73 protein-coding genes (1 of these 73 running past the window's edge) are annotated in these 50,819 nt (G+C 63.6%); 9 read left to right on the plus strand and 64 right to left on the minus strand.

The window, feature by feature from the left end; all coding sequences use genetic code 11:
* Positions 1–210: 210 nt before the first annotated feature.
* The 4 genes from EXZ48_RS25850 to EXZ48_RS25865 all read left to right on the plus strand — a co-directional run bounded on the left by EXZ48_RS25850 (position 211) and on the right by EXZ48_RS25865 (position 1,903).
* Positions 211–1,020 carry an N-acetylmuramidase family protein gene (locus EXZ48_RS25850; protein WP_130519327.1) on the plus strand — a complete coding sequence of 270 codons (810 nt, stop codon included), beginning with the start codon at positions 211–213 and terminating at the stop codon, positions 1,018–1,020.
* Complete coding sequence (locus EXZ48_RS25855) at positions 1,017–1,217, plus strand: hypothetical protein (RefSeq protein ID WP_130519329.1); 201 nt, start codon at positions 1,017–1,019, stop codon at positions 1,215–1,217. The genes EXZ48_RS25850 and EXZ48_RS25855 overlap by 4 nt, the downstream gene beginning before the upstream one ends.
* Positions 1,214–1,471: a hypothetical protein gene (locus EXZ48_RS25860; protein ID WP_130519331.1), complete on the plus strand. Its 258-nt coding sequence runs from the start codon at positions 1,214–1,216 to the stop codon at positions 1,469–1,471. The genes EXZ48_RS25855 and EXZ48_RS25860 overlap by 4 nt, the downstream gene beginning before the upstream one ends.
* Positions 1,472–1,600: 129 nt before the next feature.
* On the plus strand, positions 1,601–1,903 hold the full coding sequence (locus tag EXZ48_RS25865; protein ID WP_130519333.1) for a hypothetical protein: 303 nt from the start codon (positions 1,601–1,603) through the stop codon (positions 1,901–1,903).
* Positions 1,904–1,906: 3 nt separating this feature from the next.
* On the opposite strand, the gene EXZ48_RS25870 is transcribed toward EXZ48_RS25865, so the two are convergent.
* A complete protein-coding gene (locus tag EXZ48_RS25870; protein WP_130519335.1) occupies positions 1,907–2,161 on the minus strand; it encodes a hypothetical protein in 255 nt (84 codons plus the stop codon).
* A 613-nt stretch (positions 2,162–2,774) separates the two neighbouring features.
* On the opposite strand from EXZ48_RS25870, the gene EXZ48_RS25875 reads away from it, so the two are divergent.
* Together EXZ48_RS25875 and EXZ48_RS25880 are read left to right on the plus strand one after the other, a co-directional pair.
* Positions 2,775–3,065, plus strand: a complete 291-nt coding sequence (locus tag EXZ48_RS25875) for a hypothetical protein (protein ID WP_130519336.1) — start codon at positions 2,775–2,777, stop codon at positions 3,063–3,065.
* Positions 3,062–3,376: a hypothetical protein gene (locus tag EXZ48_RS25880; RefSeq protein ID WP_130519338.1), complete on the plus strand. Its 315-nt coding sequence runs from the start codon at positions 3,062–3,064 to the stop codon at positions 3,374–3,376. Before EXZ48_RS25875 ends, EXZ48_RS25880 begins: the two co-directional genes overlap by 4 nt.
* Positions 3,377–3,438: 62 nt before the next feature.
* On the opposite strand, the gene EXZ48_RS25885 is transcribed toward EXZ48_RS25880, so the two are convergent.
* The 57 genes from EXZ48_RS25885 to EXZ48_RS35010 form a co-directional block, all read right to left on the minus strand.
* A complete protein-coding gene (locus EXZ48_RS25885; RefSeq protein ID WP_130519340.1) occupies positions 3,439–4,422 on the minus strand; it encodes a phage late control D family protein in 984 nt (327 codons plus the stop codon).
* Complete coding sequence (locus EXZ48_RS25890; RefSeq protein ID WP_130519342.1) at positions 4,419–4,682, minus strand: tail protein X; 264 nt, start codon at positions 4,680–4,682, stop codon at positions 4,419–4,421. The genes EXZ48_RS25885 and EXZ48_RS25890 overlap by 4 nt, the downstream gene beginning before the upstream one ends.
* Positions 4,682–5,107 (minus strand): phage tail protein, encoded by a 426-nt coding sequence (locus EXZ48_RS25895; RefSeq protein WP_130519343.1) that lies wholly within the window; start codon positions 5,105–5,107, stop codon positions 4,682–4,684. Before EXZ48_RS25895 ends, EXZ48_RS25890 begins: the two co-directional genes overlap by 1 nt.
* Positions 5,107–7,614, minus strand: a complete 2,508-nt coding sequence (locus EXZ48_RS25900) for a phage tail tape measure protein (protein ID WP_130519345.1) — start codon at positions 7,612–7,614, stop codon at positions 5,107–5,109. Before EXZ48_RS25900 ends, EXZ48_RS25895 begins: the two co-directional genes overlap by 1 nt.
* A gap of 78 nt (positions 7,615–7,692) precedes the next feature.
* Positions 7,693–8,142 (minus strand): hypothetical protein, encoded by a 450-nt coding sequence (locus EXZ48_RS25905; RefSeq protein WP_130519347.1) that lies wholly within the window; start codon positions 8,140–8,142, stop codon positions 7,693–7,695.
* 9 nt (positions 8,143–8,151) lie between these two features.
* Positions 8,152–8,670: a phage major tail tube protein gene (locus tag EXZ48_RS25910; RefSeq protein WP_130519349.1), complete on the minus strand. Its 519-nt coding sequence runs from the start codon at positions 8,668–8,670 to the stop codon at positions 8,152–8,154.
* Positions 8,671–8,681: 11 nt separating this feature from the next.
* Positions 8,682–9,977 carry a phage tail sheath subtilisin-like domain-containing protein gene (locus EXZ48_RS25915; protein WP_130519351.1) on the minus strand — a complete coding sequence of 432 codons (1,296 nt, stop codon included), beginning with the start codon at positions 9,975–9,977 and terminating at the stop codon, positions 8,682–8,684.
* A gap of 139 nt (positions 9,978–10,116) precedes the next feature.
* Positions 10,117–10,578, minus strand: coding sequence for a hypothetical protein (locus EXZ48_RS25920; RefSeq protein ID WP_130519352.1), 462 nt, complete (start codon positions 10,576–10,578; stop codon positions 10,117–10,119).
* 14 nt (positions 10,579–10,592) lie between these two features.
* Positions 10,593–11,522, minus strand: a complete 930-nt coding sequence (locus EXZ48_RS25925) for a hypothetical protein (protein WP_130519354.1) — start codon at positions 11,520–11,522, stop codon at positions 10,593–10,595.
* Positions 11,522–11,866 carry a hypothetical protein gene (locus EXZ48_RS25930; protein WP_130519356.1) on the minus strand — a complete coding sequence of 115 codons (345 nt, stop codon included), beginning with the start codon at positions 11,864–11,866 and terminating at the stop codon, positions 11,522–11,524. Before EXZ48_RS25930 ends, EXZ48_RS25925 begins: the two co-directional genes overlap by 1 nt.
* Positions 11,867–11,872: 6 nt before the next feature.
* On the minus strand, positions 11,873–12,334 hold the full coding sequence (locus EXZ48_RS25935; protein ID WP_130519358.1) for a hypothetical protein: 462 nt from the start codon (positions 12,332–12,334) through the stop codon (positions 11,873–11,875).
* Between the two features lie 2 nt (positions 12,335–12,336).
* Positions 12,337–15,498 (minus strand): DUF4815 domain-containing protein, encoded by a 3,162-nt coding sequence (locus EXZ48_RS25940; RefSeq protein ID WP_130519360.1) that lies wholly within the window; start codon positions 15,496–15,498, stop codon positions 12,337–12,339.
* An 8-nt stretch (positions 15,499–15,506) separates the two neighbouring features.
* Positions 15,507–16,238 (minus strand): hypothetical protein, encoded by a 732-nt coding sequence (locus tag EXZ48_RS25945; protein ID WP_130519362.1) that lies wholly within the window; start codon positions 16,236–16,238, stop codon positions 15,507–15,509.
* Positions 16,239–17,405: a hypothetical protein gene (locus EXZ48_RS25950; protein WP_130519364.1), complete on the minus strand. Its 1,167-nt coding sequence runs from the start codon at positions 17,403–17,405 to the stop codon at positions 16,239–16,241.
* The gene (locus EXZ48_RS25955; protein WP_130519366.1) at positions 17,402–18,292 is read right to left on the minus strand and encodes a baseplate J/gp47 family protein; all 891 of its coding nucleotides are present in this window, start codon (positions 18,290–18,292) and stop codon (positions 17,402–17,404) included. Before EXZ48_RS25955 ends, EXZ48_RS25950 begins: the two co-directional genes overlap by 4 nt.
* Positions 18,289–18,672, minus strand: coding sequence for a baseplate assembly protein (locus EXZ48_RS25960; protein WP_130519368.1), 384 nt, complete (start codon positions 18,670–18,672; stop codon positions 18,289–18,291). Before EXZ48_RS25960 ends, EXZ48_RS25955 begins: the two co-directional genes overlap by 4 nt.
* 6 nt (positions 18,673–18,678) lie before the next feature.
* The gene (locus EXZ48_RS25965; protein WP_130519370.1) at positions 18,679–18,945 is read right to left on the minus strand and encodes a hypothetical protein; all 267 of its coding nucleotides are present in this window, start codon (positions 18,943–18,945) and stop codon (positions 18,679–18,681) included.
* A 13-nt stretch (positions 18,946–18,958) separates the two neighbouring features.
* Positions 18,959–19,483, minus strand: a complete 525-nt coding sequence (locus tag EXZ48_RS25970; RefSeq protein WP_130519372.1) for a phage baseplate assembly protein V — start codon at positions 19,481–19,483, stop codon at positions 18,959–18,961.
* Positions 19,480–20,004 (minus strand): hypothetical protein, encoded by a 525-nt coding sequence (locus tag EXZ48_RS25975; RefSeq protein WP_130519373.1) that lies wholly within the window; start codon positions 20,002–20,004, stop codon positions 19,480–19,482. The genes EXZ48_RS25970 and EXZ48_RS25975 overlap by 4 nt, the downstream gene beginning before the upstream one ends.
* Positions 20,001–20,492 carry a phage virion morphogenesis protein gene (locus EXZ48_RS25980; protein ID WP_130519375.1) on the minus strand — a complete coding sequence of 164 codons (492 nt, stop codon included), beginning with the start codon at positions 20,490–20,492 and terminating at the stop codon, positions 20,001–20,003. The genes EXZ48_RS25975 and EXZ48_RS25980 overlap by 4 nt, the downstream gene beginning before the upstream one ends.
* Positions 20,489–20,908, minus strand: coding sequence for a gp436 family protein (locus EXZ48_RS25985; protein WP_130519377.1), 420 nt, complete (start codon positions 20,906–20,908; stop codon positions 20,489–20,491). The genes EXZ48_RS25980 and EXZ48_RS25985 overlap by 4 nt, the downstream gene beginning before the upstream one ends.
* Positions 20,909–20,910: 2 nt before the next feature.
* Positions 20,911–21,159, minus strand: coding sequence for a cyclic nucleotide-binding protein (locus tag EXZ48_RS25990; protein ID WP_130519379.1), 249 nt, complete (start codon positions 21,157–21,159; stop codon positions 20,911–20,913).
* 137 nt (positions 21,160–21,296) lie between these two features.
* Positions 21,297–21,743: a hypothetical protein gene (locus tag EXZ48_RS25995; RefSeq protein WP_207900499.1), complete on the minus strand. Its 447-nt coding sequence runs from the start codon at positions 21,741–21,743 to the stop codon at positions 21,297–21,299.
* A 104-nt stretch (positions 21,744–21,847) separates the two neighbouring features.
* Positions 21,848–22,825 carry a capsid protein gene (locus EXZ48_RS26000; RefSeq protein WP_130519381.1) on the minus strand — a complete coding sequence of 326 codons (978 nt, stop codon included), beginning with the start codon at positions 22,823–22,825 and terminating at the stop codon, positions 21,848–21,850.
* An 18-nt stretch (positions 22,826–22,843) separates the two neighbouring features.
* Positions 22,844–23,224 carry a hypothetical protein gene (locus EXZ48_RS26005; RefSeq protein ID WP_130519383.1) on the minus strand — a complete coding sequence of 127 codons (381 nt, stop codon included), beginning with the start codon at positions 23,222–23,224 and terminating at the stop codon, positions 22,844–22,846.
* Positions 23,221–24,309 carry a phage protease gene (locus tag EXZ48_RS26010; protein WP_130519385.1) on the minus strand — a complete coding sequence of 363 codons (1,089 nt, stop codon included), beginning with the start codon at positions 24,307–24,309 and terminating at the stop codon, positions 23,221–23,223. Before EXZ48_RS26010 ends, EXZ48_RS26005 begins: the two co-directional genes overlap by 4 nt.
* A 338-nt stretch (positions 24,310–24,647) precedes the next feature.
* Positions 24,648–25,856: a phage minor head protein gene (locus EXZ48_RS26015; protein WP_130519387.1), complete on the minus strand. Its 1,209-nt coding sequence runs from the start codon at positions 25,854–25,856 to the stop codon at positions 24,648–24,650.
* A complete protein-coding gene (locus tag EXZ48_RS26020; RefSeq protein ID WP_130519389.1) occupies positions 25,843–27,468 on the minus strand; it encodes a DUF935 domain-containing protein in 1,626 nt (541 codons plus the stop codon). Before EXZ48_RS26020 ends, EXZ48_RS26015 begins: the two co-directional genes overlap by 14 nt.
* Positions 27,468–29,111 (minus strand): hypothetical protein, encoded by a 1,644-nt coding sequence (locus EXZ48_RS26025; RefSeq protein WP_130519391.1) that lies wholly within the window; start codon positions 29,109–29,111, stop codon positions 27,468–27,470. The genes EXZ48_RS26020 and EXZ48_RS26025 overlap by 1 nt, the downstream gene beginning before the upstream one ends.
* Complete coding sequence (locus tag EXZ48_RS26030) at positions 29,108–29,722, minus strand: phage protein Gp27 family protein (RefSeq protein ID WP_245462361.1); 615 nt, start codon at positions 29,720–29,722, stop codon at positions 29,108–29,110. The genes EXZ48_RS26025 and EXZ48_RS26030 overlap by 4 nt, the downstream gene beginning before the upstream one ends.
* An 18-nt stretch (positions 29,723–29,740) precedes the next feature.
* Entirely contained in the window at positions 29,741–30,052 is a 312-nt protein-coding gene (locus EXZ48_RS26035; protein ID WP_130519395.1) for a hypothetical protein, read from the minus strand.
* Positions 30,053–30,062: 10 nt separating this feature from the next.
* Positions 30,063–30,365 (minus strand): DUF2730 family protein, encoded by a 303-nt coding sequence (locus EXZ48_RS26040; protein ID WP_064330538.1) that lies wholly within the window; start codon positions 30,363–30,365, stop codon positions 30,063–30,065.
* A gap of 213 nt (positions 30,366–30,578) precedes the next feature.
* Positions 30,579–30,944 carry a hypothetical protein gene (locus EXZ48_RS26050; protein WP_130519397.1) on the minus strand — a complete coding sequence of 122 codons (366 nt, stop codon included), beginning with the start codon at positions 30,942–30,944 and terminating at the stop codon, positions 30,579–30,581.
* Positions 30,941–31,195, minus strand: a complete 255-nt coding sequence (locus tag EXZ48_RS26055; RefSeq protein ID WP_245462362.1) for an NAD(P)+ transhydrogenase beta chain — start codon at positions 31,193–31,195, stop codon at positions 30,941–30,943. The genes EXZ48_RS26050 and EXZ48_RS26055 overlap by 4 nt, the downstream gene beginning before the upstream one ends.
* 3 nt (positions 31,196–31,198) lie before the next feature.
* Positions 31,199–31,939: a TIGR02594 family protein gene (locus tag EXZ48_RS26060; RefSeq protein WP_130519399.1), complete on the minus strand. Its 741-nt coding sequence runs from the start codon at positions 31,937–31,939 to the stop codon at positions 31,199–31,201.
* Positions 31,940–32,019: 80 nt separating this feature from the next.
* Positions 32,020–32,385, minus strand: coding sequence for a helix-turn-helix domain-containing protein (locus EXZ48_RS26065; RefSeq protein WP_130519401.1), 366 nt, complete (start codon positions 32,383–32,385; stop codon positions 32,020–32,022).
* 5 nt (positions 32,386–32,390) lie between these two features.
* A complete protein-coding gene (locus EXZ48_RS26070; RefSeq protein ID WP_130519403.1) occupies positions 32,391–32,600 on the minus strand; it encodes a hypothetical protein in 210 nt (69 codons plus the stop codon).
* Positions 32,597–33,247, minus strand: coding sequence for a regulatory protein GemA (locus tag EXZ48_RS26075; RefSeq protein ID WP_130519405.1), 651 nt, complete (start codon positions 33,245–33,247; stop codon positions 32,597–32,599). Before EXZ48_RS26075 ends, EXZ48_RS26070 begins: the two co-directional genes overlap by 4 nt.
* Positions 33,244–33,492 (minus strand): hypothetical protein, encoded by a 249-nt coding sequence (locus EXZ48_RS26080; RefSeq protein WP_130519407.1) that lies wholly within the window; start codon positions 33,490–33,492, stop codon positions 33,244–33,246. The genes EXZ48_RS26075 and EXZ48_RS26080 overlap by 4 nt, the downstream gene beginning before the upstream one ends.
* Positions 33,489–33,770 carry a hypothetical protein gene (locus EXZ48_RS26085; RefSeq protein WP_130519409.1) on the minus strand — a complete coding sequence of 94 codons (282 nt, stop codon included), beginning with the start codon at positions 33,768–33,770 and terminating at the stop codon, positions 33,489–33,491. Before EXZ48_RS26085 ends, EXZ48_RS26080 begins: the two co-directional genes overlap by 4 nt.
* The gene (locus EXZ48_RS26090) at positions 33,770–34,003 is read right to left on the minus strand and encodes a hypothetical protein (RefSeq protein WP_130519412.1); all 234 of its coding nucleotides are present in this window, start codon (positions 34,001–34,003) and stop codon (positions 33,770–33,772) included. The genes EXZ48_RS26085 and EXZ48_RS26090 overlap by 1 nt, the downstream gene beginning before the upstream one ends.
* Complete coding sequence (locus EXZ48_RS26095) at positions 33,993–34,286, minus strand: hypothetical protein (protein ID WP_130519414.1); 294 nt, start codon at positions 34,284–34,286, stop codon at positions 33,993–33,995. The genes EXZ48_RS26090 and EXZ48_RS26095 overlap by 11 nt, the downstream gene beginning before the upstream one ends.
* Positions 34,283–34,501 carry a hypothetical protein gene (locus EXZ48_RS26100; RefSeq protein ID WP_130519416.1) on the minus strand — a complete coding sequence of 73 codons (219 nt, stop codon included), beginning with the start codon at positions 34,499–34,501 and terminating at the stop codon, positions 34,283–34,285. Before EXZ48_RS26100 ends, EXZ48_RS26095 begins: the two co-directional genes overlap by 4 nt.
* The gene (locus tag EXZ48_RS26105) at positions 34,491–34,790 is read right to left on the minus strand and encodes a hypothetical protein (protein ID WP_130519418.1); all 300 of its coding nucleotides are present in this window, start codon (positions 34,788–34,790) and stop codon (positions 34,491–34,493) included. The genes EXZ48_RS26100 and EXZ48_RS26105 overlap by 11 nt, the downstream gene beginning before the upstream one ends.
* The gene (locus tag EXZ48_RS26110) at positions 34,780–34,989 is read right to left on the minus strand and encodes a hypothetical protein (RefSeq protein WP_130519420.1); all 210 of its coding nucleotides are present in this window, start codon (positions 34,987–34,989) and stop codon (positions 34,780–34,782) included. Before EXZ48_RS26110 ends, EXZ48_RS26105 begins: the two co-directional genes overlap by 11 nt.
* Positions 34,986–35,237, minus strand: a complete 252-nt coding sequence (locus tag EXZ48_RS26115) for a hypothetical protein (RefSeq protein ID WP_130519422.1) — start codon at positions 35,235–35,237, stop codon at positions 34,986–34,988. The genes EXZ48_RS26110 and EXZ48_RS26115 overlap by 4 nt, the downstream gene beginning before the upstream one ends.
* Positions 35,238–35,248: 11 nt before the next feature.
* On the minus strand, positions 35,249–35,908 hold the full coding sequence (locus EXZ48_RS26120) for a DUF3164 family protein (protein WP_130519424.1): 660 nt from the start codon (positions 35,906–35,908) through the stop codon (positions 35,249–35,251).
* A gap of 12 nt (positions 35,909–35,920) precedes the next feature.
* Positions 35,921–36,442 carry a helix-turn-helix domain-containing protein gene (locus tag EXZ48_RS26125; protein ID WP_130519426.1) on the minus strand — a complete coding sequence of 174 codons (522 nt, stop codon included), beginning with the start codon at positions 36,440–36,442 and terminating at the stop codon, positions 35,921–35,923.
* The gene (locus EXZ48_RS26130) at positions 36,439–36,774 is read right to left on the minus strand and encodes a hypothetical protein (protein WP_130519428.1); all 336 of its coding nucleotides are present in this window, start codon (positions 36,772–36,774) and stop codon (positions 36,439–36,441) included. The genes EXZ48_RS26125 and EXZ48_RS26130 overlap by 4 nt, the downstream gene beginning before the upstream one ends.
* Positions 36,744–37,766 (minus strand): AAA family ATPase, encoded by a 1,023-nt coding sequence (locus EXZ48_RS26135; protein WP_130519430.1) that lies wholly within the window; start codon positions 37,764–37,766, stop codon positions 36,744–36,746. Before EXZ48_RS26135 ends, EXZ48_RS26130 begins: the two co-directional genes overlap by 31 nt.
* Positions 37,767–37,851: 85 nt before the next feature.
* Positions 37,852–39,891, minus strand: a complete 2,040-nt coding sequence (locus EXZ48_RS26140; RefSeq protein WP_245462363.1) for a transposase domain-containing protein — start codon at positions 39,889–39,891, stop codon at positions 37,852–37,854.
* Positions 39,888–40,349, minus strand: coding sequence for a hypothetical protein (locus EXZ48_RS26145; protein ID WP_130519432.1), 462 nt, complete (start codon positions 40,347–40,349; stop codon positions 39,888–39,890). The genes EXZ48_RS26140 and EXZ48_RS26145 overlap by 4 nt, the downstream gene beginning before the upstream one ends.
* A complete protein-coding gene (locus tag EXZ48_RS26150) occupies positions 40,346–41,206 on the minus strand; it encodes a ParB N-terminal domain-containing protein (protein WP_130519433.1) in 861 nt (286 codons plus the stop codon). Before EXZ48_RS26150 ends, EXZ48_RS26145 begins: the two co-directional genes overlap by 4 nt.
* Positions 41,206–41,577 (minus strand): hypothetical protein, encoded by a 372-nt coding sequence (locus EXZ48_RS26155; protein ID WP_130519435.1) that lies wholly within the window; start codon positions 41,575–41,577, stop codon positions 41,206–41,208. The genes EXZ48_RS26150 and EXZ48_RS26155 overlap by 1 nt, the downstream gene beginning before the upstream one ends.
* Positions 41,571–42,506: a hypothetical protein gene (locus EXZ48_RS26160; protein ID WP_130519437.1), complete on the minus strand. Its 936-nt coding sequence runs from the start codon at positions 42,504–42,506 to the stop codon at positions 41,571–41,573. The genes EXZ48_RS26155 and EXZ48_RS26160 overlap by 7 nt, the downstream gene beginning before the upstream one ends.
* Positions 42,503–43,099, minus strand: coding sequence for a hypothetical protein (locus tag EXZ48_RS26165; RefSeq protein WP_130519439.1), 597 nt, complete (start codon positions 43,097–43,099; stop codon positions 42,503–42,505). The genes EXZ48_RS26160 and EXZ48_RS26165 overlap by 4 nt, the downstream gene beginning before the upstream one ends.
* Positions 43,096–43,263 carry a hypothetical protein gene (locus tag EXZ48_RS35010; RefSeq protein WP_165909425.1) on the minus strand — a complete coding sequence of 56 codons (168 nt, stop codon included), beginning with the start codon at positions 43,261–43,263 and terminating at the stop codon, positions 43,096–43,098. Before EXZ48_RS35010 ends, EXZ48_RS26165 begins: the two co-directional genes overlap by 4 nt.
* Before the next feature lie 16 nt (positions 43,264–43,279).
* Here EXZ48_RS35010 and EXZ48_RS26170 point away from each other — a divergent pair, with 16 nt between their 5' ends.
* Entirely contained in the window at positions 43,280–43,756 is a 477-nt protein-coding gene (locus EXZ48_RS26170) for a hypothetical protein (RefSeq protein ID WP_130519441.1), read from the plus strand.
* A 195-nt stretch (positions 43,757–43,951) separates the two neighbouring features.
* Here the strand turns inward: EXZ48_RS26170 and EXZ48_RS26175 are convergent, their stop codons facing one another.
* A complete protein-coding gene (locus EXZ48_RS26175; protein WP_130519443.1) occupies positions 43,952–44,293 on the minus strand; it encodes a helix-turn-helix domain-containing protein in 342 nt (113 codons plus the stop codon).
* 137 nt (positions 44,294–44,430) lie between these two features.
* Here EXZ48_RS26175 and EXZ48_RS26180 point away from each other — a divergent pair, with 137 nt between their 5' ends.
* On the plus strand, positions 44,431–44,895 hold the full coding sequence (locus tag EXZ48_RS26180) for a helix-turn-helix domain-containing protein (RefSeq protein WP_165909426.1): 465 nt from the start codon (positions 44,431–44,433) through the stop codon (positions 44,893–44,895).
* Between the two features lie 1,021 nt (positions 44,896–45,916).
* On the opposite strand, the gene EXZ48_RS26185 is transcribed toward EXZ48_RS26180, so the two are convergent.
* Positions 45,917–47,119 (minus strand): diaminopropionate ammonia-lyase, encoded by a 1,203-nt coding sequence (locus tag EXZ48_RS26185; RefSeq protein WP_130519447.1) that lies wholly within the window; start codon positions 47,117–47,119, stop codon positions 45,917–45,919.
* A 105-nt stretch (positions 47,120–47,224) separates the two neighbouring features.
* Between EXZ48_RS26185 and EXZ48_RS26190 the strand changes: the two genes are divergently transcribed.
* Positions 47,225–47,701, plus strand: coding sequence for an Lrp/AsnC family transcriptional regulator (locus EXZ48_RS26190; protein ID WP_245462365.1), 477 nt, complete (start codon positions 47,225–47,227; stop codon positions 47,699–47,701).
* A 73-nt stretch (positions 47,702–47,774) separates the two neighbouring features.
* Here EXZ48_RS26190 and EXZ48_RS26195 read toward each other — a convergent pair whose 3' ends face one another.
* The 4 genes in view from EXZ48_RS26195 to EXZ48_RS26210 are tightly spaced (at most 35 nt apart) and all read right to left on the minus strand, a layout consistent with a single transcriptional unit that may run on beyond the window.
* On the minus strand, positions 47,775–48,551 hold the full coding sequence (locus EXZ48_RS26195; protein WP_023513089.1) for an IclR family transcriptional regulator: 777 nt from the start codon (positions 48,549–48,551) through the stop codon (positions 47,775–47,777).
* A 35-nt stretch (positions 48,552–48,586) separates the two neighbouring features.
* A complete protein-coding gene (locus tag EXZ48_RS26200; protein ID WP_130519450.1) occupies positions 48,587–49,525 on the minus strand; it encodes a 3-keto-5-aminohexanoate cleavage protein in 939 nt (312 codons plus the stop codon).
* Between the two features lie 26 nt (positions 49,526–49,551).
* The gene (locus EXZ48_RS26205) at positions 49,552–50,565 is read right to left on the minus strand and encodes a branched-chain amino acid ABC transporter permease (protein ID WP_130519452.1); all 1,014 of its coding nucleotides are present in this window, start codon (positions 50,563–50,565) and stop codon (positions 49,552–49,554) included.
* Positions 50,565–50,819 carry the 3' portion of a branched-chain amino acid ABC transporter permease gene (locus EXZ48_RS26210; protein WP_024270240.1) on the minus strand. The gene runs 609 nt beyond the window's last position, so the window shows 255 of its 864 coding nt (coding positions 610–864); the start codon falls outside the window, past its right edge; it ends in the stop codon at positions 50,565–50,567. The genes EXZ48_RS26205 and EXZ48_RS26210 overlap by 1 nt, the downstream gene beginning before the upstream one ends.

Below are 50,819 nucleotides of genomic sequence, written 5' to 3' on the forward strand. Positions count from 1 at the left end.
AACAGCAATGGCAACCCCGGATCGGGCAACGGCTCTGGTGGCTCTGGCTCCGTGAAGTCATCCGGGACACCCGGCTTCAACGGCGGCGCTGGCCGTCCCGGCATCATCATAATCCGCGAATGGACTGAATAGCTCCCTCCCGTCGCATCCGTGCGCGACGGCACCTAGCCGCTTAGGCGGCGCTTTTTATTCCCAACAGGACAAACCCCCATGACGCTTGGAAAAGGTAAGGCGGCGGCCATCACGGACGCCGACATGGCGAAGCTTGCCGATGATTTGCAGTGCCACCCGGCCGATCTGGAAGCCATTGCCCAGGTCGAAAGCAACGGGTTCGGCTGGTTCGCGGACGGCCGGATCAAAATCCTGTTCGAAAAGCACTGGTTCTACAAGCGTCTCCCAGACGAGAAGCGCACCAATGCGATGAAGAGCGGGCTGGCTCGTAAGAACTGGATCAGCCCAGCGAAGGGCGGATACAAGGATCAGGCCGGCCCTGATGACCGTTACAAGCTGCTGGAGCGCGCCATCAAGGTCGACCGCGAGGCGGCATTCGGCTCGGTCAGCGTCGGCAAGTTCCAGATCATGGGCTTCAACCACAAGGTCTGTGGCCATCAGACTGCAGAGGGTATGTTCAACGCCTTCTGCGAGAGTGAGGTCTATCAGCTTTCGGCCTTCGCCGGCTTCCTCGTCAACAAAGGTCTCGTCAAGGCAATCCGTGCCCGCGATTTCGATGCCGTCGAAAAAGGCTACAACGGAGGCGGCCTGAACGGCGCCTATGCCAGGAAGATGAAGGCGGCTTCCGATAAGCTGCGCGCCGGGAAGTGGAAGGACTATCGGCCGGGTTCTAAGAGCAATTTGGGCATCACCCCAAAACCCTCAGAACCCAGCGTGTTGGAGCCGAAAGCACCGGATTTGGGCATCACCCCGTCGGCCAAGATCGAGCAAGGCCCGGTCCCGTCCGGCAACTGGCTGGCCGGCATCATTGCTGCCATCGCGAAACTCTTCTCGAGGAGTGGCAAATGACGGTCTGGATCCGCATCGCGCTGTACATGCTCGCCGGCTGGCTGTACGGCTCCGGGTATATCGGTGAGGAGGTCAAGAACCTCGTTACCGAAGACCCGGCCGTTGCGGCTTCTATCGAGGCTGGCATCTCGGCGGCAATCGCCTCCATCCCCGTCGCTTGGTGGCAATGGGCGAAGAGGAGAGGGTGGGCCACATGATCACCCTTATCAACGCCCTCAAGCTGACCGCAGGCGCGATCCTCGGCGGGGTGGTGGTCTACAGCTACGTGCAGGCCTTCACGCTTCCAGCGGCTCGTGAGGCCGAAAGACAGGCCATCCGCGCCGAAACCCTTGAGCGAGCCATCGACCTCGTACAGGAAAGGAGCCGCACCAATGCGGACGTTCAACGCCTTAGCGACAGCGATATTTGCATTGAGCTTGGCGGGCTGTTCCGCGACGGCGTCTGTGTTTGACGGCTCAGGCTTCGAAACCCTCAAGCCTTCCTCCGTGACAAGAGCCTTCATTGTCGCCAACGACCGCCCCTTTGCCGATCAGGTCGTCAGCCACAACCGCACATGCAATGCCCAGCCAGGATGCCGTAAATGAGCCCATCTGAAAACGATCCCGATCTCCGCGCCCGTGTCGTCGCTCTCGAGCAGAGGGACCAGGATAGATCGCAGCGCCTCAATGCGATGGAGGCGTGGCAACGTCAGCGGGATATCGACAGCGCCCGCCACGATGAAAAGTGGAACGCTATGGACGCGCGGATCGACGCCCGTTTTTCAGGCATTGAAATTTCTGTTGGCGATATCAAACATGCCTTGTCCCGCATCAACTGGCTGATTATCGGCGGCATCATCACGGGCGTTGTCGGGTTCCTGATCCGTGGCGGGTTCTCGCCGTAAGCATCACCGCGGCGCCTGCCTCACGATCCACCGGTTGCTCCCCTTGTTGCCGCACTTGAGGCAGCGCAGGCGCTCCTGGAACTGGTGGATGTAATTGACCTTGCCGAGCCGGTTCGCAAGCTCCCATCGGTCAACCCAGCCCTCTCGCTCGCACTTCGAACACCGGCCGCCCAGCTCATACCACTGGACGAGGTTGCTGAAGGTGACCCTGTCGTTTCCAAACAGGTTGTCCAATATCTCTGGGGCGTTCTCGCGCATGCGGTTCCTCATCCGAAGGCCGCATTCCTTCGTTCTCTATGTGTTCACGTTCCGCCTGTGGCGTAAATGATCCTGAACGCGAGAAGAGTCAACGGTGATGGTTAGCCCCATCGTTTGAGAACATCCGTGAACGGGTTGACCTAACCGTGTCGGTTAACCAATTGAATTCGTGTCCTTCGTCCAGTCCCTCCGGGCCCACCACTCCCCTTCGTCCAGTAAAGTCCAGCTTGGGCGAGGGGATGCAGGATGAACCGGGTGAACGGGTACCCGTTTCGCCGCAAAATCTATGATGGGCCAGCTCGGTGCAGCGCCGTCGCTTTGCCGCCGTCAGCTTGTGGCTGTAGCTCGCCGCGATTTTTCGGAATTTTGACACCGGAAATCGGAATTTCCGGAATTCCGGACGTGGTGTCAAAAAGTGGGTTCGAAGACGAATCAAGACTCCTTCGAGTGGCCGGCGCCGTCTGCCACTGAGGAAATCGGACGACTTGCCCATCTTGCGCGCGGGATGGCAAGGCGACGTTAGGCCTCCTTCAAAGCCTCTTTAACGTGTGCCCCCTTGAGACAACGCTCAGGTTGCTGATAGCGTATCCCGGGGTTCAATCTGGAGGGGAACATGGCCACCATTATACGCAAGGAAGTTCGGAAGCGTGGATTCTTCGGGTGGGTGTTCCTGCTCATATTTATTGGCTTCAACCTTCTCATGCTGCTCTGGATCATCGCGGGCCTGTCAGCGGTGGGTGGAGCGCCGGCAGCATCGGACGCAGAAAATGCTGGGCGTGCGATCGGATCGGCCATTGGTGTCGGGATCATCTTCTTCATCTGGGCATGCGGATCGATCATTCTCGGCCTGCTCGCCCTCGTCACACGCGGTCGGAAGACGATCATCGAGGAGACCATGGCATGAAGCGGACGTCCTCTTTGGTGGCAGCGCTCGTGCTCCTGACGCCGGCGATTGCCGGCGCGGCCATGGACATCAACAAGATGCAAACGGCCTCCGGACTGGCGGAGATCATCTCGCGGGCCGAACACTGCGGCTACAAAGTCGATGAGGCTGCGCTTGAGACCTACTACGAGAAGTCTGGCTTGGCCAATCCCGAAGCGCTGGCCTTCATCAGCGGTAATATCGCCATGAGTGAGTTCGCCGAAAAGCCCAGCGCATCGACTTGCACACTAGCCAGAACAACCGCACGCAGTATCGGCATTCTGGCCGAGTAGGTTGCTACTCGATTTTCAAAGAGCGGCCGGGCAAGCACATAATACCCATGCCCGGCACCCGGTCAGGTCTTGCCCTCCTCGGGAGCCTCGATTTCTATCGTCGTCATGTAGGTTTCGTCGTAGGTGTGATCGACGCCGGCGCACCGCCAAAGGCCGTTGCACTCGGCGCGGAAGTCCTGGGTGGCGATCGGCGCGTCGGCCATGATGTCTGGGCGGCCCGCAAGGGTGAGCGATCCTGAGCCGGTGGCACGGCCGAGGCGCTGGCCCTCGGACCTCGCTGCCGCTGCCGCCTCCTCCTTCGTCGGCAGCACGCGGCGAATGCGCTTCGTCGAACCATCGAGACCGGTGGCGGCCGATTCAAACAGGACCTGGTTCTTCGTTTGGTCGTACCAGCCCGCCTCGACCTTGCCGTAAAGCGGCCGGGGCTCGATGTCGAAGCTCCAGCCCTCGCAATCGAACTTGCTGATGGTGACGGGGGCCAGGATGCCGCGCCTGACGAAAACGAACTTGCCCCCTTTGGGCGAGAACAACGCGCCGAACCGGTCGGCCAGGTGGGTGAGGAAATCGGCGGTGCCACGCTCGTATCGGGCAATATACGGGATCTTGATTGAGGCAAGATCGTCATCGACCTTCGCATCATACTTGTGGCGCTTGGCAAGCTCCCCGACGATATCGCCGACCGTCTTGTCCTCGAAATGCTCACTGTACTGCTCCTTCATGTCGGACCGCATGTCTGCTGAGCGGCCCGATATGGTCAGGAATTCGCCACCGTCGCCGCCTTCTACCGACGTCTTTTCGTAGGTGAACCGGCCCATCTTCTGGGAGGTCGCGCTACCGAAACCGTCCTTGAAACCGAAGCTGACAAAGATCTCCGCGCCCTTGTTCGGGATCGGGACGCCGTTATCGGCATCGTCGAAGCGGAATGAGCAGTTGTCGGCCTCCTGGCCGGGCGCATCGTGGATCGTCGCGGAGACCAGGCGATCATAGAACAGGCCGCTGACCGGCTTGCCGTTAACGGTGACGTCGATGAAGGGATAAAGGCTCATTCTTCCCAAAGCCTCCGGACAGGCTCGCCACGGGACTCGACAACGAATTCCGGAAGGCGGACGACGGTCCCGAGGGGCAGGAAGAAATCCAGCCGCGCCAGATGCAGGTTTGCGGTCATGGTGGCCTCGACATAGCCGCGCAGCTTGCCCGCAACGCGCCGGTCGCGCAGCACGCCGTAGGCATAGTCGAAGCAGACCAGGCCGAGCGTCTTGTCTTCCTGGTCAACCGTGACGGTGGCTGCCGGCAGGATGATCGCCATCAGAACCACCTTTCGGCAACGGCCGCGATATCGCCGAGCGGCGCGATCTCGGTATCGAAGGCGATCTTGCGGCTCTTGCCGTCCGGGCCGAACTTCGTATGCCCGCCCGAGACGCGCAGAATGACGAACTGCCCCCAGATCGTTGCCTCGTTGTCGAGTTCGGTCGACCAGGTGACGAGGGTGACAGGCCGCCGCGCCCTGGCTGTGGCCTTGAGCTTGTCATATTCGGCGCGACCGCCGATTTCCTCGGGATAGAGCAGGCCGCTGAGATGGATCGGGTCTTCGCCGAAGCCGGTATGCTGGCGCGCGGGGCGGCCGCCAAACCGGGCGATCGCCGGCCACTTCACCTCGATCTCCTCGTCGAAGGCCTGAAGGTCGAGCTTGCCGATCTCGAACTTGCATTTCCCGAGGGAAAGGAGCGGCATTATTCAGTCCCTCCATGAAGCGCCCCGGTCTTGGCATTGTTGATCGCCGTGCCGACGCTGCCGCCGCCGCGGTTCGCGCCCGCAACGGCGGAGCCAATCTTGCCGGCCGCGGCACTGACCGCGCTCGCAACGCCGAGCAGCTCGCGGCCGACACGGGAGAGGGCGGCCGCCGCATCCTCGCCGCCTCGGGCCACGGCCGCTCCGCCCTGTTCGCCGCCGCGCACGAGATCCAGCGCCGACGAATGCAGGTCCTTGACGTTGCTCCAGAGGTTCGAAAGTGCGCTGCCCTGGCCGCCAGCGCCAGCCTCGGGCCTGCCGCCGCCCGAGATATCGTTGACCGTCTTCGTGACGATGGCCTTCGCGCCGGGCTCTTCATCCGTGCCGTTCCAGGAGGCGCGCCACCCGTCGACCTTGTCCTTGACGGCCGCCGCGGCGTCTCGGTGCTTCTCAGCCAGCCAGGTCAGCCAGGCGGGCGGCTCGGGCCAGTTGATCTGAAGGTCGAAGGTCAGAAGATCGCCGATCGCGCCGATCATGGATTTGAAGCCGTCGATGATGCTCTGCGCCAGGCGCGCCCCGGCCGCATACATCTCGGCCTGCTCACCTTCCGAAAGCTGCTCCTGGCTGAACCAACTGCCGAGCCAGCTCCAGAATTCGGAGAGGGTTTGCCGGGCGCCCTCGATGAGCCCGGAAAAATCGAATGCGGATGCCATCGACGCCTTGAAGCGCTCGACCGTTCCCGGGTCGATACCGAAGATGGCGGCGTTGAACTTGATGAACTTGTCGGCAAAGCCGGCAAGGCGATCCCCGACGCCGCTGAAGGCATTGGCGAACACCGAGGCGAAGCCGGACGAGAAAGACGATATGCGGTCCCAGAACTTCCAGACCGCAAAGCCGGCCGCGGCCAAGACGCCGATCACCGCCCATGCCGGCGCCGTGATCGTGGCGAGCGCCGTGCCGACCGCGGTCAAAGCGCCGGCCAAAGCACCGAAGACGCCGCCCCCGGAGATCATCGCCAGCATCCGGAAGCCGGCGACGGCATTCCTGAGGCCAGGCACATGCCGCACCAGCTCGCCGAACGCGCCGCCGAGGAAGGACAGGGGCATGCGCAACGCCGTGGCGGCGCCACGCATCAGGCGCCAGCCGGTCGCGATGTTGCGTCCGTCCTTGTCGAACTTCAGGAACATCGCCGCGAGATTGATGAGCGGCAGGCGAAGGGCGGCGACGCCGAACGCCAGAAGGCGGCTGGCGATGTTGAAGGCAAGAAGGCCGGCCACGCCCTGGGCAAGGCTGGTGGCAAGTTCCGGGTTTGCGTCCGTCCAGGCCGAAACCTGATCGAGCACGCCGCCGATGGCTTCCATGACCTGGAAGACGACGGGCAGCAGCTTCTCGCCGATCTGGATCGTCACGCGATCGAGCTTGTTGCGCAGCAGCTCCCAGCGCTTCTCTGCGCCTTCGGCCTGCTTGCCGGCCTCTTCCGTCGCCGAGCCAGCATAGTTGGCCTGTTCGGCGACCAGCTCCAGCGCCTGGCGAAGCAGCTCCGGATTGCCGAGGAATTTCGCGAAGTCGTCGGCAAAGTCCTGACCGACCAACTTGACCAGCGCTTCCATACCCTTCGGCGAGGTCGACATGGTCTCGAACAGCTTCTGAAGCGCGGCCGGGCCATCGGCGGCAAGGTCTTTCTGGAACTGCTTGCGCGTCATTCCGATCATTTTGAACGCCTTGTCGACGTCCTTGCCGCCCGCGATCACGCGGTTGGAGAGAGCGGACAGGCCGCGTGCCGCCGTCTCCGGGGCGATGCCGGCCGCGATCATGGCCGCACCCACGGCCGACATTTGCACGGCCGTGAGGTTCAGCGTCTTGGCGGCGCCCGCGGCACGGTTCGCGAAATCCGTGATCTCGCTCGCCTTGGCCGCCATCTTGTTGGAGAGGTGGTTCGTGGCATCGCCGAGATCGACGATGCCCTGCTGGTTGAGCCGGTAGACGTTGCGGAGCTTGGCGAAGCGCTCGCCGATCTCGGCGCCGGCCATGTCGAAGGCGACGGCGGCCTTGGCGACGTAGAGCGAAAACGCCTCAAGCTCGGCCTCAGGCACGCCGCCTTGGGCGGCCTCGGACATCAGCTCGATAAGGCTGCCGGCGGCGATCGGGACTTGCGTTGATGTGTCGAGCGCAAACTTGCGCAGCTGCTGAAGGCGCGAGTGGGTGACGTCGAGAACCTTGTCCAGGCCGCGCATCGACTGGTCGAACGATGCCGCCTTCATCACCGGAGCGGCAAGCGAAACCGCCATGCCGAATGCGCCGAGAAGCCGCGAGCGGGCATTCGTCAGCGCCCGCTCGGCGTTCTGGGTCGCTGTCTCGATGTTCTGGACGGAGAAGCCTTCGCGGATGGCCTGGCCGAAGCCCTGCTTCATGCCGGAAACGACGCCCGAAATGCCCTGAAGGCCCGCCTTGATCTTCTGCGCCGGGCCGGACGCCTGGTCGATCAGGCGTATGAGGAGCGAGACGTCCATGTCACTTGTCCGCCTTGGTGCTCATGATGCGCACCATATGCGCATGCAGGAAACAGGCCTCGATCCAGTCGAAGTCGTCTACGGCGCGGGGGTCGTACCGGCCGCCGATTGCGAGATCGCCTGCAACATCCCAGACGCTGCGGACTGGAGTTTGGGAAAAAAACCGCCGAACGCCATCAGAAGCGCCGGCAGGTCGACCAGATCGACGTCGTCGATGACGGCCTGGTCCTCGTCGCACAGATCGGCGATGAGGGCGGTCAGGCCGTCCAGGCGGTCTTCGTTGAAGAGCGTGCGCAGCACATTGCCGACGAGCTCGCGCCCTTCGACCTTCGCCGCCCGCGCCGTGTCGTCGGAAAGCAGGATGTCGAGCACTTCGGCGCCGATCAGGGCGGCGAGGCGCTTGACGTGACGGGTCTTCGGCCGGCGAAGGGTGAGCGAGGAGCGTTCGGCGGTCTTGCCGTCCGCAGCCGGGACGGTGACGGGCACGGTGAGCGGGACGGAGACGGTGGTCTTGAGGGCGGTGTCCAAGGCGAACTCCTACGACAGGATGCGGCGGCGGGCGGGCAGATACGGCTGGAAGTTCCAGATGTCCCAGCCGCCGAGCTTGAAATTCCAGCGGTGCATGACGCGGCCGTCCCAGAACTCGGTGTAGTTCCAGAAGCTCTTGATCTCGTGGTCGTAGCCAACGATCTTGCCCGCCGTCATGGCCTCGCCCTCGACCTTGGAAAGGCGGGCGCGGCAGTCGAACATGTGCTCATGCTCCTTGCCGTCCTCGTCCGAGATCACCAGTTTCTTGCCGGTGAAGGAGCGACGGAAGCCGGGCGGGCCGCCGAACAGGCCGATGATTTCCGGGTTGTGTGTGGCGAGCTTGAACGGGAGCGTGAACGCCTTCACGCCCAACCCCATGATCTCGATCTCCATGTCGCTGCCGCCCGGGTGATGGCTCTCGCCGATTTCTTCGAGAACAGGAAGCTTCATTTCCTTGATGTCGAGACCGAGGTTGCGGTCGTCGTCGACGACGAGCGTGAAGCCGCGAAGGATGCGAAGGTCACCCATGTTGAAAGTCCTTACTGGAGAAATTCGGCGACGGTGCCACCGAACTCGACGCTGATGCGCCGCTGGAGATCGGCCGCGAAGTTGTCGATGTATGCCTCGTTGCGGCGGGAGCCGAAGATCAGGTCTTCGAGCGGCGGGGCTTCCTCGGCGTCGAACTCGATCCGCACCTTGCCGTTACGCAGCGACGAGTTGACGTTTGTAGCCCGCTCCCAATAGGCCCGACCCCCATAGATGGCGCCGATCGCAGTCAGGCTGTCGAGCAGGTCCTGGAGCGACCGCATGACGGCCACGACATGCTGCGGCGTCATGTTGTCGTCGATGGCCCAGGGCCGGAACCCCTTTATGATGGCCTTCTCGATCGTGGCGCGGGTGCGAACGACGTTGACGAACTTCCAGATCGTATCTTCCGATGCCGTCCGGTTTCCCCACAGGATGCGGCCGTTCGGCGAGAACTGGCCGTTCGCCCCCTGCACCACGCGCGAGGGAATGAAGGTGGCGATGCCGGCCTCGTTGAGGAGGTTGGCCTCGTGGTCGATCTCGCCGTCGTAGTAGGTCACCGGCCGAGCCGTGCCGAGAATGCCTAGGACCTCCTGGTTGGAGGGCGACCAGTATGGGCCACCCTTTTGCTTGTCGCGCTTGACGAACATCGAGGCGGCGAAGGGCGAGGCCGGGCGCGCGACGATGGAGGCGCCTTCCGCCACACGGACGAAGGGGTCGACGAGATAGGTGTAGCGTGAGGAGAAGTCCGCGCGATAGGCAAGGCTGGTCTCGCTATCCGGCCCGCCGGTGTCAAAAACCGAGATGGCCTTGAGCTTGTTGCCAACCGATTCGAGCGCCGCGGCATAGGGGTTCTTCGCGTTGGAGACGCGACCGGCGGCAGGAGAGCCGCCGACGAGCAGGTCGGGCGAGCGGCCGACATGCCCTTCGGCGTAGGAGAGCGCGTGCGCGCCGGTCATCGCGGCGGCCGTACCGATCAGGCTGGCGAGTTCCTCTTCCGCCTTCTCGACGGGATCGGTCTTGACGCTGTGCGCCACGCGGGATGCAACGATCGCGACCTCGATGCCCTGCGCGCGGGCAGCGTTGACGAGGGCGAGCGCCTGGTTGCCGACACCGGTTCCAAGGGCTGCGACCTTGTCGGCCTCGTGCGAGAAGAAGAGCACCGGCTCGCTGTCCGGGGGGAACACGCTGTTGTCCGCCGTCGAATCAATGAAGTTGGTGGCAAGCGTGGTGGTATCGGCGAGTTCCAGCGGCCGGCTTGTGGAGCCGGCATCGATCGTGCGGACGCCGTGATTGAATGTGGTTGCCATGAAGCGTGTCTCCGGATTTCGGAGACAAGAGACACGCTTGCGCGCGCGAGCGCGCCACTGACAGTGTCAGGGGCACGGCGGCTTAAAGCGGGTTTGAATGGTCTTTTGTCGCGCCTTTATGGGCGGTTGTCCAGTCCACTCAAGCGCCGGCCGCCCAGCGCCACAGCGCGTCGACCTGCTCGCTCGGCAGCGCGAAGCCGACCGCCAGCGTATCGACGAGGGGATGATCCCGCTCATAGTCCTGGGTGTCCTCCCAGTCGATCAGCGCAAACTCCCGCGCGGTCGGGTCGGCAATCTCGCTGATCTTGGCCGTGACGTCGGCCGCGAAAATGTCGATGGAGACAAGCGCGCTCCGCAGTTCCTTGCGCTTGAGTGTCGGAAACGGCGCCGGCGGCAACGCCGTCACCGACCATGCCGAGCCGTCCCATCCGAGCTGCTGCGTTGCCGGATCGTATGCGGGCGGAGCCGGTGCAACGACGTAGCCGGCGTCTGCAATCTCGGTCTCGGTGAAAGTCGAGGGGTCTGTACGGATGAAGCCGGTGGACAGTGTGATCTCCGGCGGTATGGAGGCCGGGTACGATCCATTGCGCGTGTACAGCATGATTGTGCTCCTCTTCAGGCCAACGGGGTCCACCAAGGCAGCACATCGAGGATGGCGAAGCCGTCGTCATAATTGTCATCAATTCCGGCGAGCAACCACTTGCCGTTGGGCGATAACGAGACCCCCTTGAAGATGCTCGAATAGCTGGATGGTGTTGGGATCGTTAGGGACCCTTCGTATTCCTTTGAGCCGAGGATGTCGTATGGCGTCGCGAGGGTGAACTGATCGAAACGCACGGCGGAAGAGATGACAGCGACCAAGAGGAAGGTCTTCCCGTCGTTTGCAAACTGGCCGGTCATGACGCCCCAACCGGCGTTCTTCCACCATGTGTTGAGGCTGATCAGCGTTTTCGATCCAATAGTCGTCACGTCCCACGGACTTCCGAAGGTGAAACGCTCGATGACGCCGCCATCGAAACCGTGCAGATATTTCCCGTCTTCCGATACTAGGAGGCTGGTGTAGGCATAGGACGAAGAGAGTGTACCGCTGACGAAGGGGCCATCAATATCTGCAAGGTCAAACGGGACATCCATGTTGATTTGGAAGAATTTGCTCGTTCCCTTGCCGTACGCATAGGCCTTGGTGCCGGCGACGTTCACGGCCATACCTCGCATGTTCATTTCGCCTGTAAACGCGACGGGAGACCCAAAAGAGAAGCCCGGGGCGGTAAATGGGGCCGCAAGATTTAACTGATAAATACGGCCCGGGTTGCTGGATCCGCCGTACATCGTTGTGGGCCACAACAGCTTCAGTCCGTCATGCGAAATTGCCGGGGAACTAAAGATCGTGCCGTTGTAAGTGGTGGAAGCATATCGTGAGATCGGGAACGTCGTGACCTTCGAAGCAGGGTTGGCAAAGGTGTAGGGATCGCCGAATTTCCCGACCTTTCCCTTCCTTGCGGTCAAGATGGAGCCGACCGGCCCGGTATGTCTGATCCTCGCCATCACGCCACCGCCGTTTCGTCCCAGTAGACGAAGGTCACGCAGATATCGTTGTCGGCCGAAGCGTAGCCTTTCGGATAGTCCCCGGCCTCCAGGCTGAAGGCTCCAATCACGGCCGGAATGGCATCGCGAACGGGGACCGGCGACTGGTGAAGCAGCGGGTATTCTGCATTGCCATTGTCGGCATCGACCCAGTTGACGGTCCCGTAGGCCGGATTGGCAGGGTCCGCGTGAGCGACATGGATCATGTCGAAGTGCCGGACGAACCCGTCAGGCACAGCCGCAAGGAGCGCGGTGGGCGTCGTGGTCAGCCACACGCCGATAGTCTTCGTGGTCTTGGTTACCATCGGTCTTTACCCCGCAAGTTGTCGCATTCGATTGAGCGCCCGCCGCTCTGCCTCGATGAAGGCCGCATCGAGGTAGGCGCGCGAGTAGACGTTCCCCGCATTCGCCTTTGTCGCGACGACGCCGGTCAGGTCTGCGACGGCTGCCACGAGGAGGTCGTGGTCGGCCTGGCTGGTCTTGCCGGCGATCGTTCCGACCAGCGCTGCAACCACGTCGTCATTATAGGCGAGCTTGGCGGCGATCTCGGCGAGCGTGTCGAGTGCCGCCGGCGCACCGGCAATAAGGGCGTCGATGGCATCGGATATCGCCGGCCCGATGTCCGCGCTGTTCGCCTTGCTGCCGAGCGTGAGGAGCAGCTCGGCAACGTCGGCATCGATGGCAGTGATCGCGGCCGCGATCCGAACCGCATCCGCCCGCTGCGGCTGGCTCGGATCGGGGACGGGATAATGCCTGTTGACGGTCTCCGCCATGATCACACCGCCAGCGGGAGGACGACGAGGCTGTCCACTTCCGGCCGATGAAGGGCCGATCCGGACAGCGTGACGTGCGCTCGGATCGCCTCCGCCGAGTATTCCTCGACCTCGTAGACGTATTTCGTCCAGCCGTCGCCATCGTCGGCGGTGGAGACCAGGACGAGTTCGGTCTCGGTAGCGCCGTCATCGGAGATGCCGATCTCAAGGGTAGATGCACCGGGAAGCCGCGCCCGCGCCTCGGCACGGACCTTGCGATCGTTGCCGCACGGGAATGCGCGCGACACATAATTGTCGATCGACGAAAGAGCGCCGAGGACAACCTGCGGATCCGGGAACAGATGCGGCGAAGCGTTGGGAACGCCGCGCAGCACCGCCTTGACGATCAGATCCTCGTTGAGCGTCTTGTCGAGCGAGACGACGGCGCCGGGGGCAACCTTGATCTGCTCGCCGTTCGGCCGTTCAAAGATCAGATCGACGCCGGTCGCGGCTGTCGGGATCTCGACGCCAGCCAGTGCGAGAATGTCCGTCACGTTCTCGGCGGCGATGGTGCCGAGGGTGACGGTGCGGCTCGCTTCCGTGAACTTCGCCTTGAGGGCAGCGAAATAGACGTCCAGCTCCTGGTAGATCGTCCATGCGCGGTTGTTGGACGAACCGCCGCAGACGCCGACCTGATAGGCCTGCTGGGTTACCCAGCGCTGCAGGTAGGGGTCGAACTTGCCGAGTTCGGCGACCGCGATCGCGTGATCCGGATCGTTGGTGAGCCAGACGATCGTCCGCTCGCCATCGGTTTCGCACCAGGGCAGCGTCGGGAACAGCGCAACCGTGTCGGCTTCCGTGGTCGCCGTCTGCATGTCGATGACCGCCTCGGCGATGACGGTGCGGGCCGGCTGGCCCTGTACCGCCTCGCGAAGCTGCACGACGACGGGTTCGTCACGATTGCCGATCGCGGAGAAGCGGAAGCGCCAGCCCCCCAGGTGGAAGCCTTCCGCCGGCGTGAAGCTCTGGAAGACCGGATCGACCTTCTGATAGACCGTGGTGACACGGCGCCGCTCTTCGATCGTGATCGTGCCGCGGCCGGTATAGTCGGCCGTGCCCATCGATCCGCCGGCACCCAGCGCGACCACCGTCTTGGTGCCGACCGGGATATTGGCGGGAACGTCGAAGATGCCGGAAAGCTCACCGGCAGGATTGGCGGCCGGCGCCGGCGCCGGCGTCACATCGACGCCGTCAAAGGTGAGAGACTGGAGCAGCTCGCCGCTGCCGAAACCTGATATCGCGAAGGCGACTTCCCGCTGACGGATGAACTGAGCTTCTGCCGAGGTCGATGCGAGCAGTTCCTCGCTCGTTTCCGTCGCCCGCCTGCGGCCGATCGACGTCAACGTCCGCGTGATCGCGCTCGCCCACTGGGTCTCGACGTCGACCCATTCATCGACCGAAGGCGTCAATCTGACAGCCGCCGGAACGGGGTCGAAGCTCTGGTAGGGGTTGATCTTCAGCGCGCGGGTGCGGAGCGGCTGAACGATCGCCTCTTCCAGAGCGTAGGAAAGCGACCAGCCATCGCCGCCCGCGTTGACATTGGCGAGCGTGGCCGCGATCGAGAGCGTCAGGCGGCCGTCGACGATCGAAGCCGATTGCTCGATGCCGGCGTCCCGCTGCGCGTCGTTCTCGAAATTGTCGGCGAAGATGCCGTTGATCGCAGCCGGGTTCCGGGCGCTCGCTTCAGTCTGAAGGCGGATCCGCGCAAGTTCCTGCCGGTTCTCGATGATCGCGCCGCGCATCAGCTCCATGTCCGCGATCGGGACGGCCTGGACGCCCGTCTGGCGCACGCGGGGATAGTCCGAAGTCCAGCGCTGCTCGATCTGCGCAAGTTCGAGGAGGTAGGCCGGAATGCGCGGCCGCTGCGGATTGTAGGGCGAGGCAACGCCCTTGATGCGATGAACGGCATTCGCCTTGTCGATCGCGATGACGTCGAAGCGCGGCATCTTCCAGCTATAGTCGATATCGACTTCGGAGCCGGTGACGGCGCCGGTCACCGTGACCGTCGTTTCGGTCGATGCTGTCGGCGCGATCGATTTTTTGTAGCGATAGGTCACCTGGTAGGTCGAGCCCGGCGCAGGCTCCGCCCCACCCGGCGACCAATCCACCTCATCGCCGAGGCGATTGTACGAGGCCGGCGACGTGTACGTCGTGCCACCCTGCACCACGCTCATGATCTGCTGGATCTGGCTGTCCGGCAACGCGTCGCGACCGCCCGTCGATTGGCCGCGCGTGACGGTCACGGTCTTTTCGGTAAGGACGGAGACGTCATGGATCACCGCCACCGGTGTGCGATTCAGCGTGATCACGAATGTCCCCGTACCGCCGTCGTCGAAGAGATGCGGTTCGGCGTTGATGCGCTCGAAATCCGGGTCTTCGACATAGGTCAGGCGCACGGATGCCGGCCGGTCGATCTTGCGGCCCTCGACGTTCACCACGCCCTCGGCCAGCGAGTAAATCTGGGCACCGGCCGCGGTCTCCAGATAGGAGAGCTTGCAGCCGCGGGCGATATAGTGACCGTTGCTCTCGCGGTCGTAGCGCTCGACCAACTGGACGAATGCGCCCGCCTCGGTCGGCGGCGAGGTGTCGACCACGACACCGTCCCGAACGGTATAAACCGGGAAGAAGGAATAGCCGACGCTCGGCGTGTCGACGAGGGCTTCGGTCGAGGCGCCCCAGCGCGGCTTTTCCTCGAGCTGCGCCTGGCGCGGCATGCCATGGCTTTCGAAGGCGAGATCCTCGAAGTTCTGGAATTTGAGGGTGGGGTCCTCCAGGCTGGTGATGACGCGCGTCTCGAGGACGACGCCGACCAGCACGTCACCGGCTTTCGGGATGTCGAAACCGGTCGCGGCGAGGTCGCGCATCTGGCCGTGCACATAGACCTGACCGGCCTCCAGCGTGGCATGCGCCACCGCCTCGCCGATCTCGACGAGGATTTGCGCGCCGCGGACGACTTCACCATCCCTGAAGATCGCATCCGCCAGGCCGGAACGGGCGTGCCTCTCCATCGAAAGGCTCTCATTCCAATCCTGCGCGTAAAAATACTTGTCTTCCGAGGCGAGCAACCGCGTGCGGTTCCTGGTCGGATCGAAGGTGTCACGGTAGTGGCGGGGCATCGACGGCATGGCTGGCCTCAGAGTTCGAGGATGATGGACATGTCGAGACCGACGGTCCCGTCATGAGGAACAGGGGTGCGCTGTTTGGCGATGACCATCACGCCCGGCGCAGTGACGTCGTCGACGTCGAAATAGACCTGGCCGGGCGGCAATTCCGGATCGACGGTGCAGCGCGAGAAGAGCGCATACTCGCGGATGGGCTCGCCGACGCCGTCGCTGGCATTGAGGTGCGCCTGCATCAGGAGCATGCGGGCGGGCTCGGCCATCAGGGCGTATTTGGCGCCCTCGACGATGACATAGTTGGCCTCGGGGTCCTCCGCCTCGTCGAAGGGCACGATGAAGTGGATGGCCGTCACCGGCACGCGGCCGACCTCGGCAACCAGTGTCTGGCGCGTGAGGTCCGGCTGCGGCACGGTCGGCACATAGGTCACCTGCAGCGTGGCCTCGGCTGGAATGGACCCGGCATCGTTCCGGCTGATCACACCCGTCGCAGTATCGACCAGATAGTCGACGCCGACCTGATAGAGCGTGGCGGCATTCGCCGAGCGCACCACGACGCCGCTCACCGGTGCATGGTCGGGGTTGATGGCGGTCTCACCATCCGCATCGAGATCGAGCAGCACCTGCTGCTGGCTCCCCCACCAGCTTTCGCCAGCACCGATGGCGATCAGGAAGTTGTTCGGCACGGCCGCCAGCGCCTTGTAGGCTGCGGCGAGATCGGCCCGGCCGGCTGTCTTGAGCACGCTCATTTAGGTCTCCACGGTTTCGTCGGTTGCAAGCACGCGCGGGCTCTGGCCCCAGGGCTCATCGCCCCACGGCAGGCCCGACCAGGGCGCATTGAGAAGGTTGGCGACGGCGGCGATCATCGGCACGCCGTCAGGGACATCGGAGGCTGTTACCGAGCCGCCGCGCGAGACCGCCGCCCGATCGGTCAGGGCGTCATGCGCACAGACCGCTGGCGCGGCCTCCGCCAGGCCATCGAGGCGGATGGGCTCCGGCACGGCCAGGAGCTGCTCGATCGTCGCGAGCCGCCACAGCGAGCCGATGCGCGTGCGCCCCAAAACGGCATGCTGCCCGAGCACCTTGCGCATGCCGACAAAGACAGCCTGGCGGCGACCAAGGATGGACCTGCCGCCGACGATGCCGGCGAGCGGCCGAATGCTTTCGCTGGTGCGGTGGTTCGCGGAACCTGTTGCGACCGTGCTTTCCGAAAGCTGCAAACCGAAGATCGGACCACGGGTCGCTCGGCGTGTGATCCGGGAGCGGCCGAAGACGATATCGCCCCGCCGAAGCACATAGGTCAGCACGGTCAGGGTTTCGGCCGAGTGGGCGCTCGACGAGGAGGGCCAGTGCATCGTGCCGTGCACCTTGAAGGAGAGGCGCGGCCAATCCGGGCGGACATCGATGCCGCTGTGGCGCCCGAAGATCGAGCGCGCCATCAACGAGCGGCCGCCGCGAACCGGGCGCACGTCATAGCCGGAAACGAGGCGAAAGAACTTGCTGTCTTCCGATTTAGCGAACCCTTCGACGGGTATGAGCCGCTCCAGCTCCGAGCGCCAGGGCACCCGATCAAGATGGATTTGATAATGGTCGTAAAGCTGGGTGCCGGCGGCGCCGTATTCGAAGTCGATCGTCCAGCCGATCCATCCGAGCGCCTCGATGGAAGCCTCGGCCGTGCCGCGCGTGCGCAACCAGGCGGGACCTTTCGCCCAAAGGACGGCCCAGTCGACGTAGGGCATGAGAGGCTCAAGGCCTTCATTGCGCAGGAGCCACGGCAACCAACCGGGAAGAATGGTGGTGCGGCCGAGCTGCGGGATGACGTCGATGTCCTGGGCGTAACGCCCATGGGTATCGTTCGCGTCCGCAACCGCGCGGCCAAAATAGCCGGTCGCTCCCGGGGTAAGGCGGCTGGTCATCGGTTCCTCCCGGCGAGGATCAGCTCCATCGAGCGGATGGCGTAGGCACGGGATGGGCCGGCGGGCAGGTCCGTGGCCGGCGACGTAATGGCGATATCGTAGACGTCGGGCGCGTCGATGAGGCGCTTCAGATAGTGGTGGGTCAGGTCGCGATCGAGCGCCTGGTCCTTTTCGTTCTGGGCGAGCGCTGCCGCCTTGAGGATATCAAGGCGGTTTTCCGATGCCTCCGGATGCAGCCAGACATAAGCGACGACATCGATCTCGGCGATGATCGCACTCTTGACGATCGGCGTGGCGGTCCTCGGCCGGACGTTCCTGCGCATCAGGCGCTCAGTCACGGCCTCGATCATCGCCTCGTCGGGGATGCCGCCGTTGTCTTTCGACAGGACGTAGATCTCCAATTCGCCCAGGCCCTTGTAGTCGAGCCCGATTGAACGGACCCGGCTGTCGGCCGCGCGGGCATGGGTCAACCACCAATCGTCCGGGCCGGCGGCCGACGAACCGGCCCGCGCCTCGCGGATGCGCGCAGCATAGTCCTCATCGCCCTCCTCGGGGTGCCTGGTCACGCCTTCCGGGTGCCCCGGCACGCGGGTATCGAGGCCATGCAGATCGAGATCCGCACCGTAGGCGAAGTCGACCAGGACCGCAGCACGGGCGACGGCATTCGCCCGGCCCACGAAGTAAAGGTCGCCATCGGCGGCCGCGCCGAGCGCGATCGCCTCCATCGAATTCGCAAGCGTGGCCGTGGTGAACTCAGGGAGGCCGGCGTTGGGATTGCGAGCCCGATATCCGTTCCATTGCGCAATGAAGGCGGCAAAGCGCTGGTCGCGCAGGGCCTCGTAGTCAAGTTCGGCGGTGATCGTCGGGGCGGGATAGGCAAAGGTCATGCTGCCATCGCCTCCGGCCAATAGACGTCGTGCGGCTCATAGATCGAGTAATCGCCGAGGTGGCCGCGCGGGAAGAAAATCCCGGAGAGTAGGAAGACCGTGCGCCCGGTGCGGCCGACGACATGGACGCCGATCGTCTGCAGGCGGAAGCCCGGCTCTCCGCCGTCAGGATCGGCAAGGGCTTCGGCGATCGCCACGAACACGTCGAAGATCGTGTCCGCATCGGTGTTGCCGTCCTGAAGTTCAGGGACTTCGCAGCCGTGGTGATAGCGCATCTCGACGGTGCGGATGCGCTTGCGCAGGCACACGCGGATGGACTGCTGGCAATGGGGCCAACCCACCAGCATCCGTCCCGTCACTTCGTCGAAGCCTGCGCGCATGGCGGATTACTCCGTCACCACGGGCGGGTTCTCGGCGAGCGTTTCGGTTCCGCCCTCGGCCTCTCCGCCACGCGGGTCGCCTGCAGGCGGGGCATCCTTGCCCTTCGGCTTCTTGCCGGACGTCGCGCCCGGCCGCTTCAGCTCGCCGGCCGCCAGCGCGAAATGCGCCTCATCCTCCGTGAGCGAGATCTTGCCGCCCTTGCCGGGCGAGCGGCGGCCGGCAACGAAATTGCCGGCCTTTTCAGTGACTTCGAACTCGGTTTTAACGGTCATCAAAAGCTCCTTTCTAGAGCGCGTAAACCTTCGTGGCGCCGCCGACGGCCGTGTCGCCGTCGCTGTCCGCGTCGCCGATGCGATGGACTGCCTTGCCGCCTTCGCCGCCGAGGTGGATTTCACCTTCCAGGATGATCTTCGAGCCGCGCAGGCGCACCGGCCCGTCATTGGCGAAGATCATTTCTTCCTGCGGCTTGTCGGTCGGGTTCTTGGCGGCGTCTGTGTAGCCGTCGCGCACGGCCAGCGACTGCGAGCCGATCTCACCGTTTGGCGATATCAACCGCATGGGGTCGCCAACCTTCACGGGCAGGTGCGACCCGCTCTGGCCGGCCGCTTCCTGCGCCTTCACCCATGGCGACAGGAAGGGCTTGCCGGTGCGGCTGTCCTCGGGGAGGATTTCGAGCTGCACCAGGTTGCCTTTGACCTCCTTCACCGTGCCGGAAAGGAACATGGACGCCATGCGGCGATCGAGATCATCGGCGACCTTGTAGAGGGTGCGGAACTCGCGGGCGATGATCAGCTGGTCGCGGCGATTCATGGCTCGTCTCCCGGCGCCGGCAACTCGATCTCGTCGCCGTTGACGTAGAGTTCGGTCAGCGCCACGCCCGCCTCATCGAAGATGTTTTCGCCGAGGCGGCGGATGGCCTGTGTCCACTCGACGGCGATGATCGCCACGCCGCGATCCTTGATGGAGGCGGATACGACCGGCTGAATGCTCGGCTTCTCCGGTGCGCCAATGTGGTTCAGCGTCCAGCGCTGGGCCGAATGCAACAGGGTCGCAATGGCCTCGGCGAGCGTCCATCCCTGTTCGTCGCGCGCCTTGCCGTCCGTGACGATGAAGGCGGCGCACTGGAGGGAGGCATCGGACTGGCCTGAGGCGTTGTCGGTCAGCTTGCCGTTCAGCACGGCAACGCGGACGGCCGGGCAGCGCAATGAGGTCCGCTCCAGTTCGTCCAGGTTGAAACGCCCGAACTGCGGCTCGATGGTTTGCAACTGCGGAAGGATGATCTTGATGTCCGCCATGACGGCGGCGCGGAAGGCGTTGATGCGACCCGTCATTGCACGAGCCTCGAAAGCCAGTCTTCCGCCGCCTCGACGATTTCGACGCGGTTATCGGCGGAGAGGCCGAGATACGGCCGGGCCGGCAGCGTCACGCTCTTGACGATCGCGAATTCTACCCAGCCGCCTGCGACCCACCAGAACTTCAAGGCCTGCATGTATCGAGGCACGATGGTGCCGCCGAGCTGGTGGATGCGCGAATAGACGAGACCGGAGCCGACCAGGACGCCGTTGGGGAAAGCCTGGTAGTCAATCGAATCGTAAAGCGCGCCGCTGTCGTGCAGGACGCCGCTGCCGGCAAGGTTGTCCTTCCAGGCCGTGCCGTCCGGTGATGTCTTCTCGCTGGCGATACGCCGGCGGGTCTGGCCTTGGACCAGGCGGCCAATGCCCTCCATCAGCTCGCCGAACGGCGCATCGGCAATGCCCTCGATCTTGAGGAGCGCGTCCTCAAGGCCGACATCGACGATCTCGACACCTATGGCGCTCATGGCAGGGTCCTGCGCGAGAAGTGGCGCTCGTTGGCCGTGAAATACGCGCCGCCGGCGGAGGCCTCGGGTTCGGAACTCACGCGCGGCTCCTCGGCGCCGAGGCCGGCCTTGCCGTCCGCGATGCGCTCCAGCAGCTCGACGGCCTGCTTGTAGCGATCGTCGATCGTCACGGTCAGGGCCGTATGGCGCACCGCCACATGGTAGATCGCAATGTTGACGCAGGGCGTGACCAGGCCAGCCGGTGCGGCGGGCAGCGGCAGGGTGTAGCGGGCCGACAAATGGATGTCGATTTCGGCGCTCGCCTTGGAGAGCGCCACCTCGTAGGCGTCGGCATACTCGACGTCCGCCGGCAAGAGGTCGCCAAGGAAGGCGGCGCCCCAGTCCTGCTCCATCTGTTCAAGCGTGGCATAGATCACGGCTACACCTCGTCGCCATCGAGCTTGACGCGTTCGGGTTGGAAGATCGCGCGGTTGATGGCCATGAAGCCCTGCTCGATATGGGTTCGCCCAGTGGCGAGCCAGCGCCGGTCGACGTCCGGCAGTTCCGCAAGCGCATCAAGGAGGCGAAGGATGCCTTCCTCGACCTTCTTGTTTTCGTTGACGGCGGCAATCTTCGCTTCGCTCTGCGAGCGATAGCCGGCGACGGGCAGGCCAGTGTGTTCAGTCATCGAAAGCGCCTTTTCAAATCCGGTGCGGGAGGCGGGCTGAGCCCCTACGTTCGTAACGTCCCCTATCCGGCGTGAGCCGGGTCGATGGGTGCTGACGGCCTCGCGAGCCGGACCAGGCCTCCCTCTCGAGGTATTCCTCAGATCGCGCCGAGATCGTCGAGTTCGTCGAAAGTCTCGTCATCGATGTCGGCCGGCAGGTACTCGCCCGGGCCATAGGTTTTGCCGCGATAGCGGATTTCCTGCTTCGCAAGCGGCCCCTTGCGCTCGGCGGCGGCCTTGGCGTCCGCTTCTGCCTTCGCCTTGGCGTCAGCTTCCGCCTTTGCGGCCGCCGACTTCTCGGCTGCCTCGGCCTTGGCCTTCTCCTCGGCCTCCTTTGCCGCAAGGTCGGCGGCGGCCTTGGCGTCCGCTTCTGCCTTCGCCTTGGCGTCAGCTTCCGCCTTTGCAGCCTCTGCCTTCTCCGCTGCCTCGGCCTTGGCCTTCTCCTCGGCTTCCTTCGCCGCAAGGTCGGCCGCAGCCTTGGTGTCCGCCTCTGCCTTCGCCTTGGCGGCAGCGTCCTGGTCGTTGCTCTCGACGGGTTTCTTCATGTTCGCTCTCCGGGTCTTGCGAAAACGGCGCCGATCGCCGTTTGCGGAAGACCCGCGCGCCATGCGGCGCACGGGTGCGGGCCTTGGGCAACCCGCAGGGAAGGTCAGGAAACGGCGGTCTGGATGAGGTAGCCGACGCTTTTGGCCACCACGAGTTCGCGGACGCGCTCGCCGACACGCACTCGGCGGCCGCCTTGAAGGCCGATATCCTTGTCCTCGATGGAGCCGGCGATGCGGCTGCCGAGTTCAGCCGTCATCCCCCAGGTGATAACCGAGCCATCTGCCTGCTTCTTCGACGGATCGAGATAGAGGAGCTGGATCGACTTGCCCCAGACACGGGCGAGATTCACCGCCTGGCCCTTGCGGGCGAGGTTCACCTGGGCAACGCCGACCAGGAAGTTCTCGACCGGGATCTCGAACAGTTCGGCGAACTGTGCCTTGGTGATGGCGCCGTCTTCCGTCAGCCCGCCCTTCACGGCCTTGATGAAACGCGGATGGCGCTTGAGCTTCGACCAGACGGGCTGGCCCATGACGATGTGGTTCGGCCGGTAGATCAGCGTCTTGTCCATGCCCTCGTCGATGACGCCGTAGGGATCGCTGTCGTCGTAGTCGTCGAAGCGGTCAGTACCGGTGAGTGCGATCTTGCGGGCGGCATCGTAGTTGTCGGCGTTCTGCACGACGGCTGCGGCGCGAACCTCGCGGCCGAGCTGGAGGAGATTGGTCAGGCCTTCCACCGCCTGGTTCTCGGGATCGAAGTTGGAACGCTTCTCGGCGCGGGCACGGCGGGCGGCCTCGATGTCCGACTGCGGAAGCGCGTCGTCGAGACCATAGTCCTTGACGGACGAGGTCGCTTCCGTGCCGGTGAACTCCACCTGGTTGACCTGGCCCTTGCGGCCGACTTCCAGTTCGGGAACGGTGAAGCCCTCGGAAAGCGGGAACTCGGTCCACTTGAAGTTTTCGTCGAGAACCTCGACGCCCGGCAAGGCGCGGGTGCCGATCAGCGTATGCGCCGGGTTGCGATAGCCGATGGAGATCGCGGTCAGCGTGGGATTGACGGGAAACGGCCGATTGACGGTCGACATGGGCAAGGTCCTCGTGGGTTACGCGGCCGGCGTGGCGAGAACGCCCGGCGCGACGATGTAGGGGATGACATCGCCATCGGCGGCGTCGGAGCGCGCGAAGCCGATGATGGAGACGACGGAGCCGGCAACGGGAACGGCTTTCACCGCCTTGCCGAGATTGTTGGCGGTGAGCGGGTCGCCCCAGGAGATGTTGCCGCCGGCGCGAACCTCGCTCCAGCCGACCTCGGTCACGTCGACCATGCCGCCGGCGGGCGCGCCCATGGAGCCGGCAGCGCCGATCAGCGGATCGGTTCCCGCGCTTGCGACCTCGGCGACGCCGCCCGCGCCGAACTTCATGATGAGGAAGCCGGCGATGGCGGCGGCGCCGACGCGGAAGCTCTTGGTGAGAATGGGCGTCATGCGCGTGCAGCCTTCACATGTTCGACGGCTTCGGAGATGGAGACCGTGACGCCGATGGCGGCCTGATCATCCTGGTACTTCCGGGCCTTCGCGGCGAGTGCCGTGGGGTTGAGGGTGTCGTCGGCTGTGGTCGTGACGGCCTCGCCGTTGTTGAGGACGGTCGGCTCGCAGATGACGGGGAGCGTGGCGGCGAGTGCCTTGAAGCGCTCAAGGCCACCGTCGACCGCACACATGGCGCGATAGGTATCGCGCGAGCCGGGCGTGATCTTGCCGGCCGCCTGGGCGGCGTCGAGCGCGCCGTCAATCTCGCGGTCGGTGTCCTTCTTCTGAAGGGCGGCAAGCGCCGTCTGGGTGTCGGTGAGCTGCTGCTTCACAGCGGCAACCTCGGCAGCGGCCGGCGAAGCCTTCACGGAGGCGAGCGCGGTTTCGGTGTCCGCCTGCAGCTTGGTGATCGCCGCGTCGATCGCGGCGGCATCGCCGGCGTCATCGATCTTCAGCTTGGCGCAGAGCGCCTTGCGCTGGCCGTCGCGCTCGTCGAGCGCCGCCAGCACCGCCTTTTCGTCGGCATCGTCCTTGAGGCCGAGCTTGGCGGCAATTGCCTTCAGGCTCATGTCTTCCGTCTCCTTGGTTTCGGGTTGCTTGCGGCTCAGCGCCGTCATGACGAGGGCAGGCCGGTTTACGAGACCGGCGCCGTTGAGTTTGAGGATCAGCCCGTCGCGGGTGTGGACGAAGTCGGGCGACAGGAAGCGGTATTCCTTGTCGAGAACCTTGCGGGCCGCGGCCTTGGTCCATTCGACCTTGCCCCAGACCGCGCCGTCCCGCTCCTCGACGGCCGTTATCCAGGCGGCGGCGATCGCCTCCTTGCCTTCGGCAGCAAGCAGCGCCTGGCCGTGCTCGTAGTCGATGGCGAGCGGCACCTGTTCACGGGCAAAGGCCGCGACGACGCGCTGCGGCTCCAGCGTCCAGGCGCGACCATCGCGCGCCGTGAGGGCCGGACCTTTCGGAAAAAGCTCGACCCATTCCGGCGGGGTGTTGCCCTCGCTGGCCAGATCGGTAAAAAATGCTGTTGCGGTCGCCGTGCTCATGGGCGAACATTGGATTGTCGCGGCAGGCACCGCGACACTGACACTGTCAGTGCCAAGCCCGATCGGGCCACCGCTTCCCTAAATCTGAAACTGCTATGCCGCGTCGGGAAAGAGCGTCGATTTTAAAGATGATTTAAAGGCCGTGGGGCGCGTTTGTGTCCCAAGACGAACCTTCTTGCCCTCGACCCGCCGACGCGCATCTGTGGCGATCCTGCGCGATGTCGCCGGCCCCGCTTGAAAATCGAACGAAAGTGCCGCATCTTGACGGCAGGCGCGAGCAAGGTCGACCGGGACGGCGAGCAGTCGGATCCGTGAGGGAGTGCCGCCCCTCCGCGCCATCATTCCACAACATGACCTTTCCTCTCCGCGCGCTCGATGACGCGCCTTGCTTCCTTCTCGCTCTTGCGCAGGAAGCTGGTCAGCCACCACTCGCCGCCGTCCGCGGCCGATTTGACGACGACACGCCACCAGGCACCGCCCGAAGCGCCGTAAAGGCGGGCTGAGCGCGCGCCGGGTTCGCGGACGATAGCGGCAGGAGCCGTCAGCACGGCGATCGCGGCGCGGAAATCATCGACCGTAAGTCCGCGCTCCGCATGATCGTTCAACACATGCCCGACGCTATCGGACGAGAGGCGCACGACCGAGCTGGTCGCGCCCGTATCCTCGGCAAGCCGCGCCGGCACCTGTGCCACCGGCAAGGACGCCTTCGGCATATGCCCGCCCACCATCGCTTTCAGGATGGGCGAACGCACGATGTCCTCGATGGCGACCCTCTGGCGAACGGGCGGCATCGCCTCGATCTTGTCGTGCAGGAACTGCGAGACGTTCCGGCCGCGCACTTTGCCGGGATTGATATCCCAGCCCGGGTCGACACCGACCGGGACCATGTGCGTTTCACCGGTGCGCTTGTTCAGCCATGGCCGCTCTTCGAGAATGATCGGCCCCGAATCCTCGGTCCAACCGAGCCGGATCGCCTCGCGCCGCGATATCTGCCGTACGCGGCACTTGCAGAGCCAACCGTTCGGCGGATAGAGCCGATTCCAAATGGGATCGTCGACGGGCGCGACGATGCCGACCCAGCCCTTATGCTCCAGGCGCTTTCGCTCAGCGGTGGACAGTTCATAGACCAGGAAGGGCAGGAAAGCCTTGTTGCGCTCCGTGCGCTCCCATTCACCTGCGGCATGGGCGGTCGCGGTGTTCGCCCAATAGATGGTTCTCAGCCGGCGCGTCGATCCGAGCTGGACGAGCTTTTCCTCGCCGGTCAGCGGGTCGATTTCGAGCTTCTTGCCCCACCAACCCTTGTCGCGCAGCGTTTCGATGATACCGCGCTGAAACTCCTCAAACGACGTGCGGTTTGTGATGGCCGACCCGACCGCCGCCTGAAGATCGTCGAGAATGTCATAGCCAATTGACTTGGCGACCGTGAAGGCAAAGGCGTGCTCTTCCGGCGCGACGTCCCGCCAGTCGAAGGACGGCCGGCGCTCCTTGGCCTCGAAGTATTTGACGGTTTCCTGCGGGGCCGTCTTGAAGAGATCAAAGGCGTCCATCGCCGATATCCCCGAGCCCGCGCGCCTTCATCATCAGCTTGGCAAGCCGATCGGCGAGCGGCCCCGCGTCCATCTTGGCGATCAGATCGTCAAGGCCCGCCTCGATCTGCGCGTAGCTGGTCGACGTTTCGACCAACTTTCGAAGCGGGTTTAAAAGCGGTGCGAGGTCCTCTTCCCAATCAGCGAGCGCGTCATCGACCAGGGCGTCCAACTCACCCCGCTCGTCGGCAGCCGTCGCATGAAATTCGCCACAATGCGGGCAGGACGTCCGCAGCCTGGCCGCCGCCTTCTGAGGCGGAGGTGGCGTGGGCTCGACCGGTTTCGGCGGCTTGGCGCCGGTTTCGATGACGGGCGGGGTCGGTGCGCGCGCGGTGAGAAGTTCGTCGTCTTCGTCCGGCTCTTCAAACCCGATGCGCTCCCGCGTCTGCTGCATGCTGACCTTCAAGCCGAGCGGCACCAGCTTCTCGATCGCGGCGACAAGGGTGGTGATGTCCTCGTTTTCGGTGATCGGAATGACGAGCGTCGGGTACTTGTCACGCGGGCCATAGTTGAGATCGACGAAGGGGCGGATAAGATCGCGGTTCGCAGTGATGGCCGTCTGCCGGGCATCGGCGCGAGCGATATCGTGCCGAACGTTTTCGTGGATGGCCGCTTGTGACAGGGACGAACCGTCGTCCGTCGTCATGGTCTGGCCGAGAACGCCCTTCGAAATCTGTCGATCGAGATATTCCGCCTTGTCAGAAAAGACGGCATTGCCCGACGCGCCCGCGACCTCGATGAACTCGATCTCCATTTCCTTCGGGATGATGGCGGCGGCATCGGAGGAGATATCGCGCACCGCCTGCAGAAGGACCCGGCGATCGTCGAGGCTGGCGCCGCGGCCGAACTTGCCGACGCGCAGGGGCATCCCGTAGACCTCGATGAAGGCCATCCAGTCCTTCAGCGTGTAGGACTTGAACAGGAAGGCCCATGCCGCCAGGCGAGCGAGGCCGGCCCGGATCGGCAGGCCCGACATGATCTTGGGGCGATGAATCGAGAACTGGTAGGGCGGCAGGTCGAGACCGTTGATGTCGCCCATGTGCTTCAGCCGCAGCGTCCGGCCGTCGCGCTGGTCGATCACGAAATGCCGCTGGTCGCGCCATTCGTAGCGCGCCGGCCGCCACTCCTTGCCAGAGCGATCCCAGATCGTCTCGACAACGGAATAGCCCTTGCCGAGCGCATCGAGGAGATCCGCCAAATAGTCGTCGGCAAAGTACGGACCTTCGACAAGTTCGCGCACCGCTTCGGCGATCTTCTCGTCTTCCGCGTCCTTCGACGCCGCAACGACAATGGGCTTGATGCCGGTGATGGCCCGTTTGCGCGTGCCGAGCACGGCGGCGTAGTGCAGATCGCGCTCCTCCATTTCGGTCGCGAGCGCGAAGTATTGGTCGGGATAGCCCCGGGCCGCCGATCGCAGGATCTCGGCAAGCCCGATCGGCGTCAGGCCGGACACGATCGTCGGCGTCCAGACGGAGTGGACGCCGCCAAGCGTCGGCGCCGCAAACTCTTTCTGCAGCTGCTGTGTGGAAACGGGATTGCCCCACTGGTCGATGATCTGCGGCGTGCGCGCCATCAGAAGAGCCCTCCGGAAATCCGCGGGATCAGGCCGCCGCTCGCGGGCTGCTCGAACATCGGAACGTTGTCGTTGAACTGATCGGCCTGGGAGGCCGGCACGTAGTCGAAGGATTCGAGATCCGCGCGACTGGCGAAATAGGCGAGTGCGCCGGCAATGGCCGTGTCGCCGTGCCGGTCGAAGCCGTCAGCACCCTTCGTCCTGTGATCGTCCGGCACCTTGATGTAGCCGTTGACGTAGGCGAGCGCCTGGTGGTCGGCCAGGATATCGGCATCCTTCGGCAGGATGACCGTCTGATCCGAGAACGCCATGACGTAGGCGGTCATTTCCAGCTTGTACCAGGCTTCGGAAAGCTGAACCTCGACGACTGTCGCGCCGTAGCGTTGGGAGGCCTTCTCAGCGAGATAGGCGCCGTTGCCGCGCGCATCGAGGGCGCCGCCGGAAAGGCGCGGCAGGCGGTCGACGACATAGAAGAGGATTTCCCGCTGCTGGTCGAACGGCACGTTGTGCAGCTCGACGACAAAGCAGGTCCGCCGCACCAGGTCCTGGCCGATCTCCATCGGGACGATGGCGGTGGCATCGCCCTTGCGGCCGAAGTCCTCACCAAAGACATGCTGACGGCGGTGGTCGAGCTTGTCGAGAAGCGGCTTGAGGTTCTCCTCGCACCACTTTTTCGTTTCGGCCGTGCGGCTTTCCTCCGGCCAGTTCTTGAAATCGTCGGAGCAAGCCCACCGCACGATCGGAATGCCGTCCTGCATCTGCCGCTCGATCAGGACGCGAGTGAGCGCCGCGCCCTCCTGCTCGGCAGGGATGGCGTCCAGCTCCTGGCGCATGGCGGCGACCCGCACGCCATAGGCGCCGCGGATCTTCGCCTCCCATTTCTGTTCGGCCTTCGGCGACCATTTCTTGCCGCGCATGGTGCAGACGCGCTTGTAGAGGCCGTTGCGGATGGCATCGGCGAAGGTCACTTCGTGGATCGAGAACGGGATCTTCCCGGCCCGTGCTTCCTTGATCAGTTCGTTGAACGGGTTGAGCACACCGTTATGCGAAGAGATGACGCGGATCTTGCCGCCCCAGATCAGCAGGGCGTTGACGGCATCGAGGACGCCGCGGACATTGCGATGGAACGCCGCCTCGTCGATGACGACTATACCCTGAAGACCACGGATGTTTTCCGGCCGGGACGAAAGCGCCTCGACACGAAAGCCCGACGCGAACACGCAACGAAAGGCGGGAATGTCGCGGATCGTGCCATCCTTCAGCTGATCCTTGAACATGAACTCGCCGATCTCGACCAGCTCCTTCGCAACGGTCTTGGCGAACTTGGCGACATAGCCGATGAATTCCCGGCCCTTGTCCTTGGTGTCGCCGATATAAAAGACGTTGTCGCCGCCTGCAGACGGGGCGGCCGCAGCGATCAGCGTGTCGTCGAGCGCTTCGGCGAAGGTGATGCCGGTGCGCCGGCCCTTGGGGCAAATCTTCAAGTCGCTTTTGTCCGCCACCCACTCGGCCTGGTGCTTCATGAGCACGCCGTCGGCAAACGGGTCGAGATCCTCGGGGAAGTCCGAGCCGCGCAGAAAGTCGTCGGAAAGGTCTTTCGTCGCACGCGGCAGGACCGGCTCGGCGGCAATGGCGCGCTTCATTCTTCGTCTCCATCCGCTTCTTCAGCCGGCTTGTCGTCACGCGGCCGCACGCCGAGGAAGTCCTTGCGTAGCTGCGCCACGCGTTCGGCGGAGAGGCCGAGTTCCTTCGAGACCTGCTCGATGGCGGTTTCGGCCTTCTGCGCAAATTCCACGTTGAGCTTCTGCCGGCGCTGGGTGGAAATGTTCTCGGCCATCGAGAGGCGGTAGAGTGCCGCCGCCGCCTGGTGGGCTTCCTTCGGCACAAAGCCATCGTCGGCCGCGTTCTCCATCATCTCGAAGATGATGGTCTTCAGGAGCCGGGTGGACGCCTGGGTCAGCTTGTCGGCGTCTTCACCGTCGGTGCGGGCAACAACAGCGTCGGCGATCATCTGGCTACGCTGAAGCCGCTGGGTGACCTTCGCCAGGCGCAAGGCGTGCCGATTGAAAGACGAGAAGTGCGGAATGTCGAAGGCAAGGCCAAGCTCGCCCTGGAGCGCGATCAGCTTCATCCGGAACTCTGCGTAGATTTCCGTCTGGCTTTTCGGGGTGTTGGCAAGTTCCTGCGCCGCCCAGGCGACGATAGCCTCGCACTCTTCGGGCAGCTGGTCGATGGCGGAAGGGCGGGGTCTCATGTGCGGCGCCATGGCGGACTACTCCGCGTCGCCGGGAGCCTGCACGCCAGCCAGGACGGTGCGGCGCTCGACATGGTCACGGCCGCGGCGGGTGATTTCCGCTGAGGTCTCCGTGCCCTCGGTGCGCGTTCGCACGGCGCCGGCCTCGCTCTCCAGAAACAGGAGCTGGTTGCGGATATAGTCCCGGGACTTGCGATAGGAGAACCGCTCGAGGCTCTTCTGAATCAGGAATGTGTTGGTGCTGCCGCCCGTTTTCGGGTCGGCCAGGTCTTTCAGGATGATGAGGCGGATATTCTCATCCACCCACTGTGCGTAGTCTTCAGCCGCCATGTCCTGCCCCTCAGGATTTGCTCATAAGAAAGTCTTCCACGCGCCTGGTGGCGCGCTCCGTGGCCTCGGAGGATTTCACCATCGTCGCGATCTGCCCCTCCATCTTCGTCAGCGCGAGCTGGAGGTTGTGGACCGTCTCCTTGTCCGGCAGGTGCCGCATCTCGTCTTCGAGCTTCTGAATCCGGCTCGAATGCAGGCCGAGCGTCTCGATCGCCTTCTTGGCGTCGGACTTGAAATAAAGAACCAGAGGCGTGCCGACGGAGATCAGCAGCGCGATCAGGCCGAGCCAGTCCTTGAGGGGGGAGACGTCCATCAGGGATTTCCTTCGCTTGCATCGACGGCCGCGACCGCAGCCGCCCGTCTCGTTTCACAGGTAGTCAGGGCCGCCCGGTCGGCGCCCCAGTTGGTCGCAACCTCCCGCGAGGAGAGATCGCGGTCGGGAAGTGCACGGGGATTCGCGCAGGGCTGACGGGCAACCTCGGGCAGCACGACTGGGCGCTGTTCGACACGCACGAGCGGCGCGGGCTCAGTGGGGGAGCAGGCGGACGCGATCACGGCCGAGGCCGCAAGCATCGCCGAAAGGCAAGGCCGCATTCGCAATCTCCATGTTGGTGAGCTGCTCTTCGACGACGCGCACGCGCGCGTTCGCATCCGTCTCAATGGCCAGCGCCGCCTTCGCCTGGTCGGCGATCCGGCGATTTGCGTCCGCATTGGCGCGCTCTATCTGCGCCGACCAGTGTGCGTCCCGACCTTCGGCGGCCGCCTTTGCCGCCCGCTCGATCATGTCGTCGAACTTGACCAGGATCAGCCAGAGGACTAGCAGGCCGAAAAAGAGCAGCGCTAACCCGGCGAGGACGGGAAGCGCTGCTTGACGAAACATCCCAGCAATCACGGTTCACCTCCCGGCTGATCGCGCGGCAAGTTGGAGGCGCGAAAGTCCATGGAGCCGGAGATGCGATGGATGCCGAGCATGGCCGCAATGAGCGCGACCATCGAAGGCACGGCGATCGTCCCGAAGGCGACGGCCTCGGACCGGCCCATGACGGCCCCGATCGCGCAGATCAGGATGACGGACCAGGCCAGCACCGACGAATAGAGCAGGTGCCGCTTCGACGTCGAGTAGGAGGGCTTCACCAGAGACATGGGTCAGCGCTCGTTCGAGGATGCTGGCGTGCCGGCGGCGGTCAGATAGACGCGACCCGGGCGCTCGGGCTCGCCGGTTTTCGGCCAGCGGGTATCGGAAAGGCGTCCCTTCTCGATGCGGGAGACCCGCACGCTGTTCGACTGGTTGCCGCCGAGGATATGAAAGTGGGTCGCGTCCTCGCCGACATAAAGACCGACATGCCCACCGCCGTCCCGAGTGAAGGTCATGATGGCGCCGAGGGCGGGCGCGGCGAGCTGGCGGCCGAACTTGTTGTACTGGAGCGCGCCGAGCGGGTTGGCCGGCAGGGGCTCGCGCGGCAGCGTCAGGCCAAGCACATGCGCCATGAACAGGCCGCACCAGGCGATATCGTCATCGGCGAAGAAGCTTGCGACCCAACCACCGAGACGTTTGGCCCAGGACATGATCGTCGGATTGCTGCCCTTGCCGACGACCTCCCGCACGCCGATGAGGCGGCGGGCTTCGCGCAGCCAGACGGGCTCGGCGGGCACCTCGGGCGCGCGTTCATAGACCGTGAGGCCGCTGGGCTTGGCATTCGGGGACTTCCTGAGGGCATCGACGGTGGCCTGGTCGGCCACGCCCGACACTGCGAGATGCTCGCTCGCCTGGAACCGCTCCAGTGCGCGATACAGTTCGCGCCCCGCGGCGCCGTCCATCGCGCCGCCATAGGCACCGTGCACGCGAAGGCGGGATATCAGCCAGCTTTCAAAACTTTGGGAGGTCATATCGCCGCTTTCGAAGCCCGTTAATCGTGGCTCGAAAGTGGTTTTTCTAGCGGCTCAGGGACATGCTGACAGTGTCAGCATCAGAAGAGTTCCCCCTGGCCTTTCAGCTTCTTCCGGATACGGAACGCAGTGCGCCAATGCATCTTTGCCTTGGCGGCGGCCTGGTAGGCCGAGGAACCTTTTTCGAGCGCCTCGACAAGCTGCCGGCGCTGCATCGCAGTCTTGGCGATCGGGATCAGCAATCGCACGCCCGTGTTGGCGACGCGATAGTGGTTGCAGATTTTCGTTGCCGCTTCAAGACCGACAAGATCGGTGAGCCAATGCCCATCCTGGGCATAGGCTGGAATATAGACGGTCTGCCCGCCCTTTGCGAAGGCGAGCGCCAGCGCTGCCTCGTGGCCGGCGACACGCTCAATTTCCGCAATGACGACGGGCAAATCTATCAAGGCGTCTACTCCATCGCCGACATGCCGCAGCCGCCGTCGCAAGCCATGCGCAGATGCTTCCGTGCACCGACCAGGACGATGTGAAGCTTGCCACCGCAGCGCGGGCATTCGAGGGTGCGGCGATCCTCACCGGCCGCCGCCATGTCCGCCTTCTGCATCAGGCCGACGAGGAGCGCCTCGAAAATGGCGGCGTGCGATCCCGGGATCTCGGTCATGCCCGACCTTTCGGCATCTTGCGGATGCGCTGTCCGAGCAGGTTCATGACGGTGATCCACTGCTCGTCGGTGAAGTCGCGGACGGTCTCGTCCAGGTCGAGAAGGTCCGTGACAACCTTCCAGAAATCCCGGCTGCCGTTCGGGCTGAGCTTCGCCCATTGCGCGCGGGCAATCTTGTAGCCGTGTCGCGTTTCCCAAACCGGGCAAGGCTTGCGATCAGCCCAGTCAACGCCATGGCGGGCAAGCATGGCTTTCATCGCCTCGATGACCGACTGGCCGTCACTGTGCGCATGGATGAACCGCACGTCGTCGATGCCCTTGACCTGGTGGCCGAGCGCGAAGCTCTCGATGGCGCTGTCACGCCGATCGGCGATGGCGCCGAGATTGTAGAGCGCGATCCACAGCGCCCGCATCTTCGGCACGTATTTGCCGGTAAAGGGCGACTTCCGGGTCCGGCCGTCGACGCGCGGCGGCTTGCGCGAGGCGTAGCCCTCGTTTTCGAAGGTTTGCAGCACCTTCCAAAGCTCGGCGTCGGTCATGTCCTTGGTCGAGGGCTTGCCGACAAGAACCATGCATTTTGCGCGGCGGGTGTCGTCATCGAGGCCTGCCTGTTTGGCGGCGGCGTGAATGCGTCCGACGAGGCTCATGGCTCGGCTCCTTCTCTGTCGGGTTTCGTGGGAAAATACTGCGGCACGAAAATGCGGGCGTAGACGAACTGGACGGTGCAGCCGTGCTCCTCAAATGCCCGCCAGCGATTGGGATCGTCCGGCGTGGCGATCGTCGCGATCGCCTCCTCGGGCGTCCGGCGGTAGGTGTGCTCGATGATCGAGCCGCCCGGGGTCATGATCGCGTAGCCCTGGGTGAATGAAGGCGGGATGGGGCGCTGGGTCAAAGCAAACGCCCTCCACGCAAACGGCGGTGAGGGCCGCGCGCGAGGATCTCGCGCACAGACCCGACGAACGCGTCGATCGCGACAATTGCCGCGCGATCGTCAAGGGCCGTCTGAAGGGTGGGCAGCAGGTAGGCGTGGCCACTGCGTTCGAGGCTGCCATGCTGGCGCAGGACGCGATGCAGGCGATTGCCATGGCCTGTCACGACGCCCATGGCGCCCTTCGGCACTCGCCGCGATACGCTGATCTTCCCAGATCTCCAGCACACGATGTAGCCCATCACCGGCCCCGTCTGTTCTTGAAACCACGCGCAGCGGAGAGCGTCCGGCCGAGCGCTTCACCGAAGACGCCAGCGTCCACCTCGGAAACCTGCTCACCCTTGACGACGGCCGTCGTGCCGATCGCCCTGAGGCGCGCGGATACCTCGTCCCAGTTGCGGGCGTGGCAAGTGAAGTCCATCTGACGACCTTCGAACTGGTACGAGCAGGTGAAGGGTTTCAGTTCATCGGCCATGATCGCCTCCGACCGGGGCGGCTCCGCCCGCCTTTAGGGCGTCCGGCTCATTGGTTTCGCCGAGATGTTCCAGCCGGAGATAGCCGACAAAATGCCAGTCGCCGTCGAGCCGAAGCCGGAACGCGAAACCGTACCGCAGCGCCAAGGCGTAGCACTTCCGGCGCGTGATCCACGGACCGCCGCCTCGGTATCGTCCGGTGACAAAGCGGATGTCGTCCGTGACGGAGTACGCCGCGCCTTCCTTGGCCCAATAGAAGGTAAGGTGGTTTCGCAGGATGATCATTCGCCGCCCCCGCTCGAAACGCTGGTGCAGTGGCTGGCGAACGATGCTTGCCGAACCCAGACGCAGAAGCCCGCTTGTTCCATTTGCTGATTGACCCACGCCTGATCGGCGGCGGCCTTGGCGGAAGCGTCGTCATAGCCCCAGCGATACGAGGTGACAGAGGCCGTGATGCCGAGCACCAGGCATGCCAAGATGAGTTCGAGTTCACGCCTCATGATCGCCCCCCCTTGCTGGGTTGGCGTAGCCATGCAGAAACATCGACTGCGAGCAGTCCACGGCCTTCAGGAGGCCGATGAGCATGCCGTCGATGTTTCCGCGGCTGAGGGCGGCGTATTGCGTCATAATCTGCGCGGCACTGGTCATCGGCCCAATCTGAGTGATGCCAGCCTCGCCGGGCTCCCATTCGACGCGGGCGACAAGGCTCATGCCCAGTTCGGCGGCTCGCTTCGCCACATCGGCGAGCATGGGCGCGATGATGTCGTCGTACTCTCGCTCAGTCGCCATGGTCGCCTCCGGTGCCAGCCGGTCCTGTGGAGGCCCTGTCGATGGTCATGACGATGTCGGATGCACATCCGCAAATGATGGCGGCGAGGAAAATGACCGCGACATAGATTTGAGGCGCATCGAGCGGCACGCCGACAAATGCGGTGATTGTGAAAATCACCGATGAACGGAACAGTCTTTTCGCTTCGGGCGACTTCATTCCGACACTCCCTTCGCAGGCTGGGAGAGAGCGCCCTCGATCTCGTCGGGAGCGAGGAAATCCAACTCCAACGGATGGCAAAGGCCGGGCTGGTCGCACCCGTCGAAGCGCACATGCACATAGTGCTTGTGCGTGTCCGCCTCTTTCAGGATCGTGCCGAACTCGCCGGTGACCGTGTGCTCCACGCGGCCGCCGACAACCGGGCGGACGCCGTAGTGCCTGAAGATGTAGTCATATTGGCCGATCATCGGGGAAGCCCTCACGCGTCGGCGATATTGAGCGAGATGCGGATCCAGTCGGCGTCGTGGCTCTCGCGGAAGCTGAAATGCAGGTACTCTTTCGAGCCGATCACCCGCACAGCGCCCTCGATCGCCTCCATGGCCTTGAGCCAGCGGCTGTCGGTGCTCTCGACCTTGAAGAGCTCGAACACGGCGTCCTTGCTGATTTGGCCGGCCTTGTCGACCTTGAACGCCCTGGTGACGAGGCTGCGAACCTCGGCGCGGCCGTCCTCGGTCCACTCATTGAGGCACTCGTCGATCAGGCCCTTGGCGACCTGCAATTGCGGGCCGAACTCGATGAGCTTGTTCACCCGCGTCTCGACGGTCATCAACCCGTCGATCGTGCGGTACTTCTGGTTGCCGGCGCCGGCGCGGCCTTTCTTGACGAGGCCGTATTTTGCCTCGAGCTGCCGGTCGAACTCGGCGATATCGGCGCGCGTGTGCTTTTTGAATCGCGCAAGTTCGGCGGAGAGTGGCTTGGCAAACCCGATGATCTTGCGAACCATCTGGTCTTCGATAAAATCCTCAGCCTTGACCAGCTCCAGCGGCGTCAATCCGCCCTCGGCATTGGTCACATAGTCACGGCCGTTCACGACGGTGATGCCGGCAGCTGCCTTTTCTTCGAGAATGGTGACGTCCATCGTAAAGTCCTTTCAAAGGTCGGTTAAGCCGGGATCGGCCGCAGTCTGGTCGTGCCCGTCGTGCTCGGCGTAGAGCCGGTGGCACTCGGCGGCGTAGTGGGTGACCCCAAAGCAAAGCGCGCGGATCTCCTCCATCGAGGGCAACACGTCGCGGAATGCGGAGGAGAGGATGCGTTCCGCCACATCGAGCGGATCGATATCGTTGAAGCACTGGCGAAGGCGCTCTGCGCTGTGACCGGCGTCGGCCAGGAGCGTGACCGCATCGACGAGCGCCTGGTAATTGGTCGCAATCTGCGCGTCCGTTTCCAGCGCCGCCGTGATCTTGCCGACCCCATGCATGACGGTGGCGTGATCGCGCCCGCCCATGTGTCGCCCGATCGCGGAATAGGATTGCGTGGTCAGGCGGCTGGCCAGCGTCCAGGCCATGTGGCGCGGCAGCACCGTCCCCGCATCGCGGCGACGCGAATAGAGCTGCAGCACCGGGACGGAATAGGCCGCCGCGACGGCTTCGGTGATGAGACGACAAGTAATCATGGCTTGCCCCCGAAATCCGGCCGGATGACATTGTCGCCCGGCCTGCTTTCCACCGCCGCCTTGAGCTCGCTGGATACGACCTTGCGAAGCTCGCGGGCGTCATCCAAGCGGCGCAGCGCGCCGAGTTCCCGTTCCTGAAGAATGGCGAGATGCCGAAGGGTGCGAATGATCTTCAGCAGCGAGCGGACCTCTTCGCCGCCGAGGACGACGGTTTCATCTTCCGCGATATCGCGGTGAGGAGCGAAGGTGTCAGAAAGCATCTGCAGGCCGCCGCTCAAGGAGAACGATTGAGCCGCCCGCATTAGAAGTCCTCGACGTCGCGGTTGCGCCACGCGGCTTCCAGGTGCTTCTTCTCCAGCTCCGACGCCGGCCGCCCCGCCGCAAAGCACGCGATCTTGATCGTGCGGTCGATCTGCCGAAGGGCGCCGCCCTTCATGCCGATACCGAAGAGGAAGCGGTTGCAAGAAGCATCGACGATGCCCCATTGCTCGATGAAGGCGCGCACGTCGCCCTCCCGGCCGTGGTCGCGCTTCAGGTTCTTGTCGATACGGCTGACGATCTGGTCACGGCTGGCTGCGTTCGGCCCGTCCTGGCTGATGCGGCGGCGGATGCCGGCATTGCCGACGAGGGCTACGCCGCAATCGTATTTGTCCGAAAAGTGCCGGAACTGGTTGACCGCGCGGCCGTCGGCGTGCTGCGCCTCATCGATGATGAGAAGCGAATTGCCGCTGCGCTTCAGGCGCTCGCCGATCGTCTCGACGATTTCGCCCTGGTTGAACACCCGCACGCCGAACTGACGGGCGAGCATGTTCATGGCGCCGGTCACGGTGGTCGCCTTCTCGTGCAGCGTGACCATGTGGACGTGCGGCTTTACACGGCGATACGCTTCGCAGGCGATGGTTTTACCCCGGCCGGCGTCGAGGGTGATCGTCACGAAACCCGAGATCGTCTGCGCGAGGAGCAGCGTCTTGTGGATCTCGGCGGAGGCGTGGGTCGCGAAGAAGTCCGGCGAGCGGGGAAGGGACGATGCGACATCGGCGGCATCTTCGACCGCATCTAGCCAGCGCGCGACGGTCGCATTCGCGTTTTCAAGGATGCCGTCGAGCGTGCCCGACATCCAGAGCGAGAACGAACTGTCGGCCATGCCGATGCGCTTGCTGGTCTCAGTCTTCGTCCAGCCGTTCTTAGCGGCGATATCGACGACGCGGCTGCGCAGATCCCGCCAGGCGCCCACCTCATCGGCGGGGTGCTTTGCCAGAAACTTCGATGAAGGCTCCAGCTCTGGCCAACGCGCATTCGCGCTTGTGCTCACATTCATGTTCATTACAATGGTTCCTTGTGGAGTGCCCTTAGGGGCTGTTGTGCGGCCGGGTTGTCCCCGGCCGCTTTTTTGTCAGGAACCGTACTCACTACTTCTCGGCTCTATGCTTCCGCCCGGCGACAGATGCCGGAGGGAATGGGATGATCGAGCTGTCGCCCGAAATCTTGGAAAGGGTGGCGGTGATGCCGGCCTCGAACTCTTCGTCCGACATGACGTCGTCGTCGGTCTCCACGGCGAGGTTGCCGGTGACGAGGCGCGTGACGGCCGGGCGGATTTTCTGCTTCGGCGCCGGCGTATCCTCGACGCTGTAAAGGTCAGCCAGCTCGTCGGCCGAGAACCTCCGCTCCATGTCCAGCAGGGTCTTTTTGCTCTTCAGCCAGGCCTTGCGGTTGCGGTTGTGGATGTTCGCGGCTTCGACGTCGCGGAACTTGCCCTTCTCGGTGCAGGGCGCCGAGCAGATGAGGTGGCCATCGGGCGCATAGACCTTGATGGGATCGTGCAGGGCGTCGGGATCGAAGCGAATCTTGACCTTCCGCCCGGCCCATTCGATGAGCGCGTCCGACCAATAGACGTTCTTCTGGTAGTGGATGGCGCCGCGATCCTTGCGGGCATGCAGCACCTTTTCGGCCAGCAGCCAGAAATCGCGCTGCGCCTGTGTTGCCTGGCGGATGATGGTCGAAGGATGGCGGAAGCTCGCCTCGAACGTCTCGTCGAAGCTGCGGCCCTTGGCGGTTTCCGATTTCCGGCCGGTGCGCGCATTGTGCTCGGCGATGCGTTCGGCAACGTGCTTCTGCAGAACGTCGAGCTGGACGGCGCGCTTGCGGTAGTTTTCGGGCTTCTCGTTGGTGTTGCGGCCGGTATAGCAACCGGACATCGCCGGATGCTTCGAGATCTCCTCGGCAAGATCCTTCCAGGCGCGCTCGATCGGCTTCGACTGGCCGGCATAGGGCCGCGTGAAATGCGGCTCGACGCCGAAATTCATAAGGATGCCGGACACTTCGTCTTCGTCGATGCCAAACCGATTCACCGACTTCGCTTTCTTCTTGAAGCGATTGCGATGCGTGGCACCACCGGAGATAGCGTTGCTGGCGAAGGCGCGACCGTTGTCCATGTAGAAGTGTTCGGGGATCCCGAAATCCTCGATCATGTCGCCGATGCAGGCGCGCACGACGTCCCAGGTCTCGGCGGAGGCAAGGCGCCATGACAGGATCTTGCCGGAGAAAATGTCCTGGATGCCGAGCAGGATCACGCGCACCGGCGACTTGGCGTTCCAGGGCGCCCAAACGAAAAGGTCGAGCTGGTGGCCGTCTGTGTTAACGATCTCCAGCGCGTGTAGGTGATCCTTGGTGCGGACCTGCGGCGGATAGAGCTGCTCCGCTTTCTTCTTGCCAAGCCGGGCATAGACCTGAACGGCCTTTTCTACCTCGGCGTCGAGGCGGCGGCGCAGCGCGCGCTCGGAGGGGATCGGCGACCATTTGTGGAGCTTGGCGGCCGCTTCCATGCGACGGTAGCAGGCGGAGAACCCGGAGCCTTCCGGGCGCAGATAATCCGACTTGAGCGCCGCCCAGGCGTCGGGATGGCATTCGGCACGGTACTCGTGGATGACGCCGTCTTCCGTATACTTTGGGGCGAGGGCCGGGAGCCAATCCTCCTGGTCTATACCCTTCAGCTTCGCGCGCCATTCGTAGTAGGTCGATGCGGACACGCCGTGGCGATCGAGGACGCGGGCGAGGGCAGCTTCGACCGGCTCCCGGTCACACGCCGCGATGCGGGCTGCGAGCGCCTTTTCCGCATCCATGATGACGTTCAAGCGGGCGTAGCAAATCGCGCGGTGCTCGTCGATCATGGCATCGAACGCAACCCAGTGCAGGCGCTTGCGTTTCTCCCGCGTCTCCGCGCGCGCGGCCTCCTCACCGGCGATGACGGCCAGCTTCAACTGCGCGGTGCGCGGCAGGAGCGAGACGTGGTATTCGAAGCCGCCGCCGCGCCGGTCGAGCTTGCGCACGCGTTCGCCGTCGTTTTTCCAGCCATTGCGGGCGGCAAAATCGTGGATCTTGCTAAGCGAGGCGGGCAGGCCGGGCAGCTTCAGCTCGGCGAGCATCGGGATTGTGAACCACTCACCGCTCATTTGCGCCCCCGCCGGATGGTTACTGGGGTGGCTTGAAGCACCTTTAACTCGGCCGTAAGCGCGCGGCGCTCTTGCTGGATGCGGGCAATCTCCGCCAGCCGGGCCTCGTCACCTTCAAGAAGCAGCAGTCCGTCATCGGAAACGATCGTGTCCCACAGCCAGGTCGCGCCGGTGGCGCGAACGAAGGCCTTAAAGCGGACGAGGCTGATGTCGTGCGCTGCCGCACTCTCGGCCGTGTAGGCGTCGAGCGTGGCCTTGGAAACGCCCGCGACGGCGAGGTAATCGGCCATGCGTGCAGCGATCGTCGGCCGATCATACGGGCATTCCCGGATCGCGCGCGCCATGTCGCGCTTCAGGCGTGCGCGGAACCGGTCGATATCGATCCGATCGGCGGCCGCGCGAACCGGGAAGAGCTGCTCCTTGAAGAAATCGAGCTGGGACGGATCGCGCTTGGTCATGCCGCGACGGCCTCCCGCCTGGCTTCATCCATCATGTCGCCGAGGGCTGTGCCGGAAATGTCGAGCGGATCGATTCCAGCATGGACGAGGAACTCGTATCGGGTCTGCTCGTCGGCCTCGTCCCAGGCGGCGGTCAGCTTCTTCAGCAACGTGGCCTGGATATCGACCGGCGGCGCTGCCGGCTTGCCGATCGCCATGACCTTCCGTACATCCGGCTCAATCTTCAGGCCTGCGGCAATGCCCGCCTGTTTGGCCTCGGGGAAGCTGGCGAGCTTCAGGAGGAGCTTTTGGTCATTTTCGGCGTCGGTACCGCGCAGCGCCTGCCGTAGCGTGGGGTGCAGCTTCTGGCCGATAGCTGTCACATATTTATATGTGCGTGAGCCAAAACCGAGGCGCTCTTGAAGGCGCTCTGAAAGCTCTTTGCCAGGCGGTGTAAAAGGGCAATCATTGCCCTTTTTCGATGAATAGCGCCCTTTTTCGATCTTACCGTGCTTCTCCTCCCACATCTCGCGGAACTTCAGCACGAAGACGGCCCGGTCCAGCTTGGTCAGCGTGTTGCTGTAGATGTTTTCCGAAACCTCCATCAGCTGCGCGTCGATCGGGCCGGCCTCCACCACAAGGGCCTCGATCTCTTCCCATTTGTTGATTTCCGCGCCGCGATGACGGTGCCCCCCGGCAACCAGCGTCCAGGGCGTCTTGCCTCCGTTGGCGGCGGGAGTCGCGCGCACCGTGATCGGCTTCAACAGCCCGACCTCGGCCATGTTCGCAGCGAGCGCTTGCGCGAAATCCTCGTCGATGGGGCGAAGACGCTCGCCGACGAAGATGGAGGAAACGAGAAGTGACTTAAAGGATGCCATCAGGCGACCTCTTCATAGGGCTGCTCATCATCGGTCATGCGCAGGAACAGAAGCACCCGCGCGCGTTCGGCCATCGTCTGGTAGTGCAGGGCAAAGCGGTCATGCGCGACACGGGCGTCCACAGTGCGAAGCGCCCGGTTGATCGCCTCGCGGGAGCGATCCTCCATCTCGACCACCCGCCGCTTCGGCCAGCCGAATTCGCGGATGACCAGGTGCATGGCGATCTGCCGCGCCAGGGCGGCATCGAACCACTCATGCGGCGGGTCGACGATGTCGCGGATTGCTAGGTGCGGGAAACCCTCCCGCACCGCGCAAAGGCAGGCATGCACCGTGGCGTCATAGACCTGCTTCTGGTCGTACTGGTTCAGCATGCGACCTTGCTTTCCATCTCGTCGGCCAGGGCGCGCAGCTGGCCGGCAACGATCGCCTCCGCCTTCCGGCGCATTTCCGCCTGCAGGCGCAGCATCGTTTCGGTGACCATGCGATCGCGGATCGCGTGGAGCTGCGAGACCACCGCATCGGTGGGCGCGCCGTCCTCGGGCGATATCGCCGTTGGAAAGTTTTGCGGGGTCAGGTGAACGAAGGAATGGCCGTCCTCGACCTTCAGATCATGGAGGGGTGGTTCGACCGTGACATCGACGATCTTGCCGGTCGCCGCGTCCTGGTCCGCGACGATCTCCGGACGGAAGACGGTCCCGCTGTCCGGATCAGCGACGAAAACGTTAGCTTTCACCCGGCGACGGCGCGGCTCGGGCTTTTCCTCCGCCGGTTTCTGTTCGGGGGCAGTATCGGCAACTGCCGCCTCGGCGACCTGCCGTGCCGGGCGCTCAATCTCGCCGCGGCGAACGCCCTTGGCATAGGCGACGAAACCGCGCCACGAGGGCTCCATGTGGCCAAGGGCAAGAATGGCGTCGAAAAAGACCTCAAAGGCCTTTTCATCCGCGTCGTCGGTGTCGTCACCCGCCGCCTGGATGGCATCCCATGCCGCCATCAATGCCGGCTGTGCCGCGTCGGGCAGGTTGTCGAAATACCCCGGCGTCGGAGCAAGCGCCGAAACCGGCGTTTCCACCGGGGCCGGAAGCTCCGGGCGCCCGGCCATGCCGATCTTCACGGCGGCCAGCCACTGGACAACATACTTGCGAGCCGGGGGGGCGACGCCGGCCTTGTTGAGGCTGGAAACGAGATTGGAATAGGACTTCGGAAGGCTGTACCCGGGCTCCTGCGCCTCGTCATAGAGCCGCTGCACCGCCGGAATGGCCTTGATGTGAAGGTCGGAGAAGAAGGGGATGACGTCATTCATTGTACGTTTTCCTTCGGGCTGGATTTGACGATCGCCTCCGCCAGCTCGCGCTGCATGTGCATTGCGAACACGTCGAGCAGCTTGGCGTTCTGGTCGCCGTCGTGGGTGGAAAGCAGGCTCATGGCCATTTCGCCGGGTGAATAGGGGAGGTTCATCGCCTCACTCCAACCTTCCGCCTCGGCGCTCAGCCACTCCTTGATGGCCTCGGCGACGATCTGGTTTTCCATTTCGACGCTATCGGGGCTGTAGCCCGCGTCGATCATCGCCTGCTGAAGCCGCACGGCCATGGCCACGATCCTGTATGCGGCCCGTGTCTTCGCAGCGGCCAAGGGGATGCCGGCCGGCAACTCGCACGTCGCTTCCGCCAGCTCGGCCTGCACATCGCGAACCCATGAGACCCACTCGTCGAAGGACGGGCCGGTAATGTCGATCGCCCGAAGCTCCGTGCAGAACAGGTTGTGGCTGAACTCATTGGCTTGCGAGCCGAGATCCTGCCGGCGGATGCGGTCGAGGGCGCGCCGCACCACCGGGATGGCGCGGGGCGGGATACGCTCGAAGAAGGGAATTACTGCAGCATTTGCCAGTGCGATCATTGAAGGCCTCCTGAGACCTGGTTGAGCAGGCAGATCAACGAGGCGGCGAGGCCGAGGAACGCGGTACTGAAAATCAACACGGTCTGAGCCGCCCCGCAGATCGGCGAGCGGGCGGGGATGAAAAGCGGGTTGGGCATGTCGATTTCGCGCTGTCGTTTCGACATTGGCGAAGCTCCGCAAATGCGGGAAGGTGAAGACGCGAAACAGAAGCGGAAGGGACTGGAGATGGACAGGGACACAATGACGCCGGAGGAGATCCTCGAGGCGAGATTGGCCAGCATCGAGCGGCGTATTGAGCAGCTCGAAATCTGGACCGGCGCCGATGAGGATGGCGATCCGGAAAAGACCAAAGTGTCCGTGGTTGAATCTGTGCTGGCGCAGGAGAAGATCGTTCGCCACATGCTGCGGCTTCTCGATTTCAACGGCACGGAGTTCTCGATCGCGCAGTTCCGGAACACGCTCCGGATGGTGGATGACGCGAAGGCCGACCCGCTCTCAAAAGATTGGGACCCGGAATTTACAGAAGGGCTGAAAGGCGTCATCGCGCGTCTCATTCCTGATCCCGTCCCTCGTGAGCGGCCTCGGCAAAACCAGCTCGAAGCAGTTCGGCCATTTCTTCCGTGGCGGCCTCGCGAGGCACACCTCGACGGACTTTGAGAAGGGATTTTCGCTCCAGCGCGGCGACATAGGTCCGGCCAACCAACGCGATGACCTCGGAAGCCTGTTCTGGTGTGAGAACCCGAAGTGCATCGCGATAGGCGTTGGCGAATGCCTCACGGGCCCGCAACTCCGTGCGTCTGCGATCAACTGCAAGAATGAGAGCGTCGATGAACTCCTGGCTGAAATCACAGGTCATGCTGCCGCTCCGCAGGACATGCCTTCGGCCACCGTCTGGCGGCGCGCATAGCGATAGTTCTCGGCAGGCTGCGGGCTCTTCCGCGTCCCGTCGGCGTGGTAGCGGGAGAACCAGAGATGCTCGGGACGCCGCCCGAGCGCGGCGGCAATCGCCCGCTCGCCGGCAAGATGCGGCTCATGCACCGCATTGCCTGCGGTTCCGCGGGGCAGCCGGTAAGCTTCGTCGATTTGCGCGAGCGTCAGCTCTTTGCGTGCCAGCAGGTCGCGGATGCGGCCTACCTCTTTCAGTCGGCGGTCCTTGGCGCGGTCCCGCTTGCCGGTGACGGTGTCACTGTGCATAAAATCCTCGATCCAGAAGGGAGGCCCTGGCCGGCCTCCTTTTTTGGGGTGTTGAAATCTGCGAACACAGAAAGGACTATCGCAAAAAATTGTGACTGACAACACGTCATCGCAGAAATTTGCGATAACTGGGGAATGTGACCGACTTTGATTATGAGCGGGTGGTTGAGCGCGTACTCAGCCGAAATCGTTGGGGAACTGAGGGGGATTTGGCCGCAGCGTTGGGTATCTCACCCAACACCCTGACTGCATGGAAGAAGGGCCGAAGCTCCTTCGGAGTGCATGAAATCCCAAAAATTTGCGACGTGCTTGGTGTGGAGGCGCACTGGCTACTTTTTGGAGACGAACCGCGGCAGGAAGCGAGCTTGCTTAATGAGGTGCAGTCGATCGTCGAGAACGTGCACAAAATGGCGAAGGTTCATCTGTCGAAGGCGGGCTTGGAGAGGACCGCGAGAACCTACTTCGCCGCCCTTAATGCCGAAATAGTGTCGGCCAATGATACTGAGGAAGTTGGCATGCGACTTCATCTGCTGCGGAAGCGCATTGAAAAGGATCTCGCAAACGCGGCCGCTGAACCCGGATCGGGCAAACAGTCGGCCTGATGATCGTCGAGATAAACGACGAACAGCGGAAAAAGGATGCAGGATTGACGGCGCCCGGAAACGCGCACCAGGTGCTATTGTCGAAGATGTTGTTCCAGCCCGGTAGAGAATGTCTCAAGCCCTCGGCCCCGGGATAGCCGCCCCAAATGCCTTAAATCAAAACACCACCCCAAAAAGCGCAAACCAATACAGCCACAAAGCTACTGGTTGAGCGGCAATGGTACAAACAATCCCTGCTGCAAGTGCAATGATGGTAAATTCCGGTCGCCGCGATCCCGGCGGTCGGCGCCGGAGCCGGGGGTTGAACACGCGCTTCACAGACACGCCGATGCGCTTTTAGCCGGAGCTTGGACATGGCACATCGCCCCCGGCCGAAAAGGCCACGGCGAATGCGCCAGCCGCCAGGCTGCGCATGTGTTCGGCGACCGCTGAGGCGGCGCGCCTATGTGAAGTCAGGGTGTTCAAGCCCGCTACCGTTATAGTTGCCCGCCCCGCGTGCGAGCAAACGGATTATTGCCTTCCAACCGGTTTTCGGGCACTGGCGAGCGGGCCCTCGTCGAGCGACCTGCAGGGCGAATGTGTGTCCGCTTTTTTCTCCCACCACGCCTCTTAAATCGAGACACACCGGGATTCTTTCCGCCGCGAAATTTTGCAGCCAAAGCCCGCGATTTCCGGGCTTCCGAGCTAACAATACCGGAAGGGGATTCTTACATTTGGATTTGAAGCCCGAACGCCGCCGAAAAGGCGCTTTCAGGCGCAGGGTCTTAAAGAATACCCCATCGTTAAATTTCAATGGTTTGAAGCCGCTTTAAAGCCGTCCTGGGGATTTCTAAAAGGCGCTTTACCGCCCGCCGCCATTTCGCCCGCGTCGCCCTCGTTGACACCCACCGCGCCCCGTTCTGCTGTCAAAATGCGCCGCGCCGCGCCTCTCGCCACCGACCACCTAACGCGTTGAACTTCCCGCGCTTTCTCAGATATTCCGGCGACTTCCTAGATATTCCTAGAATTCCGGATACCCGTGTCAGACAACAGTGGCCTTCGCCGCATTGCGCAGCACGTCCTCGGGCCTCGATCCGACGATGTTTTCGTAGGAAGCCGGATCGGTTGCGCCTTCGGTGTTGATGAGCAGGACCCTGCTGTCTTCGTTCAAACCCAGCGCATGCCGGGCCTGCGGATCGTTTGCCACGGCGAGAAGGCCGGCCAATCCGGCGGCGCCGCTTTCGCCTGCGATGACGGGGTGCGTGCGAAACGCCAGCCGGTGCATCGCGTTTTTGGCTTCGTCCTCGGTCACGGTGACGAAGGCGCTCGCGGTCGCGGCCAGGATCCGCCAGGCCACAAGGGACGGCGTGTAGCATTCGAGCATCGCCATGATGGTCGGCTCGGTTGGCGTGAACGAGGTGAGGCGGCCCGCTTCTGCTGAGGCGTACAGGCAAGCCGCCCGGTCGGGCTCGACGATGATCGATCGAACCGCATCCTGCCCGAGCGCCTCGTTCAGGTGAACCGAGATGCTGCTGGCGAAGCCGCCGACGCCTGCCTGCAGGAAGACATGCGTGGGAGGATTGCGCTTCAGCGCGGCGATCTGAGCAAGAGCTTCGTTTGCAAGGACCGTATAGCCTTGCGCCACCAGGGACGGTATCTCCTCGTAGCCTTCCCAGGATGTATCGGATACCAGCTGCCAGCCGCGCTCCCTGGCGATCCGCTCCGCTTCATCGACGGACATGTCGTAGTTGCCGTCGACGCGCACCACCTCGTCGGCTCCGATCGCCTCGGCCCGGGCGGCTGTCACGCCTTCATGGACGAAAACGACGGACTTGCACCCGAGGATGCGTGCGCCGGCCGCCACCGACTTGCCGTGGTTTCCGTCGGTGGCGCAGCAGAACGTCACGCCGGCGGCAAGCGCGCGCGCTGCCGAGGAAACGAGCCGGGCTATGGAGACCTCGCCGTCGAGATGCGCTTCCAGCATCCGCTTGAACAGCGTCATGACGGCGTAGGCGCCGCCAAGCGCCTTGAAACTGCCGAGGCCGAGGCGTTGGCCTTCGTCCTTGAGGAAGACGTGCCCAATCCCGGTGGCGGTGGCTATCTCGGGCAGCGACACCAGAGGTGTCGCGCTTTCGTCCCGCCAAAGGGCGAGATACGGGCGCACGAGATCGGGAGCCCCGACGCCGAGAAGCGCCTTGTCGGCGGCACTCAGGGACGCGTATTGCGGAGCGTGAAGGTGGATCATGGCGACCTCGGTTCGGTGGTGCCGAGAGAATAGTGCGACACACGCTTTGTTTGCGCTCTATTTTTCCACTATCGTTGCATGAAAATTTCATCAATGGAGGCTTTTGTGGCTCGAACTCTCGCAACCGGCCTTGATGCGTTCGACCTCAAAATCCTGCAGCTGGTCCAGCAGAACAACCAGACGCCGCAGCGCGTGATTGCGGAAAAGATCGGTCTTTCACCTCCCGCCGTCGCCAGGCGGCTGCAGCATCTCCGGGATGCCAGGGTCATACGCAGCGACATATCGGTGCTGGACGAGGCCGCCATCGGGCGACCGCTCACGATCATCGTCCACGTGGCAGCCGACAACGAGAGGTTGGACCTCCTGGACGGGATGAAGGATCGGTTCAATAGGTGCCCGCAAGTCCAGCAATGCTACTATGTGACCGGAGAAATGGACTTCGTCCTGATCGTCAACGTTCGGGACATGGCCGAATACAACGAGCTCACGCGGGCACTCTTTTTCGAGGGCGGAAATGTACGGAGCTTTCGCACCTGCGTGTCCATGGAGAACGTGAAGACATATGGGCCGATACCGGTGTGATGAGCCGGTGCGTTCGGAAACTCTTCCGGCGCCTGTCGAGGCAGGTCGTTGCTTCCCCATTTCCGTCCGGCGGTTATTTTGCCTGGAAAATCTCCAGCGCGACGATCTGGGCCAGCGTGCGGGCGAGTTCGTCGACAAGCAGCTTTTCATGGGTTTGGAATCTTGAACTCGGCGTCGGCACCGACATCGCGTAAAGATCCCCCTGCAGGTCGTAGAAGGCCGCGCCGACTGCGGAAATGCCGACCGTGTGCTGATCCCGGTCAAATGCGACCCCGGTAGACCGGACCGTTTCGATCTCGGCGAGATAGGCCTGGAGCGATGCGGGATCTTCCGCGATGGAAGGTTTCTCGTCTGCCAGGCGGGCGAGAACCTGCTTGTCGCTGAGCTTGGCAAGGCATGCCTTGCCGTTGGCGGTGTTGCAGAGCGGGAAGCTCTCCCCGACGAACGAGACCGTGCGCAGCCGGTGCGTGCCGGAAATCTGGTCCACGAACACAAGCCGCTTCGATCTGAATATGGCCAGATCGACCGTTTCCTTTGTCCGCCGCGCCAGGTCGACCAGATACGGCCTCAACATTTCGAGGACATCGATGCGTGCCGACTCTGCCAATGCGCCTATTTCCGGACCGAGGCGAATGCCCCGGTCCGGACTTGCCGCGATAACGAAGCGTTCCGCCTGAAGCGCGCCGACGATGCGCTGGACGGTGGATCGCGGCAAATCCACGCGCTCGGCGATCTGACCGAGACTGAGGCCGTCATTCTCATTCTTCAGGCTCCTGAGGATCGCCGCCGCCCGTGCGATGACCTGGATCCCTGACCGGCTGTCGTCATTGCCCTTCACTGCATCCGTCATGTATCAAACCTCGTCTGTCTTGGCCTGCGCCCTGGTCAGAACCCTACCTGATCGCCGCCTTTGAGGCCCAGGATCTGGCGTGCCTCGGCCGGGGTCGCGACCTCGTGACCAAGTTCTTGCAGGATTGTCTTGATCTTGCCAACCTGCTCCGCATTGGATTTCGCGAGCTTGCCGCGCCCGATGTAGAGGGAGTCTTCCAGGCCCACGCGAACCGAGCCGCCAAGCATTGCCGACTGCGTTGCAAGCGGCATCTGGAATCGCCCGGCCGCCAGAACCGACCAGCGATATTGATCCCCGAAAAGCTTGTCGGCGGTCCGCTTCATGAACATGAGGTTCTCCAGGTCGGGACCGATACCGCCCAGGATGCCGAAAATCATCTGAACGAAGAATGGCCCTTTCACGAGCCCCCGGTCGACGAAATGGGCCAGATTGTAGAGATGGCCGACATCGTAGCATTCGTGTTCGAACTTCGTGCCGTGCTCCTCACCGAGAATTTTCAGGATGCGCTCGATATCCCGAAACGTGTTGCGGAAAATGAAATCGTCCGTACCGCGCAGGTACGGCTCCTCCCATGCATATTTCCAGCTCGAGTAGCGGTCCGCGAGCGGGTAGATCCCAAAATTCATCGACCCCATATTCAATGAGCACATTTCGGGCTTGGCGATGAGGGGTGCTGCAAGCCGTTGCTCGACTGTCATGTTGAGGCCGCCACCTGTTGTGATGTTGAGGACGGCGTCGGTTGCCTGCTTGATGCGCGGCAGGAATTGCATGAAGACGTCGGGGTCGGGCGTCGGCCGCCCGTCCTGCGGATCGCGCGCGTGCAGGTGCAGGATCGATGCGCCTGCCTCGGCCGCTTCGATCGATTGCCGGGCAATGTCGTCGGGGGTGAAGGGGAGTGCGTCCGACATGGTCGGCGTATGGATGCCGCCGGTTACCGCGCAGGTGATGATGACTTTCTTCGACAGGTCGCTCATGTGTGGTTCCTTTCAAAGTCTGGCCGTCACCGGCCGTGGAAGACGACGTGACGGCGGATCGGTGCAAGGCTCAAGCCCGTTTTTTCGGCGAAGATTCCCCAGATCCCCTTCGGCGCCTTGAGCATGATGACGATGGCCACGGCGCCGAGGATCACCAGGTAGGCGGTGCCGAGATCGGCGAGCGTCTCCCGCAGCAGGAAGAACAGGATCGTGCCGATGATAGGCCCTTCGATCGTGCCGATTCCGCCAATGACGGCGATGAAGATGACATAGGCCGTCCAGTCGTTGACGCTGAAGGCTGCATCCGGAGAGATGCGCAGCTTCTGGAGGAAGATGAAGGCGCCGATCATGGCGGTGATGCCGGAGACGGCGACGTAGACCCCGAGCTTGGTGCGCTGGCCGCTGATGCCAAGGCTGTCGGAGGCGATCTCGCTGTCCCGCAGCGCCGTCAGCGCAAGGCCGATCTTCGAGCGGAGCAGCAGGACGACGAAAAGCAGCGTGCCGACGGCAAGCGCAAGCCCGGTCCAGTAGATCATCATTTCACGCAGGTCGCGGTTCTTCGTCATCTGGGTGATCACCGATGTCGGCAGGCTCGAGCCCGAGCCCCCGCCGAGCGTGGAGACCTGTGCGAAGGAGAGGCGGAAGACCTCTGCCAGAACCCAGGTGCCGATTGCGAAATAGGCGCCGTTGAGCCGGAACAGCAGCGGCGCGATCGGCAGCGCGAGGATTGCGGCGGCAAAGCCCGCGATCACGATGGCGAGAAGCGGATGCACGCCGAGGAACATCGCCAGCGCAAACAGCGCATAGCCACCAAAACCGACCCAGGCCTGCTGGCCCACGGAAACAAGCCCCGTATAGCCGGCCAGAAGGTTCCACAGGCAAGCCAGCGCCATGAAGGAATAGATTTCGCCAAGCAGGCGCATATTGGCGCGGCCGGCCCACCAGGGTGCCAGGGCGAGCACCGCGATGGTAATGACGAACAGCACCATGCCAAAGCGGCTTGCGGGCGTGGATCGCCGGATTTCAAACTGCTGTTCCATCAATCCATCCTCGGAAAGAGACCACGCGGGCGGATCGCAAGAACCGCGAAAAAGACCAGATGCCCGGCGAGGATCTGCCAGCCGGGCGAGATTTGCGCGCCGATCGCCTGCGCGACGCCGAGCACGATGCCGCCAGCCAGCGTGCCCCAGAGATTGCCGAGCCCGCCGATGATGACCGCTTCGAAGCCGAAGATCAGCCGTGCCGGACCGGAAGCCGGATCGAAATTCGTGCGGATCGCGAGAAAGATGCCGGC

It is taken from the genome of Shinella sp. JR1-6, from assembly GCF_004284735.1.
Taxonomy (GTDB): domain Bacteria; phylum Pseudomonadota; class Alphaproteobacteria; order Rhizobiales; family Rhizobiaceae; genus Shinella.

What these genes read in the sequence shown, in the direction of transcription:
- EXZ48_RS26125 (WP_130519426.1), bottom strand. Translation starts at nt 36,442, where the DNA reads ATGATTACTTGTCGTCTCATCACCGAAGCCGTCGCGGCGGCCTATTCC.
- EXZ48_RS25995 (WP_207900499.1), bottom strand. Translation starts at nt 21,743, where the DNA reads ATGAAGAAACCCGTCGAGAGCAACGACCAGGACGCTGCCGCCAAGGCG.
- EXZ48_RS26085 (WP_130519409.1), bottom strand. Translation starts at nt 33,770, where the DNA reads ATGGGCTACATCGTGTGCTGGAGATCTGGGAAGATCAGCGTATCGCGG.
- EXZ48_RS26000 (WP_130519381.1), bottom strand. Translation starts at nt 22,825, where the DNA reads ATGTCGACCGTCAATCGGCCGTTTCCCGTCAATCCCACGCTGACCGCG.
- EXZ48_RS25960 (WP_130519368.1), bottom strand. Translation starts at nt 18,672, where the DNA reads ATGCGCGCAGGCTTCGACGAAGTGACGGGACGGATGCTGGTGGGTTGG.
- EXZ48_RS25910 (WP_130519349.1), bottom strand. Translation starts at nt 8,670, where the DNA reads ATGGGTGACCTTCGCATCCTTCGCGGCTTCACGCTCGTCGTCGACGAC.
- EXZ48_RS26195 (WP_023513089.1), bottom strand. Translation starts at nt 48,551, where the DNA reads ATGACGGATGCAGTGAAGGGCAATGACGACAGCCGGTCAGGGATCCAG.
- EXZ48_RS25920 (WP_130519352.1), bottom strand. Translation starts at nt 10,578, where the DNA reads ATGCTGTACACGCGCAATGGATCGTACCCGGCCTCCATACCGCCGGAG.
- EXZ48_RS26090 (WP_130519412.1), bottom strand. Translation starts at nt 34,003, where the DNA reads ATGGCCGATGAACTGAAACCCTTCACCTGCTCGTACCAGTTCGAAGGT.
- EXZ48_RS35010 (WP_165909425.1), bottom strand. Translation starts at nt 43,263, where the DNA reads ATGTCGAAACGACAGCGCGAAATCGACATGCCCAACCCGCTTTTCATC.
- EXZ48_RS25885 (WP_130519340.1), bottom strand. Translation starts at nt 4,422, where the DNA reads ATGAGCCTTTATCCCTTCATCGACGTCACCGTTAACGGCAAGCCGGTC.
- EXZ48_RS25860 (WP_130519331.1), top strand. Translation starts at nt 1,214, where the DNA reads ATGATCACCCTTATCAACGCCCTCAAGCTGACCGCAGGCGCGATCCTC.
- EXZ48_RS26205 (WP_130519452.1), bottom strand. Translation starts at nt 50,565, where the DNA reads ATGGAACAGCAGTTTGAAATCCGGCGATCCACGCCCGCAAGCCGCTTT.
- EXZ48_RS25945 (WP_130519362.1), bottom strand. Translation starts at nt 16,238, where the DNA reads ATGAGCGTGCTCAAGACAGCCGGCCGGGCCGATCTCGCCGCAGCCTAC.
- EXZ48_RS25965 (WP_130519370.1), bottom strand. Translation starts at nt 18,945, where the DNA reads ATGACCGTTAAAACCGAGTTCGAAGTCACTGAAAAGGCCGGCAATTTC.
- EXZ48_RS26035 (WP_130519395.1), bottom strand. Translation starts at nt 30,052, where the DNA reads ATGGCGGCTGAAGACTACGCACAGTGGGTGGATGAGAATATCCGCCTC.
- EXZ48_RS26160 (WP_130519437.1), bottom strand. Translation starts at nt 42,506, where the DNA reads ATGAATGACGTCATCCCCTTCTTCTCCGACCTTCACATCAAGGCCATT.
- EXZ48_RS26055 (WP_245462362.1), bottom strand. Translation starts at nt 31,195, where the DNA reads ATGTCTCTGGTGAAGCCCTCCTACTCGACGTCGAAGCGGCACCTGCTC.
- EXZ48_RS25855 (WP_130519329.1), top strand. Translation starts at nt 1,017, where the DNA reads ATGACGGTCTGGATCCGCATCGCGCTGTACATGCTCGCCGGCTGGCTG.
- EXZ48_RS26150 (WP_130519433.1), bottom strand. Translation starts at nt 41,206, where the DNA reads ATGGCATCCTTTAAGTCACTTCTCGTTTCCTCCATCTTCGTCGGCGAG.
- EXZ48_RS26075 (WP_130519405.1), bottom strand. Translation starts at nt 33,247, where the DNA reads ATGAGCCTCGTCGGACGCATTCACGCCGCCGCCAAACAGGCAGGCCTC.
- EXZ48_RS26140 (WP_245462363.1), bottom strand. Translation starts at nt 39,891, where the DNA reads ATGAGCGGTGAGTGGTTCACAATCCCGATGCTCGCCGAGCTGAAGCTG.
- EXZ48_RS26020 (WP_130519389.1), bottom strand. Translation starts at nt 27,468, where the DNA reads ATGGCGCGCACGCCGCAGATCATCGACCAGTGGGGCAATCCCGTTTCC.
- EXZ48_RS25915 (WP_130519351.1), bottom strand. Translation starts at nt 9,977, where the DNA reads ATGGCAACCACATTCAATCACGGCGTCCGCACGATCGATGCCGGCTCC.
- EXZ48_RS25870 (WP_130519335.1), bottom strand. Translation starts at nt 2,161, where the DNA reads ATGCGCGAGAACGCCCCAGAGATATTGGACAACCTGTTTGGAAACGAC.
- EXZ48_RS26105 (WP_130519418.1), bottom strand. Translation starts at nt 34,790, where the DNA reads ATGGCGACTGAGCGAGAGTACGACGACATCATCGCGCCCATGCTCGCC.
- EXZ48_RS26070 (WP_130519403.1), bottom strand. Translation starts at nt 32,600, where the DNA reads ATGACCGAGATCCCGGGATCGCACGCCGCCATTTTCGAGGCGCTCCTC.
- EXZ48_RS26095 (WP_130519414.1), bottom strand. Translation starts at nt 34,286, where the DNA reads ATGATCATCCTGCGAAACCACCTTACCTTCTATTGGGCCAAGGAAGGC.
- EXZ48_RS25955 (WP_130519366.1), bottom strand. Translation starts at nt 18,292, where the DNA reads ATGACCTTTGCCTATCCCGCCCCGACGATCACCGCCGAACTTGACTAC.
- EXZ48_RS26060 (WP_130519399.1), bottom strand. Translation starts at nt 31,939, where the DNA reads ATGACCTCCCAAAGTTTTGAAAGCTGGCTGATATCCCGCCTTCGCGTG.
- EXZ48_RS26120 (WP_130519424.1), bottom strand. Translation starts at nt 35,908, where the DNA reads ATGGACGTCACCATTCTCGAAGAAAAGGCAGCTGCCGGCATCACCGTC.
- EXZ48_RS25925 (WP_130519354.1), bottom strand. Translation starts at nt 11,522, where the DNA reads ATGGCGAGGATCAGACATACCGGGCCGGTCGGCTCCATCTTGACCGCA.
- EXZ48_RS26165 (WP_130519439.1), bottom strand. Translation starts at nt 43,099, where the DNA reads ATGATCGCACTGGCAAATGCTGCAGTAATTCCCTTCTTCGAGCGTATC.
- EXZ48_RS25975 (WP_130519373.1), bottom strand. Translation starts at nt 20,004, where the DNA reads ATGACGGGTCGCATCAACGCCTTCCGCGCCGCCGTCATGGCGGACATC.
- EXZ48_RS26170 (WP_130519441.1), top strand. Translation starts at nt 43,280, where the DNA reads ATGCGGGAAGGTGAAGACGCGAAACAGAAGCGGAAGGGACTGGAGATG.
- EXZ48_RS25970 (WP_130519372.1), bottom strand. Translation starts at nt 19,483, where the DNA reads ATGAATCGCCGCGACCAGCTGATCATCGCCCGCGAGTTCCGCACCCTC.
- EXZ48_RS26025 (WP_130519391.1), bottom strand. Translation starts at nt 29,111, where the DNA reads ATGAAGCGCGCCATTGCCGCCGAGCCGGTCCTGCCGCGTGCGACGAAA.
- EXZ48_RS26185 (WP_130519447.1), bottom strand. Translation starts at nt 47,119, where the DNA reads ATGATCCACCTTCACGCTCCGCAATACGCGTCCCTGAGTGCCGCCGAC.
- EXZ48_RS25935 (WP_130519358.1), bottom strand. Translation starts at nt 12,334, where the DNA reads ATGGCGGAGACCGTCAACAGGCATTATCCCGTCCCCGATCCGAGCCAG.
- EXZ48_RS26175 (WP_130519443.1), bottom strand. Translation starts at nt 44,293, where the DNA reads ATGCACAGTGACACCGTCACCGGCAAGCGGGACCGCGCCAAGGACCGC.
- EXZ48_RS25875 (WP_130519336.1), top strand. Translation starts at nt 2,775, where the DNA reads ATGGCCACCATTATACGCAAGGAAGTTCGGAAGCGTGGATTCTTCGGG.
- EXZ48_RS26115 (WP_130519422.1), bottom strand. Translation starts at nt 35,237, where the DNA reads ATGATCGGCCAATATGACTACATCTTCAGGCACTACGGCGTCCGCCCG.
- EXZ48_RS25890 (WP_130519342.1), bottom strand. Translation starts at nt 4,682, where the DNA reads ATGGCGATCATCCTGCCGGCAGCCACCGTCACGGTTGACCAGGAAGAC.
- EXZ48_RS26155 (WP_130519435.1), bottom strand. Translation starts at nt 41,577, where the DNA reads ATGCTGAACCAGTACGACCAGAAGCAGGTCTATGACGCCACGGTGCAT.
- EXZ48_RS26010 (WP_130519385.1), bottom strand. Translation starts at nt 24,309, where the DNA reads ATGAGCACGGCGACCGCAACAGCATTTTTTACCGATCTGGCCAGCGAG.
- EXZ48_RS26040 (WP_064330538.1), bottom strand. Translation starts at nt 30,365, where the DNA reads ATGGACGTCTCCCCCCTCAAGGACTGGCTCGGCCTGATCGCGCTGCTG.
- EXZ48_RS25980 (WP_130519375.1), bottom strand. Translation starts at nt 20,492, where the DNA reads ATGAGCGCCATAGGTGTCGAGATCGTCGATGTCGGCCTTGAGGACGCG.
- EXZ48_RS25940 (WP_130519360.1), bottom strand. Translation starts at nt 15,498, where the DNA reads ATGCCGTCGATGCCCCGCCACTACCGTGACACCTTCGATCCGACCAGG.
- EXZ48_RS26030 (WP_245462361.1), bottom strand. Translation starts at nt 29,722, where the DNA reads ATGAGACCCCGCCCTTCCGCCATCGACCAGCTGCCCGAAGAGTGCGAG.
- EXZ48_RS26145 (WP_130519432.1), bottom strand. Translation starts at nt 40,349, where the DNA reads ATGACCAAGCGCGATCCGTCCCAGCTCGATTTCTTCAAGGAGCAGCTC.
- EXZ48_RS25880 (WP_130519338.1), top strand. Translation starts at nt 3,062, where the DNA reads ATGAAGCGGACGTCCTCTTTGGTGGCAGCGCTCGTGCTCCTGACGCCG.
- EXZ48_RS25895 (WP_130519343.1), bottom strand. Translation starts at nt 5,107, where the DNA reads ATGCCGCTCCTTTCCCTCGGGAAATGCAAGTTCGAGATCGGCAAGCTC.
- EXZ48_RS25950 (WP_130519364.1), bottom strand. Translation starts at nt 17,405, where the DNA reads ATGACCAGCCGCCTTACCCCGGGAGCGACCGGCTATTTTGGCCGCGCG.
- EXZ48_RS26100 (WP_130519416.1), bottom strand. Translation starts at nt 34,501, where the DNA reads ATGAGGCGTGAACTCGAACTCATCTTGGCATGCCTGGTGCTCGGCATC.
- EXZ48_RS26005 (WP_130519383.1), bottom strand. Translation starts at nt 23,224, where the DNA reads ATGACGCCCATTCTCACCAAGAGCTTCCGCGTCGGCGCCGCCGCCATC.
- EXZ48_RS25990 (WP_130519379.1), bottom strand. Translation starts at nt 21,159, where the DNA reads ATGACTGAACACACTGGCCTGCCCGTCGCCGGCTATCGCTCGCAGAGC.
- EXZ48_RS26110 (WP_130519420.1), bottom strand. Translation starts at nt 34,989, where the DNA reads ATGAAGTCGCCCGAAGCGAAAAGACTGTTCCGTTCATCGGTGATTTTC.
- EXZ48_RS26015 (WP_130519387.1), bottom strand. Translation starts at nt 25,856, where the DNA reads ATGGACGCCTTTGATCTCTTCAAGACGGCCCCGCAGGAAACCGTCAAA.
- EXZ48_RS25865 (WP_130519333.1), top strand. Translation starts at nt 1,601, where the DNA reads ATGAGCCCATCTGAAAACGATCCCGATCTCCGCGCCCGTGTCGTCGCT.
- EXZ48_RS26200 (WP_130519450.1), bottom strand. Translation starts at nt 49,525, where the DNA reads ATGAGCGACCTGTCGAAGAAAGTCATCATCACCTGCGCGGTAACCGGC.
- EXZ48_RS25850 (WP_130519327.1), top strand. Translation starts at nt 211, where the DNA reads ATGACGCTTGGAAAAGGTAAGGCGGCGGCCATCACGGACGCCGACATG.
- EXZ48_RS25930 (WP_130519356.1), bottom strand. Translation starts at nt 11,866, where the DNA reads ATGGTAACCAAGACCACGAAGACTATCGGCGTGTGGCTGACCACGACG.
- EXZ48_RS26135 (WP_130519430.1), bottom strand. Translation starts at nt 37,766, where the DNA reads ATGAACATGAATGTGAGCACAAGCGCGAATGCGCGTTGGCCAGAGCTG.
- EXZ48_RS25900 (WP_130519345.1), bottom strand. Translation starts at nt 7,614, where the DNA reads ATGGACGTCTCGCTCCTCATACGCCTGATCGACCAGGCGTCCGGCCCG.